Below are 43040 nucleotides of genomic sequence, written 5' to 3'. Positions count from 1 at the left end.
CATGGCTTCTGCCTTGAAGCGTTCAAAGTCGAATGGGTCTTTTTCTTTCATGACCGTGTCGTTTGAATAATTGAATATAAATAATCTTATTGAATTATTCCTCTGACACAGTTCATGTTACAGTCTCATTTAAAGCTTAAACCTTACTATCGTAAAAAACAAGTACGCTATAATCGACCTACTGATAAAGTATCTATTTTGAAGGTTGCTTATTCTTTCGATAATCTGGCTATTTCTGTATCAAGTTTTTCATCCCAGATAAATTCCATGTTATATTTGCCTTGAGTATTTATAGTAAAAAAGGCTTTGTTCCATTTGTTATCTCCTTCGTTAGGTATATCATGTAATTCTCTGATCCAATTTCGGATATCTCTAGAAATATTTCTTACAGATATGTTTTTTATTTCATTATTATCCGTGATATATTCTCCATTGTAGCTTACCACACCTGTTCCTACAACTTCGATATTTAATTTTGCATGATTCCATCTTTCATCATCTATCGCATTTACAATGCTTTGTCCGATGTTTAAATAAATTTCATCTATTGTCATAATATTTTAAATTTTGTAAAGGATTATGATTTACAGAGAGGTTTTTGAAATCTCTTCAAACGATTCCTCGTAGACATCTTTAGCTGTTTTTGTCTTATGATTTGTAAATGTTTTATCATAACTAAGTTTACTTTCAAATTTTCCAGTTTTAGGGCGATATATAAGTTTAACATCGTTGGAACTTATATAATGTCCTTTTTAAATAGAGATTCAATTTCTTTTAGCATACCATTTACTCGATTAAGCAATTGGAAGGCACTTTCATTTGATATGTCATATTGCATCTCTGAAACTAAATTTACTTTATGAGATTTTACCAAATTCAAACCCAATTTCGACCAGTTCAGTAAATAGTTTTTGAAACTTACTATCAAAATCATTCATATCAAAAGATTATTTAGGTATTTAAATATACTAAAAAATTATACATTGTCCCGTCTAGAAATAGCTTCTCGTAGCCAACTTTAATAGATAATAGCAGGCCTGTCCATACTATTTTTATTGTGTTGCATTTGTTTCTGGGGATCTCCAGAAGTTGGCAGGATCGAGCGTAATAACATTGTTTTTTAGATGTTTATTGCTGCTTTTGTCAAATCCGCTCGGAATTAGAGAAATATACTGCAGATCAGGTTCGGCGGGGCTATATCTACTTTCTGTGTTAAACTGGCTCTTATTCGTGCATTGGATCCAATATAAATTCTTGGCCATATAATAGTCCAGGTACCAAAGTTTACTTACTTTGGACTCGGCGTTTAGCCGGAGTGATTGATTATTTTTTAAATGCTCCCTGACTTTAGCGCTTGATCCACAGGGTGTTTCAACTTTTGCTGTAGAGTTTTCAGAAGCTGGTGGTGTGGAGAAATCCAGAAAAGGGTGGATGGAGAAATTCGGAGAATGGAAACATGTCACGCAAGTAATGGATTGGAAAGACAAAGGTACAGCGACTTGGACGATAAATGTCCTTAAGCCAGGCTATTACCAAACTGAACTGGAATACAGTGGAGAGGGGAGGCTCGTTTGGCGAATAGATCAAAAAGGCGGACAAGTGGTCCAGAATCAACAGAATTCTTCAGCTATTTATAACTGGCAGCCCATGGGTTGGATGTAATTTGCCAAGCCCGGAACTTATCACAAAATATGGCTTAATAACTATTATTGATTTTTAAGTTTTTAAATCCTATCCGTTTGGACAGGATTTTTATTTGATGTTATGTGCTTTTTTCCACTTACGAATTCTCCCCCTTGCATTGGTATAAGGCGAAGACGTGTTAAACTGAATCATTCTCCCCAAAGTCCATTTCTCATACCAGGAAACCTCATATAATTCAGTATTAGATTTTTGCTCAATTAAATGAAGAATTTTAGAAACCGTTTCATCTAATTTACTACACAATATATTGAAGTCAATGCTTTCATAATCTTTGTAAAACTTCTGAGCCAGCTTGCCGAGTTCATTCCATTTATAACCTGTCTCAGGAAAATCTACTGGCTCATTATTATCTTTTTTCCGATTCCATTTAAGCACCAATTCACCCCATCCAATCAAATAAGAAACAAGGTTATTGATACCCATTGTAGTATCTTTTGCATGCCCTTCTAAATCTGTGACCGTAGTTAATTCAACAGGAATGGTCGATAATTCATTTTTCAGCTTGTTGTAATTCGTTTCAATAGCTTTTTGTAATTCTTCTTTGTTAACTGGTACAGCCATAATCGGACGAAATAGATTTTTACCAAATTTACAAAATCTATTAAAGAGGTTATTTAAAATAAGAAATGATTTGTTTCACCTGTTTTTCAATTAGGTACGGTTATGTGTGGCTTTTGAATAGAGTCTAATCTTGACTTTAAATCCTTAATTTCCATTCAGTCCTTTTGAGAAAGTGCTAGCAAATGATGATATTCTAATGGAATATCATGATAATATACACAACATATTCATCCTACAATTATTTATTTTACCACAAGAGCTAGAATTATGTTAAAATCGTCTCTCTTTTGATGTAATCAAATGCGAAACTGTTCATATAGTCTGAAGAGCTTACTAAATTGCCGTTTACGCCAACTGCTGAAGACTGACAATTTATTCAACTCCCTTTGTACGCATTGGGAGGTAATAAATTGCCGTTGAAGCTGTGATAAATAGATCAGTTCGATCTTTGCCACCAAAACAGACATTCGATGTCCATGGTTCTCTTACCTCAATATGTCCTATCAGTACGCCTATCGGACTATAGATAGAAACACCTTTCCCCGTAAGGTAAACATTTCCCCGATTGTCCAATGTCATCCCATCAGAGCCTTGGTCGATGACCGCTTTTTGTCCGCTGAGCTTACCGTTAGATTCAATAGTATACCTATAAGTTTTATTTCGCAGCCTATCCGCTACATATAGGTATTTTCCATCTGGCGATCCTACAATGCCGTTAGGCTTAGCTACATCATCAGCCACTACAATTGGCTTTTTACCTTTTCCCGGAGGAAGGTAGTAAACTTTCTGCCCTTCGATCTCTGGTTTTTTTCTGACCCAATAGTCACGCTGATAATAGGGATCTGTAAAATAGATACCTCCTTTCTTATCTGCCCAAAGATCATTTGGACCATTCAGTTTCTTTCCATCTAGATCTGACAGCAGTACCGTAACTTTGCCATCATTGCTTATCGACCAAATTTCGTTTTTTTCGTCTGCGCAGGCAAGTAGCTGACCGCGATGGTTAAAGTACAGTCCATTGGCACGGCCGGCTGAATCTTTAAAAAGAGAAAGACGACCTTCCGTGTTGTATTTCCAGATTTTGTTATTGGGCTGGTCAGTAAAATAGATATTCCCGTCCTTGTCCACTGCCGGCCCTTCTGTAAACGCAAACTGCCGAGATAATAATTTCAGGCTGTCCTGATTAAACAATTGCGCCCTTACATCTAAGCCTTTTAATGAGAAGAGTAATATTAGCAAGAATGCCGGATAGAACCTGTTGGAATTAATTAAATGTAGCATAGTAAAAGTAATTAACTAAATTATTGTTTGTCCAAAAAAAATCTAGGAATAGTATTTAAGTATGGATAGTCTCTATTTCAAGCCCAATATATATAATTTTATAAAGACCAGAAAATATTACCTCTAGCCGTCTTCATTAATTGATGCATATCTTTATTCTGTGTTTGATTTCCGCCGCATACCTCTGATGCTGACAGGACAAACCGCGCAACAGATCATCCACGAGAAGGTAATCGAAAAAGCCAAAGAGAGGCTTTCTACAACGGAACTTACGATAAGTGTGATCGCTTACGAGCTAGGATTTGAATACTCTCAATCATTCAACAAACTATTTAAGGCCAAAACCAAACCTAAGCGGAACCGTCCGAAGCAAAATCTATAAAAGCCTGGTACCTCGCAAAAAAGTTTACACTGATTACTTTAACTTTAGATGCTTTTGGGCTTTATCCAGCTCCAAATACTACTATTAAAGTTTAAAGTGTTACACTTTTGTTCAATAATTGATCAGTTCATGGCAATTTCCCGGGCGATTCCTATCTTACCCTAACAATTAACCACTTATAGATCAACTATGAAATTATTTATTTTGCCATTTGTATGGCTATGTTTTGTCGCGTGCAACAAAATAACACCTTCAAAAGAAGAAGCTGCGTTGTTGAAATCAGAAAACCACAGCACGCGCGCCAGTTTAAGCACAGTAGTAACAACCTATCCTTTACCCAGTAGTCTGCCGAATCAGTACAAGTCAACGGCCTTTACAGTTAGTGCCGGCGGGAATCCAGTCGGCCTATATAACGCTGGAAATAACGGCTGGGGAAATAGCGTTAGCTATGGTTATTTCGATTTCAGTGGCACTGTATCGATATCGATCACGCCCTCAAGCGGTTTCAGCAGCTTCAAATTAGTGCCTTCATCATCAGGTATCACAGGGGTGAGATCGGGCAATACGATTACTTTTACACTCTCTCAGCCGACCAATATATCACTTGTATTGGACAACGACTACCAAGGAAAGGTGCTGCATTTATTTGCTCAGGCGCCGGAAAGTGATATTCCTTCTTCTACAGATACCAATGTACAGTATTATGGCCCAGGATATTACGATCTGAGCTCGCAACCGCCGATAACCTTGAGTTCTGGAAAAACTTTATACATCGCTGGTGGAGCAGTTATTAGAGGAAGAGTAAAAATAGATAATGCATCAAATGTGACAATCAGAGGTAGGGGCATTCTGCTCAACGATTACAACAGCCCCACGGATGATATCGCCCTTGCCTTAGGTGCAGTAAGCAATTCAACAATAAAAGATATCATTGTCAATCGCAATATAGGAAGCTGGACTTCTGCCATGCACAATTGTTCTTTTGTCAATGTAACTAATTACAAAGCTATCAGCCCATATTTTGCCAGTTCCGATGGATTTAATATCAACAGTAGCCATGATATCACTTTTGATAAATCCTTTGTCCACTCTGCTGATGATGCAGTCGCCATCAAAGGAATGTCGGATCAAATTCCTGCAAATTCATTACCCGTTTATAATATAATCTACAAAAATGCACAATTATGGGCCGATGCAAATAACACCATCGGTATCGGTGCTGAAACACGCGCTGCCTATTTTCAGAATATTAAGTTTCAAAACATAGATATCCTATATAATTACGATGACAAAAATCATCCGGATGTTCTCCCTGATCGTTCCGCCATCAATATTTTTGCCTTACATGGCACCTATTTTAATGATATTACCTTTGAAGACATCCGTGTAGAAAGAGCAAAAAGACTAATAAATATTCAGATGGATGAAACATTTTATTTTGGTTCGTTGACCGGGAACTGGAGCTGGCCCGGAGCAATGACAAACATTCTCTATAAGAATATTACGTCCACATCAGGCGGTAGTAACGAAATCAAATTAATCGGTTGGAATGACAGTCATCGTATTGAAGGAGTGACCCTGGAGAATGTTAAGATTAACGGTAACTATGTTAAAGATTTTAAAGATAGTCATTTGCACATGAATCAGTATGCGAATTCGGTGAAGATTGTCAGTCCATCCGGAACAGTTAATAGCGATGTCTATAATGCTTCTACCGATTTTTCGTCTGTACAAGGAACCCGCAGATGGTACTATAAATACTGGCAGGCCGGAATAGGAACAAGTTTGATGAGCTGGAATCCGGACGGATCAAATCATTGGCGCGGTTCGGGTAGTTATGACGCCATATGGAACGGTAGCGGTAACCTCTATATTCATCCCGATAATAGCCAGCCGATACTTGTTTGGAATGCGCCAAAATCGGGCACCGTAAAAATTACCGGATTGGTTCGTAAAAATGATATCGGGGGTGGGGATGGTGTCAACGTGAGTATTTGGAAAAATAATGTAATGATATGGCCTTCGGGTAGCTGGCAAACTGTTGTTTACAATAATACTACTGGGTTTTGGCATGATATTAATGTGCCTGTCACCTTTGGCGACGAATTATCCTTTCGTGTGGATCAGCGTTCCAATTCAGGCTGGGATACCACCTACTGGAATCCAGAAATTGCATATCAATAAGCATTTTTGCTATCCATTTCAATCTTCAGGATTGAAATGGATAATGACTATTTAGCCTTTCTATAGTGGCTTGGCGTTATACCAAAGAAATCCTTAAACTGCTTGCTAAAATAGTTTGCATTGGAATAGCCTAACTTATATGCAATTTCAGAAATGCTAAAAGACGGGTCTTTTAATAAGGTTTTAGCATAATCAAGTTTGACTTTAATAATGAAATCAGTAGGAGTGAGATCTGTTATTTTTTTTAGCAATAGATACAACTGGGTTCTACTGATACGCATTTCTTGCGCTAGTTGATGGACTGAAAAATTATTCTCCGCAATATTTCTAACGATAATCTCCTGAACTTTTAAAATAAAAGTTTCCTCTTGTGAGTTTGCTTCTTCTTTAATTCGTAAAGGCTCTGCCTGACTGTAGTAATGGCGTAGCGTAGCTTTATTTTTTAATAAACTACCCATTTTAGCCAGTAGCTCCTGCATGCTGAAGGGTTTATTGATATAGCCATTTGCGGCTAATTCATAGCTTTTGATTTTATTGGCAATCGTATCATAAGAAGTCATTAAGATTATTGGAATATGTTTGGTCTTCGGGTTACTTTTCAAATGTTTGCATAATTCATATCCATCCATGATAGGCATCATAATATCGCTGATCACCATGTCGATCGGATTATTCCTAATGTATTCTAAAGCTTCTTGTCCATTGTGAGCGATGATGACATGGTAGGATTCCAGTAATTTATTTTTAAATAATTCTGCCAGATCAGTGTGATCTTCCACCAGAAGAATTTTATGCGTATTGCTTTCCGGCGGAACATCAAATCTTAGTTGACTGTTATCGGTATAAATCACGTCGTCAATGAGCTCCATTGTCGCATGTAGTTCGAGATCCGGGTCATCCGGAAGCTCGGATGCAAAATTATCCACCGGTATAGTAAGTGTAAATCGTGTTCCAGTTTCAATGCTGCTATTTACATCAATCTGTGCGTTTATACGCTTTGTGAGCCCTACAACCAAAGCTAGACCAATGCCATTATTGTCATAATAATTGCCGCTTGACTTTTGTCTGAAATAAGGTTCAAATATTTTTTCAATCTGGTCCTGTGGTATATAACTGCCCGTATTGCTTACATAAATAACAACTTCATTGGTATCTTTTGAAACGCATAGTGCAAGAACTATCTGGCCACCCACCTCACAGTTTTTAAACGCATTGCTCAGCAGGTTGCTGATTATTTTTTCCAGTTTGTCAAAGTCGAGGTCGACATTTACTTCTGTTGATGGGTTTTCAAATCGATATTCAATGTTTTTACGGTCGAATAAAGGTGCAAACATCGAAAAGATATTTTGACAAAAGGTGACGAGGTCTCCATTAATGGTATTTAATGGCAGATTACTGCTTTCAATTTCTCTAAATTCCATTAATTGACTTATCAGGAACGTAAGCCGTTTGATATTTTTTTGGGAGATTTCATATTCCTTGATGTTTTCAATCTTATGATTGGAAAAAAGGTCTTCCTGTATCGCCATAATAATGGCTAAGGGAGTCTTAAGTTCATGGGACATGTAGGTGAAAAAATCAAGCTTACTTTTGTTCAGTTCCTCTAATTTAGACGTTTCTACTTCAGCCAGTTTTATCTTCAAGATTTTCAAATGCCGTCTTTTTAAGAACTTTCTAAATAGGATGAGGGCCACAATCACCAGTGCCCCATATACCCACAGCATAATATTGCTCAACAGGAAATGGGGTTTGATTTTGATCAGCATTTTTTTTGTCGCAATGATATTATTGTTCAGATCTACTAACTTAATATGGAGTTCGTAATTTTTTGATTTTAAGGAAGTAAAAGTTATTGTTCCTGAAGCTTTCGAAAGTTCATACCAACGCTTGTCAATGTCTTTTAAAGTATAAAATATGCGATAGTTTTCGCGGCTTTGCGGATCGAAATTCACTTGGTTCACCTCAATAGAAATCATATTTTGATCATAAGGGAGCACGATTTCATTCGTATGATCAATGCCTTTTTCAAAATACTTTTTATTTCTAAGTTGGCTGATATTAAATATTTTAAAGTCAGAAAAGTAGAGTAAAGGTTTATGTATTGGAAGCGGGTCGAGCTGAGGAGCCTTAAAAAAACATATTCCGTCAACAGACCCAAAATATAAGGTGTCACTGTAATAGTAGGCGGAACGTTCGTTAAACCAGGACGTGTTTAAACCCCAGCTGACATTAAAATTTTTAATGGTCCGGTCGGTATCAACACAGTACAAGCCATTTGTTGTTGATAGCCAGTACCGCTTCAAGTTGTCTTTCTTGATACCATGTATTTGAACATTGATTTTTCCTCGACCGGGATAAGGAAGTAGGTGACCATTTCTGTCAATAAAATAAAGGTAGTTTTGCTTTGTTCCTAAAAGGACATTTTCTCCATCAAGGAGCATCGAAAGAAATTGTATCCTATTTCCCTTATTCAGCTCTTTCTTATATATTTTAGTTGTCTTTTTGCTCCAATCATAACATACGATCTCATCGAGGCAGCAAATCCATATCAGATTATTGTTTACCATGATGTCATTGATCGTCGAGGTCGTTTTAAGTAGAGTTGTAAAATTATCTTTATGACGGTCATATATGCTTACAAAACCATCTGTCCCAACAAGTAGAAAATCCTGGTTGAAGTTTCGGATGGAGAATATTCTATTATTCGGTAAAGATGATGCGATGTTCTTATCATATTGATAATGCTTAATTTTGCTTCCCTGATCAGCTAAACAGTATAAACCGTTTGATTCAGACCCCGCCCAAATACTTCCCTGAGCATCTTCTTCTAGTGATATGATATTATCACTGATTTTGCTTTTTTCCTGATTAAACCTTTTTATTACCTGTGATTGTCCATTGTATACATTTATCCCGATGGCGTTGGTTGCTACCCAAAGCAGTTTTTTAGATGACATGAGTATATTGTTGATCACGATTCCACGGGCTCTTCCGGGATTGGTGACGTGTAAAAAATCTAACCATGAATCATTTTTCGAGAGACAGAATGCTCCATTAAAATAAGTCCCCAATATCATATCATCAAACTTACTTTTGTAGATTGCGCAGACTGTAGAATTAAGTTCATTGTCAAAGTTCTCTATTAACATCCGATATTCTGTATACTGGTTGATATAATCAAATACAGCCACACCTTTGTTATGTCCTATCCAAAGTCTGCCCGCTGCGTCTTCGGCAATACTACATACATTTTGGATCTGTGCGGGTTGTGGTAGCTGCGCCTTAAATTTATTTTGGATGGGATCGAAGCGCAGGATACCATGTCTTTTGGTTCCCGCCCAGATCAGGTTTTTACTATCACAATATAGCGAGGTGATTAGCACATCCCTGTCGTAGCTTTCAGCAAAATTAAAACTGGCTAAAACATTTCCCTTTTTGTCACATTTGGCAACCGTAGTAAAGGTAGCTCCCCATAGGTTACCTTGATTATCCGCCTGAATCCTATTAAAATATACATTTCTATTTAATGTAATAATTTTTTGTTCAGCCCATTTATATAAAGTATTATTGCACAGTATCACTACGCCATCCATTGTCAAGGCTAGGGCTTTCGACGTATTATGCAATTCGGTTTTGATCAATAGCCTATATTTATTGGTAGTGAAATCATAGCTATATATGCCATTGTCAGCAGCGATGATCATTTCCTGTTTGAATGATTTAATTTCGATGATTTTGCCCGGTTGAAAAATAGAGTCACTCATCGACTTTGGATTACCCATAATGTGGGCGCCATCATATAGGTTAATGCCATCGATCGTTCCTATCCAGACACGCCCAATAGGGTCTTCGGAGATTGCGGTTACCCGATTTGAAAGAAGGCCATTTTCTTGTGTCAGCTTATTATATTTTCTGATATGCTGTGCGTCCAGTGATAGACAAGTAAACAGTAGATAACAAAATATGAAAAACGTTTTTAGAGTCATTTTCTTTAGGCTTTGTTTATTTATCAAATAAACAACTATGTATAGATTATAAAATATAATATCGTTTATTTAATTGTAATATCGTTCAGTATCTCAAAAAAAATGATGAAAAATTAAATTCATCCATATTTAAACCATATTATCTTTTTTAGTTGGAATAACTCCTTATTTTCGGGACGATGTTACAGATCACACCTTGTTTTGTTGCATAAGATAACCAATAACCAAATTTTAGAAAGAGATGAACCGAAAAAATTTAAACCGTAATATGCTCTATTTTCTTTTTGTTTTTCTATTAGAGCCACCAGTTGTTCATGCGGCCTGGAGAGCAAAAGCAGTTTCTGTTGATCGACATGGCAACCAGGAAATTCGTAGCGGACGTGTCCTTGATCAAAAGGGAAATCCACTCGCTGGCGCTAATATCAAGATTGTGGGAATGCAGATCGGCACCAAGACCGATAGTGAGGGAAGATTTAATATAAAAGTCGGTTCCGGCCAGGCCTTGCAAATTTCCTTTTTGGGCTATAAGCAAACCGTTGTTAAGGTCGAGCCTGGCGTGGGCGAACTGATGATAAAACTTGAGGAAGACAGTTTCGGACTACAGGATGTTGTTGTCGTAGGATTTGGAAAGCAAAAGAAAGTAAATCTCACAGGGGCAGTCACATCTGTTTCAATGGCTGATATAGAAAGCCGTCCTATCACAAATGCTTCTATGGCATTAGCTGGAAAAGTGGCCGGACTGCAGGTTACCCAAAATTCAGGACAGCCAGGTGCTGATGGCGGTACCCTAACGATTCGCGGGATCGGTACATTGAACAATGCATCACCTTTGGTCGTAATAGACGGGTTTGAAGCAGCAATTAATGATGTAGATCCCAAAGATATCGCCTCCATATCCGTGTTAAAAGACGCTGCATCGGCATCTATATATGGCAATAAAGCGGCTAATGGTGTTATTTTGATTACGACAAAAAGGGGGCAGGAAGGAAAACTGAAAATAAAATATGATGGATATGCCGCAGTTCAACAAGTGACGCGATATCCAAAATTGTTAAATTCCTATGATTATCTGACGCTACTGAATGAAGCGAAAGTAAATTCAGGTTTCCGGCCTCAGTATGATCAAGAATATATTAGCCATTATAAAGATATTACAGACCCAGTACGCTATAGAGATTACAATTGGGCCGATTTCTATTTTAAGCCTGCATTACAGCAAAATCACTATCTACAGCTAAGTGGTGGCAAGGAAAATATTGTGTATGCTATTTCTGGAGGATACCTCAACCAAAAAGGAATTGTCGAGGGTACAAATTATGATAAGTATAATTTCCGATTCAATACTCAGCATTCATTTTTGAACAATAAAGCGCAGCTTGGACTTACCGTTTCGGGCTATATTGGCAAGACCAAAGATCTCATTGAAGGAGCCGGAGCAACGATTGCCCGAATCACCCAAATGGCGCCGCTCGTAGTTCCCAAGATAGAAGGGTACGGATGGACCGACTGGTTCTATAGCGATGCAATTAAAGAAGCAGGGGGAGGGCAGACCTTTGACAATAGCAATTTGAATACAATCGCCAATTTGACCATTAATCTTACGCCGCGCCTTACTTTTGAAAGTGCGCTGAGCTATGTGACCAACAACGACCGTCAGCTATCTTATGCGCCCAATGTAGATCTATTTCTCGTTACTAGAGCAGCCGACGGTACCAGCATCATAGGGAAAAACAATTCCAGGGAATCTTCCATTAGCAAAAGCTCAAATAAATATGGTACTATTTCCAGCTGGGCAAACCTCAATTATGCTTATGACTTAGCAAAAGATCATCATTTTAAAGCTTTGGCGGGTTTTCAGCAATTTCAATGGAAAGGCAATTATTTCCAGACATCAATCAGGCGACTATCCGCCAATCTGCCTTACTTTAGTGTGGGAGACCCTTCCTCTGCCAAAAATAGTGATTGGGGAAGCAAGGAAACCTCAGTTGGATTTTTCGGAAGGTTAAATTACGATTATAAGGGTAAATATCTATTTGAGGGCAACTTGCGGCACGATGGCGCCTCCAAATTTGCACGAGGCCACAAATGGGGTACATTCCCTTCTTTTTCTGCGGGATGGCGTCTATCCCAAGAGCGTTTTTTCAAGGATATTACCTTCGTTCAGGATTTAAAGATAAGGGGATCCTGGGGGATACTCGGTAACCAAAATATTGGCAATGCTTATGCTGGTGCAGATATATTAGCATTAGGAGGAAGGCAGAACAACTATATTTTTAACAATTTGGACAACGTAGGTGCTGCCGTTTCGGTCATAGCCAATAAGGGGCTTACCTGGGAACAGACTACTCAGACTAATATCGGTATTGACCTACAGATTTTTAAGGATTTTAGTCTAACAGCCGATTACTACATCAAAAATACTAGTGCTATCCTACTACAGCTGCCTATTTCCAGTACATTTGGATTTACAGATGTTCCCTTCCAGAATGCTGGTAAAATGCGCAATAGAGGACTTGAGCTGACATTGGGATATCACAAGAAAGCCAATGAATGGCTCTTCAAGGCCAATGTTGCCGTCGCTCACAATAGAAATCGCGTAACTGACCTAAAGGGAATGAGTCCAATTATTTTCGACGGTGCAATATTAAAAGAAGGCGTAGAGTCCACTTCGTTATTTGGATACGATACCGAAGGTATATATCAGAGTGAAAGTGAGATTCAGCAGCACCTCCGGACCTTCGACGAGGATGGGTATTCCTTATTAAATTCATACGCAGGCCTGCGGGCTCAACCCGGAGATGTTAGGCTGAAGGATCAGAATGGCGATCGTATTATAAATGATAAGGATAAGGTGGTTTTGGGGCACACCTCTCCAGATTATATATTTTCTGCAGACCTTAATGTTCAATACAAGGCTTTTGAGCTGCGTACTCTTTTGGAGGGTACACAGGGGGGCAGAGGATGGAGTGCAGGACAGCTCGTTACACCATTTTTTAATGGCGGGTATAATGGGGCTAGTTGGCTTATGGACAGGTGGACACCTGAGCAACCCAATAATACCTATCAGCGTGTTTATTTTGACAATCAGCGCAGCAACCTGAAGTCCAGTTATTTCGTAGAAGACCTCTCATACATTCGGGTCAAAAACATAGAATTTAGTTACAACCTGGCTGATCAGGCACTTCGTAGGCGTTCGATCCAAGGCTGTAGATTTTTTATAAGCGGACAAAATCTGCTGACATTGACAAATTATAAAGGTTTTGACCCGGAAGCTTCTGGCAATCCAAGAGAAGGGACAAGGATTGGAAACTATCCGCAAGTGAAAACCTACACCGTTGGCGTGAATTTGACATTCTAAACTAATCGACATGAACTCAAAACTATTGCTTTATACACTTATTATTTCAGGAATGCTATTCGCTTCCTGCCAAAGTTATCTGGATACGGTTCCCGAAGACAAAGTAACTCCCGAAAGCTTCCTGACCGGAGCGGAGCAAGCTAACACGCTATTAAACGGAGTATACAATCAATTGTACTATGACAGTCCGGATAGGATGGTTCCTTATGTCTACGACAATATGAGTGATAATTCCTTCAATTCGCATTCCTGGGATCCTGCGCCACAATTTGCGTCCGGAACGCAGACGGGTGACAGTGATTTTACATTGGTCAAATGGAAATATAACTTTAGAGGTATCTCACGTGCAAATTCATTGCTCAAAGGGCTCGCTGGCGCAGATGCGATCGCTAATTCGGACAAGGCCAAAATCAGTGCTGAAGCACGTTTTTTAAGGGCGTACTACTATTTTGACCTGGTCTGTTTTTATGGCGAGGTACCCATTTTGGACGAACAGACCGTTTTAAACAATCCCGAACGGGGCAAATTGGATGCGGTACTATCGTTTATAAACAAAGATCTTGATTATGCCATAGACCAGCTTCCGGTCGCGTTAGGAGGAGAGCGTGCATCCAAAGGCACGGCTTTGATGTTGAAACTTCGGGTGGCCGAATGGATGAACAAGCCCGAGCTTGTCATTTCCCTGGCCCAGCAGATCCAAAAACTGGGTTATCAGCTGTATCCTAATTACTTTGAGCTTTTTCAGCCAGCCGGTATTGAGCAAAAAGATAACCCCGAGATTATCTTTAAGATCAACTACGCCAAAGACCTACAGAGCAGCGATGTCTCTAAAATCTTTGGCAATTGGAATAACTTTGCGCCGACGTTGCAGATGGTTGATAGTTATTATACCACGAATGGATATCCAATCCGTGACATCCGTACAGCTGATGGTGCATTTATTGCAGGCGACCCTAGTTATAATAAAGACCGCCCTTTTGACAATCGTGATCCGCGGCTTCAGCTATCTATCGTCGTCCCTGGTTCGGAGTTTAGATTAGATGGCCAAGGTTGGTATCAGGCACATTACGTACCGGCCAACTGGGATGTTGCCACCTCCTTTACTGTCCGTAAATTTGTTGACCCCTATCTCAAAACATTGACCAATGAGACAACGGACCGAATTGTGATGCGTTATGCAGAAGTATTGCTCGCGTGGGCTGAAGCGGAAAACCAGCTCCATGGTCCTTCTGCTCAAGTTTACGAACTGCTCGACAGAGTTAGATCCCGTGTCGGAATGGTAAAGGTATCTCAGGCCATGCCCAATATTTCCCAAGCCGTTATGACGGAGGTGATCCATAATGAGCGGCGTGTAGAGTTTTTTGGGGAGGGCAGGCGATGGTTTGATATTAGACGTTGGAAAATAGCTAAAGCCGTTATGGTTGATGCATTGGGTTATGATAAGTCCAAGCTCTCGTGGTATTCGGATGGCAATATTACAACTAATTGGCAATATATCCCTATTGTCGTTGACCGTAGGTCTTTTAATCCTAACAGAGATTATCTGTGGCCTATACCGAATGAAGAACTGAATGCTAACCCGAATATAAAACAGAACTCAGGATATTAATCGTTCACTTACCATAAAACCGAAACGAATGAAGGTACAATCCATCTATTTTTTCATACTCTTGTCATTCATTTCCTGTAGGGAAAAGATCGAGTATGTCAACCCTACATGGGTACAACAGTTACTACCGATGAATAGCACGCAGCTTAAAATTGATTATTTTGACAATGAGACCATGCAGGAGTTTAGCTGGGTACAGCGAGAGGGAGCTACCTACACGTTGATGTTGGACGTTGACGAGAATTTTGACAATCCAATCCGTTACGAAGTTGGGGCCCAAGCCAGCTACAAAATCTCCAATCAGGAGTTTTTGGATGATCTGAAAAAACTAAATCCATCATTTAAAAATTCAGGCCGTTTTTTTTGGAAGTTAGAACAGCGAAACGAGGGAAAGGTTGAGAGCGTATGGCGCTATTTTGATGCTTTGGTCTCAGTATCCAGCTTTGTAGACCCTCGGGATCAAGAACACTACAAGGCGTTGCAATTTGTTTTACCGGGCGGCAAGCTTGTTACTATGATGTCGGAGAACCTTAGGGCAACAGTATATGCAGACGGTACAGCCTTTCCGCTACCTCGAAAACTAGCACCTGAAGACAGTCCAGCTGCTATTCGGAATATTGCAGGTGGATTTTATTCATGGGGCACTGTTGTCCGTGATGAAGCCATCGCACGGGAGAAAACCCTGGCAGGCAAAAATATTCAAGGCATTTGTCCAGATGGCTGGCATGTTCCTGCATTTGCGGAGTGGAAAGAAGTCATCAATTACCTCGGACCACACTCAGGCAATAAAGTCAAAAATCCACAGTTCTGGATTCAAAATGGGTCAATTACAGATGAGGTCAAATTCAATATTGTGCCCTCGGGATTTTATTGGAATGAAGGACTTTCATTTCTCACCGACCCAGGTACAATGTGCGGATTCTGGACCTCATCACCTGCTTTAAAAGGATATCAATATTCTTGGGAAACACTTTCATCAGACCGCACTGGTGAAGCATCAGCGGTGATTATTTACAATGATCCCGGTAATCCGGATATCAATACACAATCAAGGAGCAGCGCAGGCGGAGGTAATTTTCACTACAATGTACGTTGTATCATGAACTAAATTTAAGTTAGCCATTATGAAAAATAATATATATATCAGTTTCGTTTTCCTTAGCATCAATCTGTTTTTTTCCTGCAAAAACGATAATGAATTTTATGAGGTCGGGTTTCAGCCGACTGTATTGCTCAAACCGGTGGCAGATTCACTGGTTATATTGGATAAGAATAATCCAAGTATGCTGGTCGGATTCGAGTATTTTTCAAAAAGACCCTATATAGATTACAATCTTCTTCTTGCTGTAGATCCCGCACTGACCACTGAAAGAAAAGTGATATCTGCCGGAGTAGGTGAAAAATATTTTTTGACTCACTTTGTTCTGGATTCACTGATGAATACAATGCATTTTAAATCGGGCGAACAAGGAAATATTTATTGGAAAGTTGAAGCTAAAAACTCCGAGTTCAGCACGACCGATGAGGTACGACGCTTAAAAGTACAGCGGTTTAAATAATGATTAACCATAGAATTAAAAATAGAAATTATGAATAGGAAGTGTACTCCAAAGGCGCTCCTGTTATTCCTTTGCTCAGTTTTGCTGGCCGGGATTCTAACAGGCTTTAAATGGATTTCTGATCAACATGATGAAAAGATAACGATCGTTATGTTTGGTGATTCGATTACCAAAGGGGGGGATTGGGCAACATTATTAGGACGTAGCGACGTCAAAAATAGCGGTTTCCCTGGCTTTACCACCTCACATCTAGTCTGGCTGTTAAAGGAAAACGTTATTGATTTAAAGCCAAGTTTATGTTTTCTCGAAGGCGGAATCAATGACATTGGCGTGGGGATCCCTTTGGATCGTACCAAGAATAATTACCGTTCGCTCATCGAGGGACTGCAAGAGCATAAGATTATCCCAGTCGTGCAGTCCATTATTTATCAACAGGATAATCCGGAGAGTAAGATCCAGGTCGACAGCTTAAATAGCTACTTGAGGACCTATTGTCAAAGCCAAGGAGTTTACTATTTAGATTTAAATGCCAAACTTAGTTCATCGAAAGGTCTCAAGGCTAAGTACACTACTGATGGCACTCATATCAACCAAGAAGCTTATGGGATATGGGCGACCGAAGTCAGGAATCTTTTAGAATCTATATTATAGTATTGATCTTATAAATCGTTTTTTATGACACGATTAACCTTTTTCAGGCTTGGAATACTGATTCAATTACTGTTAGGTTGGACAGATTTAAGTGCAAAAATTATCAATGTTACGCATTTTGGAGTGCTACCGGATGACGGGATAGACGACCGTCAGGCTTTACAGTTGATTTTGGATCGTCTCCAAGATGGCGATAAAATATATTTTCCGACAGGCATCTATACTTTTTCTGCGTCTTTGAGACTGTCGGGTAAAAAGGATATTGAGATCTATGGGGGCAGCGATACCAATACATCCACGCTTATGGCCACCGGCTTCGATCCGTTCAGTTCCAATGTCAGCTGGACTAGTTTATTGGAAGTCAGCGACTGCAAAGATCTTATTATACGTAACCTTTTTATTGATGTCGATCGGCCCGTAAGTATCAATGGCACAGTCGTGGGCAGTGGTGACAGTCCGGACGGGTCATTCTATGAAATAGATCTTTTACCTGAGTTTTCTGAATATGCGGATCGTTTAGCTGAGCTCAAGATCATGCATCAGCTCAGCTATAATGCCGATGGAACACCCAATTATCATATTTCCACACATTGTGATCTTAAGAATGGAAATTGGCCACACATCGAAAAGCTAAGTACCTTACGTCTGAAAATTTATAATGATGAAGCTCATAAACTCCGCAAAGGCGAACTTATCAATCTGAGACTAAAGATTACGGGCAATCCCTGCTTTAGTTTTTTAGGTGTCAACACATTAACAATACGCGATATCACCATCTGGCAATGGCCTGCATTTGCGATGTACGTATCAGATCTAGCCGATAGTCGTCATCGCTCCGGGGATATTACGCTGGAGCGTATTCGTATGAAACCCAAACCAACTTCCGGGCGTTTGATGTCGGTTAGTGCGGATGGCATACATGTAGCCTCAATGGCGGGTACGTTTAAAGCCGACCATTGTGAATTTGTTGGACTGGGCGATGATGCTATTAATATTCATAGTCGTTTGTGCCATATCGGCAAGATTAGTGCTGACTCGGTTTTATTGATCAATGGTTGGACGAAAGCTCCCGTCGAAGATGATTGGGCCTTCAAGGATGATATTATCGAATTTTTGGACGGTAAAACAGGCTTGCCCAAGGGCAAAGCAAAGGTCAAGTTTCGCGGCAAAGGACAGTATCAATTAAAATCTATCCCAAAGAATGTCAATGTAGGCGATTTTGCCGCAAAAGACACTCGTACACCATCGACCATTATACGGGATTGCATGGTTTCAAACAGCCGTGCTCGCGGATTTGTAGTTCAGTCCAAGAAAGTTGTGATCAGCAATAATAAAATATGGAATATTTCTGGTCCGGCGATCTTACTTTCCTGTGATATGGAGCGCTGGTTTGAAGCGACAACTGTGAAAAAGGCCACTATAACAGGCAACAGGATAGATAATTGCGGTAAATACCTCAGATGGGACGATACCCTGACAGGTTATGGCGCCATAGCCGTTAAGACAGGACATGAAATAGGAGGGATTGATAAGCCAGCGGGTGTACATCAAAATATAACTATCCAGGCAAATACGATCAACGACTGTGCAAATTCGGCAATCTTTATTTCTTCGACTGATGGCGTTAAAATTAGGAAGAATAATATCAAGAATTGTAGTAATCGTTCCAGTATCCCATATTATGGCAATTATGCGATTTACTTAAAAAATTGCATCAATGATAAGGTTGTAGATAATACCTTTAGCGAGGTGAAGGAATTAGTGGGGAGAGACTAGTTGTTGTATACATAGAAGTAATGTCCCAGTTAGTTAATTATTTGAAACTTAAAGATTTTCTATAACCCGATTGGTTGTATTTACTTAAACACTTGAGCACCATGGATAGATTGCCATCATTTTTGGATAAAAGAATATTTGGTCTTATCCTTGAGATAGGGGAGATAGGTAAATTAACGGAGGAGGAACTAATGTCATATGAAGCAAGTTTAAAACATAAGCGTGATGCTAAAAGCATATTCAATTCGGCCAAGAAATCCGGAGAAGCTTTAGGTCGCGCTAAAGGGCTAGCAGAAGGGGAGCGCAAAAAAGCTCTTGAGACTGCTAAAGCATTTAAGGAAATAGGGCTACCTATAGCTGATATTGCATGAGACTTAGATCCTCAAAATCCGTCATCGCTTCAACATTGTTTTTCGTTGTGATAACTCAATAACGATAATTTCTACATCTATTTTGTATCTTGAAGGAGATATAATCAGGAAAAAGCAGAAGGTTAAGCTTGTGGCAATAATTTTCAGACAATCATAGCGATCATAAAATGGAACTACCGAAATTTAAATACAGTCCAAACGCCTATAAAATTGATGTTTTTGAAGATCTAGAAGGCAAATGTTCTATATGTGAAGAGCAAAGATCGATACGATACACCGGCTCATTTTATAGTAGGGAAACTCCTGAATATATTTGTCCATGGTGCATAGCCGACGGAAAGGCCGCGGAAAAATATGACGGTGAGTTTAATGACTACTGTGGTATAGAGGATGTTTCGCCAGACCCAAATGACCCAAAGCCAAACATAGCTCAGGAACTATTATTTGAAATCACAAACAGAACACCAAGTTATATCTCTTGGCAGCAAGAAGCATGGCTGACGCATTGTAATGAACCCTGTGCTTTTATCGACTATGCCGATGTTGACACGATAAACCCCCTATTGGAAGAATTGCACGATGATATAGAAAACAATGGTTATCCCCCAGAGTTTATAAGAACAGCACTTTCAAAAGAAGGTAGTTTAGTAGGGTATTTATTTCAATGCGTGAAGTGCGGACAGCATAGGCTTCACGTTGATTGCGACTAATTTTGAACCTGAGTGTAATGTTCGTAAGAACAAGTTTTGGAAGTTAAGAATATGAAAACGCTAAAATGCGAAATAGAATGGCAAATCGTGGAAAATTATTCTTCATTGGTATAACATTATGTCTTTCGTCAATTCTAATCTTGATATTTGGCGCTGGAATGTTTGTTTCGAGAGGTGATTATAGCAAATTCATTATAAAATTATCAGAATTTTGCTTCATATTTTGGATACCATTGTTAGTAATTGGAATTATACTTATATTAATTTCAATTATCCTAGGTGGATTTCAATCTTCCAAAACAAAGAAGCCGTAAAAAACAAATTGCAATTTCTGGTAACGTAGGTTTTGGAAAATGCTAGGATAATATCAAAGAAGATTAGACTCTATTCGCACACACACATATGTATTAACCAAATTTCAAAACAAGAAGTCTTAAAAGAGAAAGACCATATTTATCCCAATTATCTTCCATAGATACTATTTACGCGTAGAAAGCACTCTTTCCAATTTTTGCTTCTATTTTGGGTAGTATTTTAGTTGAAATATCGTGATATGTTTATTTTAGCAGGTGCCTCAGATCCCATTCCTTTTTGTTATGCCCCGCATCGATTCCGCCACCGATAGTATTTATAATATCCCTGACAGAACGGTCATGATAATTGATTAAATCCAGCGAAGCGCCTTTTGACACAAGAAGATTTATTATTTTGATCATATTCTCCTGACCGCGGTAATTCATAACAGCTATCCATAAAGGTGTATTCCCATTTATTTCACGGATATCAATTTCTGCTCCGTTATCAATTAAATGGCTTACAATTCGATAGTTCATTTTAGAAACTGCTATGTGCAGAGCTGCAAGTTCACCGCCACGTTTATTCCGCTTATGATTTATGTCAATACCACAGTGTAAAAGAAAATCTATCAGATCTTCCGGCTGATACCTTTTGTCATATCCCGAGCCCGCATATGCTATTAGTAGATTGTTCTGATCATACCCATCGGTTTTGCAGAAATCAACACCTTCTGACCTTGCTTTTTGTAATGTATCAATATCATTTTCGTAGATCAGTTTAAATAATTCTGTAAATTCCATCTTTAAGTCGTTTAATGGTTTGCCTCCATTTTAAAATTAGTAATTCGTCACCGAATTTTCTACTTTTAAATACTCCAGTTTTTTGGGAAGAGGTCAGTCTACCAAAGGAAAAAACTACGGACATGAACTGACTGATAACAAATTCAAGACATTAGTTGATATTGTAAAGGTTTTGAGCTATATACCCAAGAATGAATATCAAACGATAGGGCAGGCATAGACCTTTTTTCGGTCTATAACTTTATTTTATATCTAAGTGCTGTATTCCCAATAATGATCTGTATCGTCATTACAGAGAAAACCTTCAAACAAATTGCTTGGAAATGGTTACCAAATATGACACCTTGAATTACCTTATCGTTCCGTCTTATGTCTGTTTTGGTCAAGAGGAATTAACAGGAGACTTAAACGAGCATCTGAAAATGACACTCGGCGAAAGTTTATTCCGAAAAAGGATTGATCAGGCCATTGAAGATATCCCCAATTTGGCTCATTGCATTAAAACAGAACTTCTCGGACTATGAGATTTACAGCCCGTTTTGTCTTGTGAAAACAATATCCCACGCAGTTCTAAGGATATATTTTGCAGACAAGCTATAGCCAATAAATAGGATATACAGGTGTATACATAACGATTTATCATCTGGTTATATCAGTGAACCTCACAATTTTTTAAAAGGGAGCTGAGGCTGTCATCAATCGACAAACTTAAATGTAAGCTTTATCGTATAATTGGAGTCAATAGGTTTGCCTTTTAGCATAGCAGGATTCCACTTTGGCATTGTTTTGATTAACCTTTTAGCCTCTGCTTCGCAACCATAACCTAGCTGCTTAATAAATTCATCGAAGATCACAGTTCCATCTTTTGCCACTTTGAGCCGTACCACCAAAACACCCTGGACACCATTTTCAATTGCCTGCTTTGGGTATTTCAGATTCTTAGCAATAAAGTTGTTTAACGCCAATTGACCTCCTTGGAAATCAGCCTTAACATCGGGCATGATTTCAGGAACACCGCTTTTAGGCGGTGACACCGTTAATTTAAGATTATTGTTTTCGACGGTACTTTTAACATCAACAACTTTTGCTTCCTGCGAAAAGACCAGGGAGAGATTAAACAGCAATGCTGTAACAAGTGTGCTAAGCTTTACTATTCTTTGCATCTTTTATTTACTAAGATACTAGAAAATTATTGTATAAAGGATGCTAGCGCTCGTCGTTTGTCGGTCTCAGTTCTAGCGGCAAGTTAACCAAATTCCTATTTCCATCCAGGCCTAATCCTGCATCTAGTAATACTAGATTACCAGCTATTTAGTTCTGTAGTGGATGAAATTATTGAGAAATTAGTTGAGCTTTTGCAGTTTAATAATGAAATTTCCAAAAATCCGCTAAAATAACTGCAGATAACATTGTATTGGGAAAATGCGGGATGAGACTGTAACGCGAACTTTGGCAGCTTGTATAAAGTATACTAACTCAAGTTTATTTTTCATTTCTTCTTTGAGGCTCTTGCAATTGGGTTATAATCAAGGCATATTTTTATCCAATATTCAAAATCATCGGGTTTTTGAAAACCGATAGGTTCTACATAGCAATAGCCCTTTAGTTGCTTTCCTTTCATAATCATAGGCAAGAAGCCTATTTTTTCTGAGACTTCATCTTCCAGTTTTGCGCAATAGCGACACATCAGATTGTCATGGCCGATATTGATACACATTTTCCCATTAACAAGAAAGGATAATCCACTAAACATTTTCTTTTCCTCAACTTCGATATTTTCTTCTATTGCAAGCCTTTCGCGGACGCGGTTGACAAGTTCATTGTTATAAGCCATCACTTCAGTTTGTCTGTTATTAAAATTACTCAAAAACTGCCATTGTCACGAGATATCTTGTAATAATTTAAAGATTTATAACAAGGTAGATTTCTATTGATTCCTCCAATATCTTTTGTCAATTTGTCGGACATTCCGTACATCCTTTAATTGTCTTAGGTAAGAAGCCAATAGGAGTAACTTAGGATTGGGTATTAACTTTGCCCGATTGATAAGAATAATACCATGATAAGTAATTGAATCGAGAGATGCAGGTCGTAAACGGACCTGCATCATTCTGTTTAAGAAGTAATTATAAATAATTCGACAGATCGAGGACTGAATCTATCGGAGGACACTTGATGAGACGGTGTCTTCCTGCAACAGCTTTAGATCTTCAATCACTTTTGACCAATAATCTTTGGTCATTTCACGCTGACTTTCATTTTTTAATTTATCAACGTGAAATGAAATTGTTGTTTTATCTTTATTTTTCGAAGGAATAAATCTGATCTGTAAATTGGTGTCTTCTGCGAAGTCCCGGTGCCTCCACTTTGTTCGGATATGTGAATATTCCTTAAAAGTCGAAAAATTCTGGTCTACACCTTCACACCAAAAACCTAATCCCCGGTCAGAAAAAAAGAGATTCCACAGTGTTTCCAGGTTCGCTGGCATAGTTTTTCTGATCCCGAACTGCCAGCCTGCATCTTTTGTTAATCCTACGTTATTTCCCATGTAATTGTGTTTCTTGCTGAAAGTGATTTATTATTTGAATATATTTATTTCTTTTCAATAGAAGCAAATGCCCTGACCGGAAAAGTCCCAACACCTTTAAATTTTGGTGGGGTGGCGGTGAACTTAAAATTCTGATCTGGCAATTTATTTAAATTGCAGAGATGCTCAACGATTAAAATCCCGGCACCTAATAGCACGGTATGAACAGGTCTTGTTCTCCCGGCCGTGTCGTCTATATTATGGGAATCAATACCTACAAGTTTGACGTTACAGTCCCGAAGATACATTGCCGCCTGCTCGGTAAGATAAGGATGGTCCTGATAATAGAGCTCCGTATTCCAATGCCTATCCCAGCCAGTCTGTATTAACACCGCACGATTTCTGATTTCTCTATTCTTAAGATGATCTTCCGTAATTTTCAGGGTTTCTGTAAACGGTATATGGATCATTACTGCGTCAAGCTGCGCAAAACTCTTTAATTCCGTTTGGGCTGTGTCGTTGCCATCCGCAAATCGATGAAATGGACAATCGATATAAGTTCCGGTGTTAGTGACCATCTCTATTTTTCCGATCTGAAAAGATGTATCGCCGTCATAGTTCTGTTTTGTCTGTTCCCTAGAGAGATAGTCGCAAATATGAGGTGCCGGCAAACCTTTGTAGGTTATCAGACCATCTTCGATTGTATGACTCAAATCTATTAAGGAATCTTTCGCCACACTTTCATCAATTGGCTTACGTTTATGGGGCTCAATCAGGATTTCTTTGTTAAGGATATTAACTTTTCCTACCATTAGCAACTGCATATCTTCAACGATGTAGTCCGCCAGGGCACTCTCGCCGATATCGTCTCCGGATATATCTAATCTGAAATCTTCCCCTTTGATACTACCGCCATTCGTAAAGAATATCTCGAAGTCGAATTTTACTCTTTTTTCCATAGGATGTTTCAATTTTACTATGACAAAAGTGTGGAAATCTAAATAATGTTTACTTGACTTAGATCAATTTGATTGATTTTTTACTTCTGATCCTACTGAGTGTTTCAGGACTCATCCCAAGGTATGATGCAATATGGAAAAGCGGTATCCGATTATCTGCATCCGGGAACTGTTTTAGAAAATAGTGATAGCGTTCATTGGCATCCAAAAGCAGAAAGGAACTTTAGATGAAAATTAGCTCTCTGTTAAAAGCAAGTTTTTTTGTTTCTAACAGAGGCTTGTTGTAGAGTGAGAATTTCTTGCCTTATTTATACAGCTTTCTGTCGCAGAAAACCGTAGTTCTGTCGCTTATTTCTCTTGTCCATTTTCATGTATTCTATTTTTACAGCATCAATCAGCTTAATAGAAAATGAACAAGAGAGAAATGATGACAAAAGTGTCCGAACGATCAAAAGTAAGTCCGAACGATTGTGAAAAAGTGTTGGACGCATTAGAAAGTGTACTGAAAGATGAATTTAGTGAGAGGAAGGGACTTCGTAGCCTATTCCTTTTAGTTTATAAAATGCTGACGTTGATAAAAAATAAAATGATCCTTATTCTTTTAGGCCTTTTTATTTCTACTTCAGTTTACAGCCAGCAGACAACTCAAAATATAAGAGGTGTGGTCAATGATTATTTGTCCGGCAAACCATTAACTTCAGTTTCACTTTCTGTTATCGAATATTCGAATGTTCAGGGAACAACTGATGTTAAAGGACAGTTCGTAATACAAAATATACCGGTCGGTCGATATACTATTCAAGCTAAACTATTTGGCTACGAACCTATTCTTATTAAAGAAGTACTATTAAATTCTGGCAAAGAAGTGTTTCTTGAAATCGGAATGCACCAGTCCACCACAATATTAGACGAAGTTGTTATAACGCCTCGTAACAACAAAGACCAATTGTTGAATAAAATGGCTTTGACAGGAGCTCGCTCTTTGCGTATGGAAGAAGCGAGTCGGTATGCAGGTGGGCTGGAAGATCCAGCTCGTTTGTTAAGTTCTTTTGCAGGTATTTCAGCTAATATGGGAAATAATGGAATCTCCGTGCATGGTAATGCTCCCAGCTTGTTGCAATGGCGAATGGAAGGTGTGGAAATTCCAAATCCCAATCACTTCGCGGACATTTCGATTTTGGGAGGAGGGATTTTATCATCTTTGAGTTCCAACGTCCTAGGGCCTTCTGGTTTTTACAGCAGTGCATTTCCTGCCGAATATAACAATGCCGTTTCAGGCGTTTTTGACATGAAAATGAGAAATGGAAACAACCAAAATTACGAGCATACCTTTCAATTGGGCCTGCTAGGACTAGATTTTGCCTCGGAAGGTCCTTTTAGTCCAAAAAACAACGCATCATACTTAATAAATTATAGATATTCGACGACTGGATTAATGCACAAATTGGGTGGCGGTGATCAACAGAATCAATTGTTGGATTATCAAGATTTGAATTTTAAACTGAATGTTCCTACCCAAAAAAGTGGAGTATTTTCAATTTGGGGAACGGGATTGATCGATAAATTCAGCACAAAGAAAGAAGATGAATCTGCCTGGACATACAGTGATGATGGTAAACACTCCGAAATGCGTCAAACCTCAACAGCAACTGGAGTCAATCATCTTTTTTATTTTGATGGCGGCGGATTATTGCGCACCACTTTAGCTTCCACTTTTTCAAAAAATGATGCAAAAGAGCAATATTATGATAATTCCGCGATTATTAATCCACATTTGGAGTTGGACAATCGCTTTAACAACCTGATTTTGACTTCATCGTTTGACAAAATGTATAGCGATTGGCATAGCAATAAAACAGGATTTTCCGTGACAAATATGCGCTACAATATGCATCTGGAATTGGCTCCTAACATTGGTAAACCATTACAGACGCTATCCCAAGGGAAGGGCAATACCTATCTGACCGCTGTGTACAGCAGTTCATTGTTTAAATTGAATACAAACCTAACAGCCACTTTGGGCATCAATTCTCAGCTCTTGACTTTAAATAATAGCTTGGCAATTGAACCTCGGGTATCCCTCAAATGGCAATCTTCATCAAAAATTTCACTTGCTATGGCATATGGATTACACAGCCGTATAGAGAAGCTTGATGTGTATTTCGTGAAAGATAAAATTACTGGACAGTTACTAAACAAAGATCTAGATTTTACAAAAACACATCATTTTTCAATGTCATACAACTATAAGATAAATGAAAATATGAATCTGAAAGTGGAGCCATATTTTCAGTATTTATTCAATGTTCCTGTCATTGCAGATAGTTCTTACTCAGTGCTCAACCGCAGTTTGTTTTATGTAGAAGATGCTTTGCTGAATAACGGAAGGGGACGCAATGTCGGTATTGATATGACTTTAGAAAGATATCTGAGTAACGGCTATTATTATTTATTGACATCATCCCTTTTCGATTCAAAATATAAAGGCGGGGATGGCATTTGGCATAACACGAAATATAACAGTCGATTTATTGTCAATGTATTGGCAGGTAAAGAATGGACAATAAGAAGTAAAAAAAGAGATATATTGGGTGTCAATTTAAAATTAACCTTACAAGGAGGTCAGCGATATTCGCCAGTGGATGAAGCTTCCTCGTTACTGCATACCGATAGAGAAGTGCAATACGATGAAAGCCAGGCGTATGCAAAACAGTTTGATCCGCTTTTTGTAGCCAATTATACGATCACTTATCGAATGAACAGATCAAAACGTTCACACGAGTTCGCTGTTAAGTTGCTGAATGCAACTGGCACAAAAGAATATTATGGACATGCCTACAATCTCAATGGTCATAATATCGAAACAAAAAAGCAAGCCACTTCGCTTTTTAATGTGCTTTACAGAATTGATTTTTAATGTAATTTTATACAAATTGTAATAAGACCATGATGTATAGTCTATTTTATCTTTTTATAGTAGATTCCAAGTGTCGTTTTTGGCGGCATATATTTTTCATTATCATTTTGGGGATAATCACCTTTAATCAAGTTTTTATTGCTTATCAAGAGGATTCCATTTATTTAAGAGATAAGATTTATTGGATTTGCCTGACATCGTTTTCAACTTATATTTTAGCGACGTATGTTAATTATTTTGTTTTAATCCCACGATTTTTAGTCAATGAAAAATACCGCACTTACGTCATCTTACTAATCATTTCTGTGTTTATATTACTGTTTACCAATGTTTTTTTGGAATACAAAATACGAGTGGTTTTAGGATTAGCACATAGGATACAATCCTATTTAAATCCACTTGTATTTGTAGACAACCTGTCTTCATCTGTGATTACAATGATCTGCTTTTGGAGTATGTCAGCAGTGGAACTGTTTCGCACTTGGAATCAAAAAATTGAACAAATCTTATTATTAGAAAATCAATTTTTGGAATCTGAAGTCAACAAACTCAAAGGACAGGTTTCTCCCATATTTTTATCCAAAGCTTTACAAAAAGCATCTGCTTTAGCTCCTATACAACCCAAAATCTCTTCAACTATTTTGATGCAGCTTGGCCAACTTTTGAGATATCAATTATACGATTGCGATAGAGAAAAAGTCTTTCTTCAGTCGGAAATACATTTTATATCCAATTTTTTGAATTTATATCAGTTGATATCTGATCGTCATTTCGACTATTCACTGGTTATAAAAGGGCCAACCAATCAACTCTTGATTACACCTTTGTTACTGATTGTGGTGGTACAGACTTTAGTGGAAAAGCAAGCCATCTCTCATCTCCAAATGGAAATGGAAATGAAAGATCAAACGTTGCATTTTGATTGTGCTTTTGTAGAGAAATACTATTTAAACGACACCGACTTAGCTGATGTAAAGAATAAGTTTGATAAATTGCATTCTCACGTTTATCAGTTAAAATCACAAGCAGGTAATTTGCAGCTTCAAATACGATTTTATAATGATGGAATTAGCAGCGGAGCACCATAGAGGCATTTCATTTTTGACCGATCGTAAGTATCGTTTGCATCGTCATGTCGCTTTACAGCTTATGATCTTCTTGATCAGTATCAGTGTATTTTTTGATAAACCGGATACCTTAAACTTGTCGTTTAATCGCTTTTGTGGATGGATTACCTACTATTTATTTATGAATATGTTGGTTTACGTCAACGTGTATGTATTGTTTCCTTATTTTATGACCAATAGGAGGATTTTGCAATATACAATAGCTGTTCTACTATTTACGATTTTCTCGATGTTCATAATGGTCATCTTACAAGACTTATTTTATGACATCGCTGTTAGCCACCAAAAACCGGATTCAATAGCCATCTTTTTGAGCGTCACTTCGTCTTTCTTTGCGATACTGTTATTTATGTTGGGTATGTCCGCGCTTTTGTTATTCAAACCACTCATGCAAAGTCATTTTAGAGAGAAGGATTTGCAAAAATCGACTACCGAGTCGAAACTTCAATTTCTGAAAAGTCAAATTAATCCTCATTTTCTTTTTAACACCATCAATAATGCTAATATATTGATTGAAGATGAACCCCTAATGGCTGCCGAAATTTTGACCAAATTGGATGATTTACTCAGGTATCAATGGAAAGATAGCCATAGAGAAAAAGTCTATCTAATGGATGATATTGGCTTGCTGACGGATTATCTGGATCTGGAGAAAATACGTCGTGACGAATTTTATTTCTGCATACAAACTCAAGGAAATATGGGTAGCGCTGAAGTTGCTCCATTGCTTTTTATTCCTTTTGTGGAGAATGCCATAAAGCATAATATCGATAGCGACGCTGCGTCGTATGTCAATTTGGTCTTCAGCCTTGATAATGATGTACTTATTTTTACATGTGAGAATTCAAAACCAGTTTTTTCGCAGCCGAAGGCAACTGGGGGCATTGGCTTAAACAATATCGTTCGGAGACTAGATTTACTTTATAAAAATAAGTATGTTTTGGAAAAAGCGGAAACAGCGCAAAAATATACGGTAAAATTAACTTTGAAAATATGAAATCTCTATGGTCGCAAAACACAAATGAAAACAATCAAAAAGTGCGCTGTGATGCAGACATTGCATATGCCCTTTAAAAGACAAACTGATAAGAGACAAAACTGAGCTCGCGAGCTCGTGAAATAATTATTTGCATATGAAATGTATTATAGTCGAAGATGAACCCATCGCACGAAAGGGGATTACCAAAATGGTGAGTGCAATTTCACAATTGGAGTTGTTGGATGGATTTAATAGTGCAGAATCTGCTGCAATATACTTACAAAATACGGAAGTTGATTTGATTTTTCTGGACATCAATATGCCGCGAATCAATGGAATCGAGTTTGCCCGGACCATCCCCAAAACCACTTTGGTTATTTTTACGACTGCCTATTCCCAATATGCTGTGGATAGTTATGAATTAGATGCAGTCGATTATTTAGTCAAACCTATTGATACAGCTCGGTTTCGTAAAGCGGTCGATAAAGCGATTGCCTATCATACTTTGCTCATGGATGAAGAAAATAAAAGTGTAGAAAAGGTGGCTGATGACTATATTTTTGTGAAATCAGACAGAAGATTTTACAAAGTAAATCTGGCAGACATTCTTTTTATTGAAGGGCTTAAAGATTATATTATCATACAGATGGAAAATAGCCGGATCATCACACGAATGACTATCAAGAATATTTATGAATGGATTTCTAAGGAAGTTTTCATAAGAGTCAATCGGTCATTTATAGTCAATAAGGACAAAATTGATTCATTCGACAACAATGATATTTACATCCAAAAATACGAAATCGCTATTGGCAATGTGTATAGGGATGAATTTTTCAAAACGATGATGCGATGCATATAAAATACGTTCCTGAATTAAATGAGGAAATAAAAGCTATTAAACAATTAATGACTTTAATATTATAAGTAACAGATTAAATATGAGAATAAAATTACTATTGACTTTCTACTTTTTTATAGCAGTTCAATCTTCATACGCTCAAAAAGCAAAAGTGGTAATACTTGGAGTTGGTCACTCTACACAGCTAATTAATTATAACCAACAACCAGCAGCAATAAGAGCCTTTATAGATAAGGTAAAACCTTCGGCTATTTGCATTGAAAGATCTCCTGAAGAATTTTCTAGGAATGACTTTTATGAATTCACATATGAACAACAATATACAACAATTCCATATGCCAGAGAAAATAAAATTCCTTTACATCCGATTGATTGGTTGCCCTCTGACAAAGATATAGACCTTGCTTTTGGACTTAAGGACTTGGAAATTCCAAAATTTACCAGGCAAAAAAACGGCTTTCTTGGCTTTACCACATTTACAGAAAAAGATGCTTTTGAAGAGGGTTTATACTTTGCAGACGACAAAAAACACATAGACAGTATCGCCTCATGGTATACAAATCATCCCCCCAAAAATGCATTTGATTTCCCGCGACGATTATTTTTATATCGAACTTTTCTTCAATCCAGGCGAATACAAAAAGTACTGGAAGATTATTCTATGTCAGACACAATATTAGTTGTGATTGGAGCTTTTCATAAAAATGACATTGAAAAAAATCTAGAACAGAACGGTTACGAAATCATCCAGCCAAATACTTTTGGAGCCATAACTGATGAAGAAATGAGAAAACACTTCACACAGGAAGATGCTTATGCTATCCTATCTTTTAATTTATTGGGAATGCAATCTCAGCTCAATAAAGTAAACAAAAAATTAATTGATTTGGCATTTGAGTATTTGAAAGAAACAAATACAATTGAAAAGCAATTTTTCACGATTAAAAATGCTTCTTTCACAAATGCGATCTCATCCAAACAATGCATTTCCGAATATCTATCGCTTTTGGATAAAGCAAATAACGAAAAATTTACTTGGATAGGTGTAAAAGATTTTACTCGAGTGGATTCTTACTTTGACCCTTTTGGAAATTTATCTTTGGCAAAAAGAATCAGACTTGAATTAGCAAGAGAATATCGAAAATTACTTAAAGAAAAAGAATTTACTAAAGAAATAGCAATGGTTTTGAATGGCCTGAATGACTATAAAAAGCAAATGCTAAATCAATATATCGAGCAATATTTATTTTAAAGAACCAATAGGAGACCAGAATGTTCAATCATTGAAAGGCAAATGTTAAAACTATAAAATGCGGTGCATTTAATACGCTCCAATGGTGAGGGCGTCATATTCCACTCTAGCTTTATGTGGGAGTTTTAGCTCTGCAAAAAATGTCATTTTAGCGGTGGTGTGTATTATTCATGTTCGGTGGAAAATGCCGATATTTCTTCGTTCTGATAGTTAAAGCAGGTTGTTCACATTTTCTGTTTGTTGACCAGCAGAAAATAATTATCAACGCGGTTGTTGAATGGCTAAAATAATAGCTTTGAAAATTACCATATTTTATGTTAGGAAGAAACGTCTCAGTAAAAGTCCAAAAACGTAAATGCTGTTTCTTAATTAAACGATTTTCGAAGTTATGACGGCGAAAGCTTGGTTTTGGAGTTTTCTGCCATTTCCTCCATCAGAAGTATTTCTAAGGAATCGAGATTTTACGGTGATAAAACTTTCAATGGACTATTGTTTGTAACAGATCAACTCTGAGAAGAAATGAGAGCGTGAAAGTTTGTAGATTGCTTTACCGTCTCGAAAAACATTTCGTGTTTCTGAATACCACAAAGGTAAATACCTAACCAAAGAGATATTTTTTGTGGATGACTTGCATATCTGATCTATAACTAATAACTTAGTTGATGTAGATCTAATTCAGAATTATGAGAAAATCAACAGTATTATTAGCTATAATATCATTATTATCAATTCCTTTGGTCACTATAGCACAGAGTAATAGCAACTTTACGATTCAGGGAAGGATCGACACCGTTCCGAATGCGAAATATAGGATCATCTATAAAGATAATGAAAAAGTAATTCGTGATTCATTACAACTATCAGCTGACCGAACTTTTACTTTTAGTAGCAATATCGGTGAACCGACACGTATTAATTTTATTATTGACAATGACTTTAATCCACGATTGGTAAAAGATCAAATTGTCTACTCGTTTTGGGTCTCACCGGGGGATCGGTTAGACTTTCATGGTCTAACAGGTTGGCTCTCGGGCCCTAGAGACAATTTGAATATTGACGACAACAAATATGAATTGAACGGTTCTGCTTTAGATAAGTCGGCAATAGCTTACAATGAAAACCGAAGAGCCGTATATCTGGCAAATAAAAACCAAGAAAATAAAAAGGCGTTAGGAGATAGCATTTTAAGCAAATTTATCCAAAGTAACCCTAACAATTTCTATAGCCTGGATCTTTTGAACAGATCTTTTTCCTCTTTGAAGAGGCAACCCAACTTGGTCAAAACATTATATAATGCACTTTCTAACGAACTTAAAAATAGTTATACAGGCAAGCTATTGAACAAAAAGATAATGGCGCATCCTCATCTAGTACTTGGTAAAGAACTTCCCACATTTGAGCTCGCCAACGATGATGGCGAGCTCGTCAATCTTGAAGATTTCAGAGGAAAATATGTTCTGGTGGATTTCTGGGCGAGCTGGTGTGGTCCGTGCCGCAAGGAGTTTCCCCACCTGCGATCGTTGTATAACGAATACAGATCAAAAAACTTTGAGATATTGGCCGTATCCATTGATGAATCAAAGGAGGACTGGCTTGCAGCTATTGACAATGATAAGCTATCTTGGACTAATGTATTGGCCACAGGTGGCTTCAACGGTGAACTTTATCAGGTTTTTGGCTTAAAAGGAGTTCCTGACAACTTTCTTTTAGACAAAGAAGGGAAAATTGTAGCACGAAATCTTAGAGGTAGTGAATTAAAAACAGTTTTAGATAAATTGATTCAATAAAATAAGTAGTTTAGTAGGGTATTTATTTCAATGCATGAAGTGCGGACAGCATAGGCTTCACGTTGATTGCGACTAATTTAAAACCATTAGAACTACTTTATAATGGATTTTTTTAACCATATCAAAACGGTCATCAGTATCATCCTAGGATTGGGAATTGGTAGCTTACTTAACGGTACCGTCAAATTTGTCCAACATCCGGGAAGAACAAAACCCTACTGGATCCACTTATTGTGGGTATTGTATTTATTTGTTCAGATGATCCATTTTTGGTGGTGGGAATACAATCTGAGAGAGATGAGGGTCTGGACTTTCACCGAATATATTTTAATAATAACCTATATACTGCTCTACTTTACGCTTTGCCAGCTGCTGTATCCTTCGGATGTCAAAGATTATTCCGACAGCTATAGAAATTATTTTTTTTCAAGGAAAAAGTGGATTTTTCTATTACTAATTATGATTTATGGCGTAGATATATTGGATACACTGCTAAAGGGACAAACTTATCTGGAAAAATTGATGCCTCTTTACGGTGTGAAAATGGTTACCCATATTTCACTATGCGTCCTGCTTGCTTTTTCAAAAAGTAAAAAATCATTTTGGTATGCAGTCATGGTTATCTTTTTCATTATTTTCGAACTATACTTTATTTCCAGCAAATATTATATTGACTAAAAAAAGTTAATATGTTTTTTTTCATCTGATTCATTCACCAAATAGTGATCTGAAAAATCAAATCGATTTAGAACTGGTCATACTTAAGAAAAGCTCTATTAAGCTATGTCACATCAAAAAAAAACAGATAACATAAATGCTATCTGTTGAACTTAACTTAAAGAAAGTTTTGAGGCTTCCTACTTAATTATGCTACGCGCACATTAACTGCGTTAATGCCCTTTTTACCGTTCTCTAAATCGAATGTTACAGTGTCGTTTTCGCGTATATCATTGATTAAACCTGATGAATGTACGAAAACATCTTGACCTCCATTTGATGGTGTAATAAAACCAAAACCTTTGGTGTCATTAAAGAATTTTACTGTTCCTTGTTGCATTGTGTATATTATAAAATTATGTATTTATTAAAACTTCTTTGGCATGTGCCATTGCTATAGTGATACTTATATCATTAAGGCAATTAAATCGATCTGTAAACAAAAAATGAAGTTGGTATTTTTATCGTATTGAAAATATCAATTTGAAAAAAGGAACTTTACCTTATATGTTGATGACAAAAATAGCGGCTGAAACGGCGAAGACTGAGAAGAAAGAGTAAACTCAAAAGTTTCAGAAGAAGCAATGGCAGAAGCCTGATTATTGTACGAATGTAAGTATAAATTATTGAAAAACAAAATGTTTAATAATTATAGCGTAGTTCTTCATTACAAAAGGGTTTGGTTGGAGTAAGGTAATCTGCCAATCACTACCTTGAAATGTGTTGGATATATCACTTTAACACATTTCAAGGTAGTGGCGGGATAAAACGAAAGATCTAGTTTTCTTTTATTAAAGAATTTAGATCAAAGGCTAAGAAATATTATCTGCCTCTCTTTTTGATATGAGGTACGGATTATGATATTGTTCATAAAAACGTTTCTTGTCGTCCCTATAGTCCGTCACTGCGCCCATTTTATGCATCAGTTTGATATAGTACCATGCAAGGTCAACTTGATGAGGCCTGAAACCGCTACGTGCGCTTTTTGGAAAAAGGTGGTGATTATTGTGCCATTCTCCAGCTACAATTCCGGGCCAGAGCTGATTGATAGATTTATCATTTATACTGAAATCTATTCCTTCACGTTGTTTGTCTTTCCCCTTAGCGTGCCCTTCATAGTTAAAGGTCCGCACACCTATCGCCCAAAACCCTGCGGCACCAAAGAGGCTGCAGGCCAACGCATTTCCTCCGATAAGGTGAAATGCAAGATACCAGAATGACCAGTTCAGCAACCATGATAATACTGCGTACAGAGGCGTTACATATGATCCCCATACTCTGTATTGCTCGTAGGAATTACCAGGTACCCCAGTATGTTGCATGAGTAATTTGACCCGATTATAGTCGCTTTCGGTCAGGTTTTTTGATATCGGTTGATGATTGACATCGGCAAGAAAACAATATAGAAAAATAACGGAAAGTATTAGTAGACATTTTGCATTTTTTTAGTTAATTTTCGATTTTCCCACTACTATCGGTCTGTCTGCTCCTTTATTAATAAATGAAAAGACATTGCCTTTTTTAGCCAGAATTGGCCATGTACGGTTTTCACCTTCATAATTTCTTCTTAAATTATCATACCTAGGCTCTAAAATTATCTTTCCATCATTATCTGCAAGGCCAGATTTGTCTTTTAACCTGATCTCCATTAGCTCAGGCGAAAAGTTATCGATCATATCATATATAGGCTCAAGTATAATTTTGCCTTGACGGTTCAGCACACCATACTTTCCTTTCTCTTTTATCAGCATGAGATCCGGATGGTCATTAATCACTTCCAGACGGTCAAATCGAGGATTAATAACCACATTTCCTTTCGTATCAATCAATCCATAAAGCATTTCATCTCCTTTTTTACTCACTACCCACGCTAGGTTGTCATAAAATTCACCAACATAGGCAAAGTCGTTAAAGCGAACCTGCTTTCCATTCTCATCAATAAATAGATTTTCTCCCTTAATATTGATCTTGAAAAGTTCGCTTTGAAAAGGTTTGGCATCTTCTTTTCTATTTTCCGGTATATTAAAACTGCTGTAGTAGCCATTCCTGTTCCATTCTGGACGTTCAAACACTTTTTCACCTTTCATATTAAAAATGACATATTTGGATCCTTGTTCTGCCAGTAGGAGCTTATCGCTGAGCATCTTTAGGAGATAAATATCTTGAGTATAGGGTATCAACACTTGTCCATCACTATTGTATACTGCCGATTCTTTGGTATAGCTCTTTCCATCCACTTTCCTCCTAATCTCAAAAATTCGTGCATTTAACCACGTGATTTCTACATCGCCTACTGGAACAATAAACTGTTTCTTTAGACTGTTGTAGATCCCCAGTCGTTTATCATCATAAACAGGGAAGATAAAAGGACTGTCGTTAAGATCGCCATAGGTGTAGCTTCGATTGATATAGATATCAGACTGTAGGCGATATTCTGGCGGTAATATTTCTTTACCCAGTTTATCGTAAATTCCATAGAGATTCCCATTTACAGCATAAAAATAAGTTTCTCCATGCTGGTTTACGATGGCAATTTCCGTAAAATTTGTGGGAAAAATAGGTTTTGCGTTTTCCCAATCGAAAATTCCTACTTTACCCTTATCTTTTACATGCAGATAATAGGGCATCGCATCCAGTTTGGCTTCGGCGGCTATCCTTTCAAGGTATTCTTTTGAAGCATTTGCAACAGCAGGCATGAGTGATACACGGTCACCATAAAAAACTGTCTGTCCGGCTGAGTTTTTGAACTGGATCTCGTCATACTGGGGAGACAATAACAATTTGCCGCTTTCATCAATTAGCCCCATTCTTCCCGCCTTTTCTACAATAGCATGACCTCTTAAAAAATCATTTATTCTATCATACAATGGAGGGGTGACTTCTTTTCCGGCAGCATCAATCAGCCCCTGCAACCCATGTTCTTCAATCTTGAGAAAGTCACTACCTCTCACCGGAATTAATGATTTGTAAACTGCAGGAAGTACTACAGTCCCCTGCGAATCAATCAGACCATAGGCCTTATTTTGAAAAAATGCTGTATACTTTTTGGTTTTAAGTAAGATGTTGCTCAAGTCTTCATATGTTGGAGGAACAACTACTTTACCGCTTATATTTGCTATTCCTTGTTTTCCATTAAGATGAATTTGAAGCATATCCTCAAACAGATAATTCTTGCGCACTTCATCATAGATAGGGGGCTGGATAATTTCACCATCCGCTGCACGCAGCCATCCCCATTTATTGTTTTCTTTAAAACCAATGATATCTTTATTGATGATCTCCAGGGCCTGGAAACGTGGTTTGGAAATTACTTTTCCCTCTAGATCGATAAGCCCATACATTCCCTTTTTTTTCGTTTGTGCAAACTGGTAATTGTAACGGATACCCGGATACCATTGCCCGTCATAATGGCTGGGTAAAGTCACCTCATCGTAATCAAAGTTGCTTAGTAATTTTCCATTTTTGTGGATCACTGCGTATGCTCCGTCTTTCACTACAGAAAGCAAATCACCTGAATGATCTTTGACATCATCAACCAACAATCCAGTAACTGGATGACAGAAATAAATTTTACCTTCTTTTTGCACTTTTACAAAAGGAGTACGATAATCACCAAAGCCGATAGCATCAAAGATAACAGGGGTCTGGGCTCTTGCTGAACCGGCAGTGGAAAGTATGAGGAATAATAATAAAAGTTTGTTGATCATCGTTTTTATTCGTCTATTAAATTATTTTTAAAGGAAATTTCAGCTCCTGCATGTTCGATACCAATGGATTTAGATGAGATTTGCTGTCCATAAAAACAGCGGATATATTATATTTTCCAGCAGGCCCAGCAATTTTTTGTATGCCATAAAGAACGTCGTCTGCCAAAACTACGCTTATCCTGTTTACAAAAACATCCCTGAATACAGCGAAATTTTTAAATATTTCCCTCCGGCCTCAAATTTAATGATCACCACCAGAATAGATCCACATAGGCTCTGTTTGACCTGCTCGTTCAAAGCCGTTCTTTTTATAAAAGTCGATGGCATTTCCATCAGCAGTAAGCATCTGCATATGAAAGCCCCTATAAATCTCTTGCATTTTATCCATAATCAAACGCCCGACCCCTTTGCCTTGATAGGATGGTAGCACTAGTAGATGCGGGTAATAAACCACGAGATAGCCATCGGAAATGGCATTCCCTAGGCCTACCAATATTGCACCATCCCATGCAGTAATTAAAGAATGAGAATTTAAGAGGGCTTTTATCAGTAATTCTGGTTTTTCGGCTGCACTCCATTTATTAGATTGATATAACTGCAGAATGTCATTTGCGTTCAATTCTCTATTTACACTAAGTTGTATGTTCATATATTATTCTGTAGTTTTTGTCAATATATTGAGTAAATATCAATCCCAAGATGGCTAGTCCTACACACAAACAGTAACAACATATATAGCCCAGCTGCGATAGTTATATTTGCGGCAATAATAAGTTTGCTAAAATGCATTTCAAGGGTGATCGTCAATTCTCCTCGGCTTTTTTCATAATATAAATAATTCCAGAAGTTCCGCCGGAACCGTTATAGTTATCAGTTAGATCGAACGTATTTACTAATTCATAGCCAATTTTAGACATATGGTTCAATATAGAGGCATACGACTTTTTATTGGTTAATATTTCGGAAAGCTTTTCACCTTCTGCGATCTGTTCATCTGAGTCTCCCAAGTCCACTTTCACCTTTAGTTTTTTCGATAAGAATTTTCCTTCTACACGTATATACGCATACGAGAAAGTGTTATGTATTTCACTATTTGAAGAGTTGCTAGTAGATTGGGCAAAGCTACTACTTAGGCAACAGATCGTAAGGAAAATAATTAGCGATAATTTATACATAATTGGTTTTATTTCAGTAATAAGACTGTTGAATTTACAAAAGAGGATTTAAATAGACAAAATATATAACCCAGTAATGATAATTTTCATAACTTTTTGTACCTTGATAACACATGAATTTGAAACTTCAGATGAAGTCATTAGAAGAAATTGACGTTTTTATTTTTGATACGTTAACAGGTATTTTGTTTGATACAGTCCCCGAGTACAAGGAAATTGTTGAAATGGGAGAAGATAGTTTTTTCTCAGATCGTTTAACATACTTATTTATGAATGAATTTGCGACATATCTTGGTGGCCAGATCAAATCGGACCGCACAAGCGCTTTTGTCGAAAGTTCCTTTGATTATATCAATTATATTGGGCAAAGTCACAACTGTGAAATCATCAATATCGTGCATGTTGGTATACTTGAAATACTATACACGGAGGAGGGAGTTGATCGAGAATGGGTCAAGATGAATCTTAGCGAAAAGCTACAGCCATATTTCGAAGCTTGGTCAAAATATTATAGGTAAAACACAAGGATGTTGTTTATCGATAAAAGGTTTAATAATATGGTTCTAAAATCACTATACTATGGATTTCGAAGAAGCCAATACTATCTTATTTGTCACGTTACATGAAATTTATCCGATCGCTACGGCTAGAGTTTCAATGATGGCTACCAATAACCGCTATGCAAGATTTCCTTTTTTAAGATTCAGATTTAAAGATAAAGACAAAGAGGATCCCATATATGACAAAATTAGAAATACTGTAAAAAACTTTAACGGTTTGTTAGAATGGGAAATGGTTACCAAAGATGATACCTTGAATTACCTCATCGTTCCGTCTTATGTCTGTTTTGGTCAAGAGGGAATAACAGGAGACTTAAACGAGCATTTGAAAATGACACTCGGCGAAAGTTTATTTCGAAAAAGAATTGATCAAGCGATCGAAGATATCCCCAATCTGGCTAATTGCATAAAAACTGAACTGCTTGATATATGAGATTTAATGTCGATCAATAACTCTTGCCATATTCTTTTTCGATATCATTATAGCTTTAAAAATATCAATTTGCATCTAATATTAAAAACAAGTTTTGGGATTGATGTATAAATTTAGCTTTCTCTTTTAGCATTTTCCATTGAATTTATTTTCTAATTTGCTGGATTGCGTATATTTGAGATTGATGCACAATAATATCAAGGCAGCGTGACAGTAGTAGAAAAATATAAAACTGAACTCGACTTAGTCCGACAGAACCCAAAACTCTTGGACAATTATCGCTTTGACAAAGATGCCATAGATTCTAAACACTTTGACCGATTAAGACTAAATATTGCAATTTACAATGACCTTAAACAGACGGACTATGAAATTGTAAAATATCTTTTTGCAGAAGAAAAGGAATGGCGAAAATATGGAAAAGACGGTGACATTGATAATTTATATTTCTGTGCTTTCATTCTGACACTTTTCAATTCTCCCGAAATCGTATGGTTGTTTCTTGAAGCTAAAAATATTGATTTTGATAGCGGAATTGGATTTGACGGAGAATATTTGGTTTCGGCAGGAATTAAAAAAACCTACCAATATTTAAAAACAGCGGACAACCCAAAGAAAACAGAACTGTTAAAGTATATTGGAGAAGCGGAAGAAAGTTGTATTTATTCGCAGGTAGACATTGACGATTGGAAAGAAATGAAAAAGTCCTATTTCAGATGTTACAAATCACCAATTCAGGACGAACAGTATTTTCTCTATTCGACAAATGAAAGAGAACTATTTTTGACGAAACTACCTGAATGGATCAATCAAGAAAGAGCCTGGACTGAGGAAGAACTAGGTTTATATAGGACATACGCGAAATATGCTGATGACAAGGTTTCAGAGATAGAAGCTTATAAATTGACACTCAAAAAAAATGATAAAGATTTTCTAACCGACATCTACAATCGACAATTGGCAGAGTTATATGTGGAGACCGGTGAAAATAATAAAGCTCTTGAAATCCTTGAGGGCGTAATAAAAGGAACAGATAACCGCAATATTATAAGAGATTGTATTGAACAACTTTGCAGAATAATTATTAGAACAAACAGCTCATCAGATGAGATGGCTAGGAATTCATATCATATTATAAAAGTTCAACATAAAAAGTACAGAAATTTTTCACCAATGGTGGACGGTTTAATTAAGGACGTGACAGAAATAATGAAAGAGGAAAAAATTACTGCACATAACAGCAGCTCGCCAAAAACGGCGCGGACGTGGTGGCAGAGACTTTTAGGCTCCTAATATTAGAATTATGGGTAAGAGCGAAATAAACATAAGCAAGTTTTTAAGTTTGGTATTACGACACCAACCTGAAACAATCGGTATTCAACTTGACCAAAATGGTTGGACTGATGTAAATAACTTAATTGAAAAAGTAAACAACTGCGGAATAAAGTTAGACAGAGAAACCCTTAATCACATTGTAGCAACAAATTCTAAAAAGAGATTTGCATTTAATGATACTCTTGATAGGATACGAGCAAGTCAAGGACATTCAGTAGAAATTGAGTTAGGCTACACAAATCAAAAACCACCAGAAATTTTATACCACGGAACAAGTGAAAAATCAGTCGAATCCATTTTAATCACAGGACTTGAAAAACGAAATAGACAACATGTTCATTTAAGTAGCGACATTGAAACAGCAATGAAAGTTGGCCAAAGACACGGAAAACCATTTGTTTTCAAAGTGCTTGCAGAACAAATGTATAATGATAATTTTCGGTTTTTCATTTCAGACAATGGTGTTTGGCTGACAGAGGATGTACCGATAAAATACTTGAAACAAAATGATGAATAAAAAATAAATCCCACATAATTGGAAAAATACATAGGAATGATGCACCAGCTTACGAAATTCTGGTATAAGCAAATCTCCAAATATATTCATTCAGCATAAATAATGTATATTAGACTTGGGTATTAACCTTGGCCGATTGAAAGATAGCATACCATGATAGTAACCACGAGCAATTCCAGTGTTCCAATAGCTGCCAATGTTATCATCCGCACCACTATCTTTAGCGAAATAGGAGCGGGGTATGTAGATTTCTTTGGCGGTCGCATTGGGCTAAGTGAAGATATCGACGAAATTTCAGGAAAAGTGGTCATATGCTTATCTAGCGGTTATGAAGTATAAAATATAGAGCTACTAATCCTTAAAAAAATAACCAAGATATGAAGATACAATTGACAATGATTGTCCTACTGACAACATTAACATTGACCAGCTTCGGACAAAATAATGATCATAAATCTGTACATAGCTTGGCTGACACTACTTTTATAAAATCATTGGAAGAAAGACAATTAGGGAAAAGTAAGTATTCTATTTCTTTACCCACAGATTATGCTATAGGTGAAACCAATGGAGAAGATTTTTCCGTTTACTATTTTAATCCTGCGGACACTACAAATCATACAGGTATTTCGGGCGGCTTGTATTTCGGTAATCATCCTAGCCAATTTCCAGCTAAAAGCAAAAGTTGCAAAACCGAGCATCTTAAAAATGAAATATTTGATCAAGATGTAAGCTGGACCATTTATAACTGTAATGGATACTATTCAATTCAAAGCATAATGTATAGTAAAAGCGGCGAGGGGTGGAATGAATTGGTTCACCTATTTGGCAATGCAAAATCAACCAAAGATCTCGACAGACTGCTGTTTATTTTTAAGACAATGAAAAAAAAGGAATAATATGCATTACCGCTGGGAGTTATCTATGCACAATCTGAAGTGCAATGGATCCTGAGCG

The 43040-nt window shown here is 37.4% G+C and carries 39 protein-coding genes; 25 read left to right on the top strand and 14 right to left on the bottom strand.

Annotated elements, in window-relative coordinates; translation table 11 throughout:
• Positions 1 to 209: 209 nt before the first annotated feature.
• A complete protein-coding gene (locus LC454_RS24620) occupies positions 210 to 554 on the bottom strand; it encodes a hypothetical protein (RefSeq protein WP_223585096.1) in 345 nt (114 codons plus the stop codon).
• Between the two features lie 853 nt (positions 555 to 1407).
• Here LC454_RS24620 and LC454_RS24615 point away from each other — a divergent pair.
• Positions 1408 to 1662, top strand: a complete 255-nt coding sequence (locus tag LC454_RS24615; protein WP_223585095.1) for a hypothetical protein — start codon at positions 1408 to 1410, stop codon at positions 1660 to 1662.
• Positions 1663 to 1752: 90 nt separating this feature from the next.
• On the opposite strand, the gene LC454_RS24610 is transcribed toward LC454_RS24615, so the two are convergent.
• Together LC454_RS24610 and LC454_RS24605 are read right to left on the bottom strand one after the other, a co-directional pair.
• Positions 1753 to 2265 carry a ClbS/DfsB family four-helix bundle protein gene (locus tag LC454_RS24610; RefSeq protein ID WP_223585094.1) on the bottom strand — a complete coding sequence of 171 codons (513 nt, stop codon included), beginning with the start codon at positions 2263 to 2265 and terminating at the stop codon, positions 1753 to 1755.
• Between the two features lie 372 nt (positions 2266 to 2637).
• A complete protein-coding gene (locus tag LC454_RS24605; protein WP_223585093.1) occupies positions 2638 to 3546 on the bottom strand; it encodes an SMP-30/gluconolactonase/LRE family protein in 909 nt (302 codons plus the stop codon).
• Positions 3547 to 3685: 139 nt separating this feature from the next.
• On the opposite strand from LC454_RS24605, the gene LC454_RS24600 reads away from it, so the two are divergent.
• Complete coding sequence (locus LC454_RS24600) at positions 3686 to 3928, top strand: helix-turn-helix domain-containing protein (RefSeq protein WP_317196284.1); 243 nt, start codon at positions 3686 to 3688, stop codon at positions 3926 to 3928.
• Positions 3929 to 4117: 189 nt separating this feature from the next.
• Positions 4118 to 6112 (top strand): glycosyl hydrolase family 28 protein, encoded by a 1995-nt coding sequence (locus tag LC454_RS24595; RefSeq protein ID WP_223585092.1) that lies wholly within the window; start codon positions 4118 to 4120, stop codon positions 6110 to 6112.
• Positions 6113 to 6159: 47 nt separating this feature from the next.
• Here LC454_RS24595 and LC454_RS24590 read toward each other — a convergent pair whose 3' ends face one another.
• Positions 6160 to 10098, bottom strand: a complete 3939-nt coding sequence (locus LC454_RS24590; protein WP_223585091.1) for a response regulator — start codon at positions 10096 to 10098, stop codon at positions 6160 to 6162.
• 241 nt (positions 10099 to 10339) lie between these two features.
• Here LC454_RS24590 and LC454_RS24585 point away from each other — a divergent pair, with 241 nt between their 5' ends.
• The 8 genes from LC454_RS24585 to LC454_RS24550 all read left to right on the top strand — a co-directional run bounded on the left by LC454_RS24585 (position 10340) and on the right by LC454_RS24550 (position 20132).
• Positions 10340 to 13456, top strand: a complete 3117-nt coding sequence (locus LC454_RS24585; protein ID WP_223585090.1) for a SusC/RagA family TonB-linked outer membrane protein — start codon at positions 10340 to 10342, stop codon at positions 13454 to 13456.
• Positions 13457 to 13466: 10 nt separating this feature from the next.
• The gene (locus LC454_RS24580) at positions 13467 to 15065 is read left to right on the top strand and encodes a RagB/SusD family nutrient uptake outer membrane protein (protein ID WP_223585089.1); all 1599 of its coding nucleotides are present in this window, start codon (positions 13467 to 13469) and stop codon (positions 15063 to 15065) included.
• A gap of 28 nt (positions 15066 to 15093) precedes the next feature.
• On the top strand, positions 15094 to 16173 hold the full coding sequence (locus LC454_RS24575; RefSeq protein WP_223585088.1) for a fibrobacter succinogenes major paralogous domain-containing protein: 1080 nt from the start codon (positions 15094 to 15096) through the stop codon (positions 16171 to 16173).
• Between the two features lie 16 nt (positions 16174 to 16189).
• Positions 16190 to 16624 (top strand): hypothetical protein, encoded by a 435-nt coding sequence (locus tag LC454_RS24570; protein ID WP_223585087.1) that lies wholly within the window; start codon positions 16190 to 16192, stop codon positions 16622 to 16624.
• 30 nt (positions 16625 to 16654) lie between these two features.
• A complete protein-coding gene (locus LC454_RS24565) occupies positions 16655 to 17275 on the top strand; it encodes a GDSL-type esterase/lipase family protein (protein WP_223585086.1) in 621 nt (206 codons plus the stop codon).
• A gap of 24 nt (positions 17276 to 17299) precedes the next feature.
• Positions 17300 to 19051: a right-handed parallel beta-helix repeat-containing protein gene (locus LC454_RS24560; protein ID WP_223585085.1), complete on the top strand. Its 1752-nt coding sequence runs from the start codon at positions 17300 to 17302 to the stop codon at positions 19049 to 19051.
• A gap of 74 nt (positions 19052 to 19125) precedes the next feature.
• On the top strand, positions 19126 to 19422 hold the full coding sequence (locus LC454_RS24555; RefSeq protein WP_223585084.1) for an Rpn family recombination-promoting nuclease/putative transposase: 297 nt from the start codon (positions 19126 to 19128) through the stop codon (positions 19420 to 19422).
• 167 nt (positions 19423 to 19589) lie between these two features.
• Positions 19590 to 20132, top strand: a complete 543-nt coding sequence (locus LC454_RS24550; protein ID WP_223585083.1) for a CbrC family protein — start codon at positions 19590 to 19592, stop codon at positions 20130 to 20132.
• Positions 20133 to 20689: 557 nt separating this feature from the next.
• Here LC454_RS24550 and LC454_RS24545 read toward each other — a convergent pair.
• Positions 20690 to 21229: an ankyrin repeat domain-containing protein gene (locus LC454_RS24545; RefSeq protein WP_223585082.1), complete on the bottom strand. Its 540-nt coding sequence runs from the start codon at positions 21227 to 21229 to the stop codon at positions 20690 to 20692.
• Between the two features lie 323 nt (positions 21230 to 21552).
• Here LC454_RS24545 and LC454_RS24540 point away from each other — a divergent pair, with 323 nt between their 5' ends.
• A complete protein-coding gene (locus LC454_RS24540) occupies positions 21553 to 21753 on the top strand; it encodes a hypothetical protein (protein ID WP_223585081.1) in 201 nt (66 codons plus the stop codon).
• A gap of 171 nt (positions 21754 to 21924) precedes the next feature.
• Here LC454_RS24540 and LC454_RS24535 read toward each other — a convergent pair whose 3' ends face one another.
• The 4 genes from LC454_RS24535 to LC454_RS24520 form a co-directional block, all read right to left on the bottom strand.
• Complete coding sequence (locus LC454_RS24535) at positions 21925 to 22392, bottom strand: energy transducer TonB (protein WP_223585080.1); 468 nt, start codon at positions 22390 to 22392, stop codon at positions 21925 to 21927.
• Between the two features lie 326 nt (positions 22393 to 22718).
• Positions 22719 to 23063: a TfoX/Sxy family protein gene (locus tag LC454_RS24530; protein ID WP_223585079.1), complete on the bottom strand. Its 345-nt coding sequence runs from the start codon at positions 23061 to 23063 to the stop codon at positions 22719 to 22721.
• A gap of 324 nt (positions 23064 to 23387) precedes the next feature.
• Positions 23388 to 23777: an SRPBCC domain-containing protein gene (locus LC454_RS24525; RefSeq protein WP_223585078.1), complete on the bottom strand. Its 390-nt coding sequence runs from the start codon at positions 23775 to 23777 to the stop codon at positions 23388 to 23390.
• A 44-nt stretch (positions 23778 to 23821) separates the two neighbouring features.
• Positions 23822 to 24715, bottom strand: coding sequence for a cyclase family protein (locus LC454_RS24520; protein ID WP_223585077.1), 894 nt, complete (start codon positions 24713 to 24715; stop codon positions 23822 to 23824).
• A gap of 409 nt (positions 24716 to 25124) precedes the next feature.
• Between LC454_RS24520 and LC454_RS24515 the strand changes: the two genes are divergently transcribed.
• From LC454_RS24515 to LC454_RS24480, 7 genes are all read left to right on the top strand, one after another.
• Positions 25125 to 27632 (top strand): carboxypeptidase-like regulatory domain-containing protein, encoded by a 2508-nt coding sequence (locus LC454_RS24515; RefSeq protein ID WP_223585076.1) that lies wholly within the window; start codon positions 25125 to 25127, stop codon positions 27630 to 27632.
• Positions 27633 to 28087: 455 nt separating this feature from the next.
• Positions 28088 to 28720, top strand: coding sequence for a histidine kinase (locus LC454_RS24510; protein ID WP_223585075.1), 633 nt, complete (start codon positions 28088 to 28090; stop codon positions 28718 to 28720).
• Positions 28692 to 29756, top strand: a complete 1065-nt coding sequence (locus LC454_RS24505; RefSeq protein ID WP_223585074.1) for a sensor histidine kinase — start codon at positions 28692 to 28694, stop codon at positions 29754 to 29756. Before LC454_RS24510 ends, LC454_RS24505 begins: the two co-directional genes overlap by 29 nt.
• A 136-nt stretch (positions 29757 to 29892) precedes the next feature.
• A complete protein-coding gene (locus tag LC454_RS24500; RefSeq protein ID WP_223585073.1) occupies positions 29893 to 30600 on the top strand; it encodes a LytR/AlgR family response regulator transcription factor in 708 nt (235 codons plus the stop codon).
• A gap of 79 nt (positions 30601 to 30679) precedes the next feature.
• On the top strand, positions 30680 to 31852 hold the full coding sequence (locus LC454_RS24495; RefSeq protein ID WP_223585072.1) for a hypothetical protein: 1173 nt from the start codon (positions 30680 to 30682) through the stop codon (positions 31850 to 31852).
• A gap of 683 nt (positions 31853 to 32535) precedes the next feature.
• Positions 32536 to 33639 (top strand): TlpA disulfide reductase family protein, encoded by a 1104-nt coding sequence (locus LC454_RS24490; RefSeq protein WP_223585071.1) that lies wholly within the window; start codon positions 32536 to 32538, stop codon positions 33637 to 33639.
• Between the two features lie 102 nt (positions 33640 to 33741).
• Positions 33742 to 34317, top strand: a complete 576-nt coding sequence (locus tag LC454_RS24480; RefSeq protein WP_223585070.1) for a hypothetical protein — start codon at positions 33742 to 33744, stop codon at positions 34315 to 34317.
• A 187-nt stretch (positions 34318 to 34504) separates the two neighbouring features.
• Here the strand turns inward: LC454_RS24480 and LC454_RS24475 are convergent, their stop codons facing one another.
• The 5 genes from LC454_RS24475 to LC454_RS24455 all read right to left on the bottom strand — a co-directional run bounded on the left by LC454_RS24475 (position 34505) and on the right by LC454_RS24455 (position 39238).
• The gene (locus LC454_RS24475; RefSeq protein ID WP_121123165.1) at positions 34505 to 34696 is read right to left on the bottom strand and encodes a cold-shock protein; all 192 of its coding nucleotides are present in this window, start codon (positions 34694 to 34696) and stop codon (positions 34505 to 34507) included.
• Positions 34697 to 35168: 472 nt separating this feature from the next.
• The gene (locus LC454_RS24470) at positions 35169 to 35678 is read right to left on the bottom strand and encodes a fatty acid desaturase (protein WP_223585069.1); all 510 of its coding nucleotides are present in this window, start codon (positions 35676 to 35678) and stop codon (positions 35169 to 35171) included.
• A 123-nt stretch (positions 35679 to 35801) separates the two neighbouring features.
• A complete protein-coding gene (locus tag LC454_RS24465) occupies positions 35802 to 38063 on the bottom strand; it encodes a WG repeat-containing protein (protein ID WP_223585068.1) in 2262 nt (753 codons plus the stop codon).
• Between the two features lie 241 nt (positions 38064 to 38304).
• Complete coding sequence (locus LC454_RS24460) at positions 38305 to 38712, bottom strand: GNAT family N-acetyltransferase (RefSeq protein ID WP_223585067.1); 408 nt, start codon at positions 38710 to 38712, stop codon at positions 38305 to 38307.
• A gap of 154 nt (positions 38713 to 38866) precedes the next feature.
• Positions 38867 to 39238, bottom strand: coding sequence for a hypothetical protein (locus LC454_RS24455; RefSeq protein WP_223585066.1), 372 nt, complete (start codon positions 39236 to 39238; stop codon positions 38867 to 38869).
• A 113-nt stretch (positions 39239 to 39351) separates the two neighbouring features.
• On the opposite strand from LC454_RS24455, the gene LC454_RS24450 reads away from it, so the two are divergent.
• From LC454_RS24450 to LC454_RS24425, 6 genes are all read left to right on the top strand, one after another.
• Entirely contained in the window at positions 39352 to 39756 is a 405-nt protein-coding gene (locus LC454_RS24450; protein WP_223585065.1) for a hypothetical protein, read from the top strand.
• A 61-nt stretch (positions 39757 to 39817) separates the two neighbouring features.
• Positions 39818 to 40231 carry a hypothetical protein gene (locus LC454_RS24445; RefSeq protein ID WP_223585064.1) on the top strand — a complete coding sequence of 138 codons (414 nt, stop codon included), beginning with the start codon at positions 39818 to 39820 and terminating at the stop codon, positions 40229 to 40231.
• Positions 40232 to 40438: 207 nt separating this feature from the next.
• Positions 40439 to 41524, top strand: a complete 1086-nt coding sequence (locus tag LC454_RS24440) for a hypothetical protein (RefSeq protein WP_223585063.1) — start codon at positions 40439 to 40441, stop codon at positions 41522 to 41524.
• Between the two features lie 10 nt (positions 41525 to 41534).
• Entirely contained in the window at positions 41535 to 42083 is a 549-nt protein-coding gene (locus tag LC454_RS24435; protein WP_223585062.1) for an RNA 2'-phosphotransferase, read from the top strand.
• 153 nt (positions 42084 to 42236) lie between these two features.
• Positions 42237 to 42422: a hypothetical protein gene (locus tag LC454_RS24430; RefSeq protein WP_223585061.1), complete on the top strand. Its 186-nt coding sequence runs from the start codon at positions 42237 to 42239 to the stop codon at positions 42420 to 42422.
• Between the two features lie 38 nt (positions 42423 to 42460).
• Entirely contained in the window at positions 42461 to 42982 is a 522-nt protein-coding gene (locus LC454_RS24425; protein ID WP_223585060.1) for a hypothetical protein, read from the top strand.
• Positions 42983 to 43040 lie beyond the last annotated feature (58 nt).

It is taken from the genome of Sphingobacterium sp. GVS05A, assembly GCF_019969845.1.
Lineage (GTDB): Bacteria > Bacteroidota > Bacteroidia > Sphingobacteriales > Sphingobacteriaceae > Sphingobacterium.
This window is presented reverse-complemented; position numbering and strand designations above follow the sequence as displayed.

What these genes read in the sequence shown, in the direction of transcription:
- LC454_RS24425 (WP_223585060.1), top strand. Translation starts at nt 42,461, where the DNA reads ATGAAGATACAATTGACAATGATTGTCCTACTGACAACATTAACATTG.
- LC454_RS24570 (WP_223585087.1), top strand. Translation starts at nt 16,190, where the DNA reads ATGAAAAATAATATATATATCAGTTTCGTTTTCCTTAGCATCAATCTG.
- LC454_RS24510 (WP_223585075.1), top strand. Translation starts at nt 28,088, where the DNA reads ATGTCAGCAGTGGAACTGTTTCGCACTTGGAATCAAAAAATTGAACAA.
- LC454_RS24505 (WP_223585074.1), top strand. Translation starts at nt 28,692, where the DNA reads ATGATGGAATTAGCAGCGGAGCACCATAGAGGCATTTCATTTTTGACC.
- LC454_RS24580 (WP_223585089.1), top strand. Translation starts at nt 13,467, where the DNA reads ATGAACTCAAAACTATTGCTTTATACACTTATTATTTCAGGAATGCTA.
- LC454_RS24460 (WP_223585067.1), bottom strand. Translation starts at nt 38,712, where the DNA reads ATGAACATACAACTTAGTGTAAATAGAGAATTGAACGCAAATGACATT.
- LC454_RS24515 (WP_223585076.1), top strand. Translation starts at nt 25,125, where the DNA reads ATGAACAAGAGAGAAATGATGACAAAAGTGTCCGAACGATCAAAAGTA.
- LC454_RS24610 (WP_223585094.1), bottom strand. Translation starts at nt 2,265, where the DNA reads ATGGCTGTACCAGTTAACAAAGAAGAATTACAAAAAGCTATTGAAACG.
- LC454_RS24455 (WP_223585066.1), bottom strand. Translation starts at nt 39,238, where the DNA reads ATGTATAAATTATCGCTAATTATTTTCCTTACGATCTGTTGCCTAAGT.
- LC454_RS24445 (WP_223585064.1), top strand. Translation starts at nt 39,818, where the DNA reads ATGGATTTCGAAGAAGCCAATACTATCTTATTTGTCACGTTACATGAA.
- LC454_RS24435 (WP_223585062.1), top strand. Translation starts at nt 41,535, where the DNA reads ATGGGTAAGAGCGAAATAAACATAAGCAAGTTTTTAAGTTTGGTATTA.
- LC454_RS24470 (WP_223585069.1), bottom strand. Translation starts at nt 35,678, where the DNA reads ATGCAACATACTGGGGTACCTGGTAATTCCTACGAGCAATACAGAGTA.
- LC454_RS24605 (WP_223585093.1), bottom strand. Translation starts at nt 3,546, where the DNA reads ATGCTACATTTAATTAATTCCAACAGGTTCTATCCGGCATTCTTGCTA.
- LC454_RS24620 (WP_223585096.1), bottom strand. Translation starts at nt 554, where the DNA reads ATGACAATAGATGAAATTTATTTAAACATCGGACAAAGCATTGTAAAT.
- LC454_RS24525 (WP_223585078.1), bottom strand. Translation starts at nt 23,777, where the DNA reads ATGGGAAATAACGTAGGATTAACAAAAGATGCAGGCTGGCAGTTCGGG.
- LC454_RS24530 (WP_223585079.1), bottom strand. Translation starts at nt 23,063, where the DNA reads ATGGCTTATAACAATGAACTTGTCAACCGCGTCCGCGAAAGGCTTGCA.
- LC454_RS24475 (WP_121123165.1), bottom strand. Translation starts at nt 34,696, where the DNA reads ATGCAACAAGGAACAGTAAAATTCTTTAATGACACCAAAGGTTTTGGT.
- LC454_RS24585 (WP_223585090.1), top strand. Translation starts at nt 10,340, where the DNA reads ATGAACCGAAAAAATTTAAACCGTAATATGCTCTATTTTCTTTTTGTT.
- LC454_RS24550 (WP_223585083.1), top strand. Translation starts at nt 19,590, where the DNA reads ATGGAACTACCGAAATTTAAATACAGTCCAAACGCCTATAAAATTGAT.
- LC454_RS24480 (WP_223585070.1), top strand. Translation starts at nt 33,742, where the DNA reads ATGGATTTTTTTAACCATATCAAAACGGTCATCAGTATCATCCTAGGA.
- LC454_RS24535 (WP_223585080.1), bottom strand. Translation starts at nt 22,392, where the DNA reads ATGCAAAGAATAGTAAAGCTTAGCACACTTGTTACAGCATTGCTGTTT.
- LC454_RS24490 (WP_223585071.1), top strand. Translation starts at nt 32,536, where the DNA reads ATGAGAAAATCAACAGTATTATTAGCTATAATATCATTATTATCAATT.
- LC454_RS24540 (WP_223585081.1), top strand. Translation starts at nt 21,553, where the DNA reads ATGGTTACCAAATATGACACCTTGAATTACCTTATCGTTCCGTCTTAT.
- LC454_RS24560 (WP_223585085.1), top strand. Translation starts at nt 17,300, where the DNA reads ATGACACGATTAACCTTTTTCAGGCTTGGAATACTGATTCAATTACTG.
- LC454_RS24575 (WP_223585088.1), top strand. Translation starts at nt 15,094, where the DNA reads ATGAAGGTACAATCCATCTATTTTTTCATACTCTTGTCATTCATTTCC.
- LC454_RS24495 (WP_223585072.1), top strand. Translation starts at nt 30,680, where the DNA reads ATGAGAATAAAATTACTATTGACTTTCTACTTTTTTATAGCAGTTCAA.
- LC454_RS24595 (WP_223585092.1), top strand. Translation starts at nt 4,118, where the DNA reads ATGAAATTATTTATTTTGCCATTTGTATGGCTATGTTTTGTCGCGTGC.
- LC454_RS24465 (WP_223585068.1), bottom strand. Translation starts at nt 38,063, where the DNA reads ATGATCAACAAACTTTTATTATTATTCCTCATACTTTCCACTGCCGGT.
- LC454_RS24430 (WP_223585061.1), top strand. Translation starts at nt 42,237, where the DNA reads ATGATAGTAACCACGAGCAATTCCAGTGTTCCAATAGCTGCCAATGTT.
- LC454_RS24520 (WP_223585077.1), bottom strand. Translation starts at nt 24,715, where the DNA reads ATGGAAAAAAGAGTAAAATTCGACTTCGAGATATTCTTTACGAATGGC.
- LC454_RS24500 (WP_223585073.1), top strand. Translation starts at nt 29,893, where the DNA reads ATGAAATGTATTATAGTCGAAGATGAACCCATCGCACGAAAGGGGATT.
- LC454_RS24545 (WP_223585082.1), bottom strand. Translation starts at nt 21,229, where the DNA reads ATGGAATTTACAGAATTATTTAAACTGATCTACGAAAATGATATTGAT.
- LC454_RS24590 (WP_223585091.1), bottom strand. Translation starts at nt 10,098, where the DNA reads ATGACTCTAAAAACGTTTTTCATATTTTGTTATCTACTGTTTACTTGT.
- LC454_RS24450 (WP_223585065.1), top strand. Translation starts at nt 39,352, where the DNA reads ATGAATTTGAAACTTCAGATGAAGTCATTAGAAGAAATTGACGTTTTT.
- LC454_RS24565 (WP_223585086.1), top strand. Translation starts at nt 16,655, where the DNA reads ATGAATAGGAAGTGTACTCCAAAGGCGCTCCTGTTATTCCTTTGCTCA.